This window comes from Methyloversatilis universalis EHg5, from assembly GCF_000378945.1.
Lineage (GTDB): Bacteria > Pseudomonadota > Gammaproteobacteria > Burkholderiales > Rhodocyclaceae > Methyloversatilis > Methyloversatilis universalis_A.
The window spans coordinates 2,272,800-2,330,470 of the sequence record NZ_KB900539.1 but is presented as its reverse complement, the minus strand read 5'-3'; the positions used below and the strand labels follow the sequence as shown (position 1 = coordinate 2,330,470).

The 57,671-nt window shown below is 67.2% G+C and carries 33 protein-coding genes and 1 pseudogene (2 of these 34 cut by a window edge); 28 read left to right on the top strand and 6 right to left on the bottom strand.

The genetic code is table 11. From position 1 onward, the window contains the following. On the top strand, nucleotides 1–639 hold the 3' portion of the coding sequence (locus METUNV2_RS0110760; protein ID WP_018229482.1) for an LLM class flavin-dependent oxidoreductase. It extends 552 nt beyond the left edge of the window; the window shows 639 of its 1,191 coding nt (coding positions 553–1,191); its start codon lies off the left edge, out of view; its stop codon occupies nucleotides 637–639. A gap of 9 nt (nucleotides 640–648) precedes the next feature. Here the strand turns inward: METUNV2_RS0110760 and METUNV2_RS0110755 are convergent, their stop codons facing one another. From METUNV2_RS0110755 to METUNV2_RS0110740, 4 genes and pseudogenes are all read right to left on the bottom strand, one after another. After that, complete coding sequence (locus tag METUNV2_RS0110755) at nucleotides 649–972, bottom strand: helix-turn-helix domain-containing protein (protein ID WP_026188068.1); 324 nt, start codon at nucleotides 970–972, stop codon at nucleotides 649–651. Beyond that, nucleotides 962–1,321, bottom strand: a pseudogene (locus tag METUNV2_RS19105) (type II toxin-antitoxin system RelE/ParE family toxin); the annotation flags it as partial. The gene METUNV2_RS0110755 and the pseudogene METUNV2_RS19105, both read right to left, overlap by 11 nt. 193 nt (nucleotides 1,322–1,514) lie before the next feature. Beyond that, the gene (locus METUNV2_RS0110745; protein ID WP_018229479.1) at nucleotides 1,515–2,768 is read right to left on the bottom strand and encodes an acyl-CoA dehydrogenase family protein; all 1,254 of its coding nucleotides are present in this window, start codon (nucleotides 2,766–2,768) and stop codon (nucleotides 1,515–1,517) included. A 72-nt stretch (nucleotides 2,769–2,840) separates the two neighbouring features. Further along, the gene (locus tag METUNV2_RS0110740; RefSeq protein WP_018229478.1) at nucleotides 2,841–5,081 is read right to left on the bottom strand and encodes a TonB-dependent receptor; all 2,241 of its coding nucleotides are present in this window, start codon (nucleotides 5,079–5,081) and stop codon (nucleotides 2,841–2,843) included. Nucleotides 5,082–5,464: 383 nt separating this feature from the next. Between METUNV2_RS0110740 and METUNV2_RS0110735 the strand changes: the two genes are divergently transcribed. The 16 genes from METUNV2_RS0110735 (at nucleotide 5,465) to METUNV2_RS0110660 (ending at nucleotide 28,793) form a co-directional block, all read left to right on the top strand. Then, nucleotides 5,465–6,661 carry an LLM class flavin-dependent oxidoreductase gene (locus METUNV2_RS0110735; RefSeq protein ID WP_018229477.1) on the top strand — a complete coding sequence of 399 codons (1,197 nt, stop codon included), beginning with the start codon at nucleotides 5,465–5,467 and terminating at the stop codon, nucleotides 6,659–6,661. A gap of 330 nt (nucleotides 6,662–6,991) precedes the next feature. Then, nucleotides 6,992–9,628, top strand: a complete 2,637-nt coding sequence (locus METUNV2_RS0110730) for a TonB-dependent receptor (RefSeq protein WP_018229476.1) — start codon at nucleotides 6,992–6,994, stop codon at nucleotides 9,626–9,628. Between the two features lie 24 nt (nucleotides 9,629–9,652). Further along, nucleotides 9,653–10,849 (top strand): LLM class flavin-dependent oxidoreductase, encoded by a 1,197-nt coding sequence (locus METUNV2_RS0110725; RefSeq protein ID WP_018229475.1) that lies wholly within the window; start codon nucleotides 9,653–9,655, stop codon nucleotides 10,847–10,849. 13 nt (nucleotides 10,850–10,862) lie between these two features. Continuing rightward, nucleotides 10,863–12,437 carry an ABC transporter substrate-binding protein gene (locus METUNV2_RS0110720; protein WP_018229474.1) on the top strand — a complete coding sequence of 525 codons (1,575 nt, stop codon included), beginning with the start codon at nucleotides 10,863–10,865 and terminating at the stop codon, nucleotides 12,435–12,437. Between the two features lie 895 nt (nucleotides 12,438–13,332). Beyond that, nucleotides 13,333–14,883 carry an ABC transporter substrate-binding protein gene (locus tag METUNV2_RS0110715; protein ID WP_018229473.1) on the top strand — a complete coding sequence of 517 codons (1,551 nt, stop codon included), beginning with the start codon at nucleotides 13,333–13,335 and terminating at the stop codon, nucleotides 14,881–14,883. Then, entirely contained in the window at nucleotides 14,880–16,001 is a 1,122-nt protein-coding gene (locus tag METUNV2_RS0110710; RefSeq protein ID WP_018229472.1) for an ABC transporter permease, read from the top strand. The genes METUNV2_RS0110715 and METUNV2_RS0110710 overlap by 4 nt, the downstream gene beginning before the upstream one ends. Further along, nucleotides 15,998–16,840, top strand: coding sequence for an ABC transporter permease (locus METUNV2_RS0110705; protein ID WP_018229471.1), 843 nt, complete (start codon nucleotides 15,998–16,000; stop codon nucleotides 16,838–16,840). Before METUNV2_RS0110710 ends, METUNV2_RS0110705 begins: the two co-directional genes overlap by 4 nt. Next, nucleotides 16,837–18,777, top strand: coding sequence for a dipeptide ABC transporter ATP-binding protein (locus METUNV2_RS0110700; RefSeq protein ID WP_018229470.1), 1,941 nt, complete (start codon nucleotides 16,837–16,839; stop codon nucleotides 18,775–18,777). Before METUNV2_RS0110705 ends, METUNV2_RS0110700 begins: the two co-directional genes overlap by 4 nt. A 157-nt stretch (nucleotides 18,778–18,934) precedes the next feature. Beyond that, nucleotides 18,935–21,415 carry a TonB-dependent receptor plug domain-containing protein gene (locus METUNV2_RS0110695; RefSeq protein ID WP_018229469.1) on the top strand — a complete coding sequence of 827 codons (2,481 nt, stop codon included), beginning with the start codon at nucleotides 18,935–18,937 and terminating at the stop codon, nucleotides 21,413–21,415. 78 nt (nucleotides 21,416–21,493) lie between these two features. Further along, a complete protein-coding gene (locus tag METUNV2_RS0110690; protein WP_018229468.1) occupies nucleotides 21,494–22,834 on the top strand; it encodes a metal-dependent hydrolase family protein in 1,341 nt (446 codons plus the stop codon). A gap of 83 nt (nucleotides 22,835–22,917) precedes the next feature. Continuing rightward, nucleotides 22,918–24,213, top strand: a complete 1,296-nt coding sequence (locus tag METUNV2_RS0110685) for a lipase family protein (protein ID WP_018229467.1) — start codon at nucleotides 22,918–22,920, stop codon at nucleotides 24,211–24,213. A 114-nt stretch (nucleotides 24,214–24,327) separates the two neighbouring features. Beyond that, nucleotides 24,328–24,888, top strand: coding sequence for a carboxymuconolactone decarboxylase family protein (locus METUNV2_RS0110680; RefSeq protein ID WP_018229466.1), 561 nt, complete (start codon nucleotides 24,328–24,330; stop codon nucleotides 24,886–24,888). Continuing rightward, entirely contained in the window at nucleotides 24,885–25,970 is a 1,086-nt protein-coding gene (locus METUNV2_RS0110675; protein ID WP_018229465.1) for an acyl-CoA dehydrogenase family protein, read from the top strand. The genes METUNV2_RS0110680 and METUNV2_RS0110675 overlap by 4 nt, the downstream gene beginning before the upstream one ends. Continuing rightward, the gene (locus METUNV2_RS0110670; protein ID WP_018229464.1) at nucleotides 25,967–26,785 is read left to right on the top strand and encodes an ABC transporter ATP-binding protein; all 819 of its coding nucleotides are present in this window, start codon (nucleotides 25,967–25,969) and stop codon (nucleotides 26,783–26,785) included. Before METUNV2_RS0110675 ends, METUNV2_RS0110670 begins: the two co-directional genes overlap by 4 nt. A 29-nt stretch (nucleotides 26,786–26,814) precedes the next feature. After that, entirely contained in the window at nucleotides 26,815–28,047 is a 1,233-nt protein-coding gene (locus METUNV2_RS0110665; RefSeq protein ID WP_018229463.1) for an ABC transporter substrate-binding protein, read from the top strand. Nucleotides 28,048–28,049: 2 nt separating this feature from the next. Further along, a complete protein-coding gene (locus tag METUNV2_RS0110660) occupies nucleotides 28,050–28,793 on the top strand; it encodes an ABC transporter permease (RefSeq protein WP_018229462.1) in 744 nt (247 codons plus the stop codon). A gap of 10 nt (nucleotides 28,794–28,803) precedes the next feature. Here the strand turns inward: METUNV2_RS0110660 and METUNV2_RS0110655 are convergent, their stop codons facing one another. Then, nucleotides 28,804–30,177: a sensor histidine kinase gene (locus METUNV2_RS0110655; protein WP_018229461.1), complete on the bottom strand. Its 1,374-nt coding sequence runs from the start codon at nucleotides 30,175–30,177 to the stop codon at nucleotides 28,804–28,806. Between METUNV2_RS0110655 and METUNV2_RS0110650 the strand changes: the two genes are divergently transcribed. The 3 genes from METUNV2_RS0110650 to METUNV2_RS0110640 all read left to right on the top strand — a co-directional run bounded on the left by METUNV2_RS0110650 (nucleotide 30,176) and on the right by METUNV2_RS0110640 (nucleotide 48,933). After that, entirely contained in the window at nucleotides 30,176–30,808 is a 633-nt protein-coding gene (locus METUNV2_RS0110650) for a response regulator (protein ID WP_018229460.1), read from the top strand. The genes METUNV2_RS0110655 and METUNV2_RS0110650 overlap by 2 nt on opposite strands. 300 nt (nucleotides 30,809–31,108) lie before the next feature. Then, the gene (locus METUNV2_RS0110645; protein WP_018229459.1) at nucleotides 31,109–47,245 is read left to right on the top strand and encodes a leukotoxin LktA family filamentous adhesin; all 16,137 of its coding nucleotides are present in this window, start codon (nucleotides 31,109–31,111) and stop codon (nucleotides 47,243–47,245) included. 59 nt (nucleotides 47,246–47,304) lie between these two features. Beyond that, nucleotides 47,305–48,933 carry a ShlB/FhaC/HecB family hemolysin secretion/activation protein gene (locus METUNV2_RS0110640; RefSeq protein WP_036271194.1) on the top strand — a complete coding sequence of 543 codons (1,629 nt, stop codon included), beginning with the start codon at nucleotides 47,305–47,307 and terminating at the stop codon, nucleotides 48,931–48,933. Nucleotides 48,934–48,987: 54 nt separating this feature from the next. Here the strand turns inward: METUNV2_RS0110640 and METUNV2_RS0110635 are convergent, their stop codons facing one another. After that, nucleotides 48,988–50,238, bottom strand: a complete 1,251-nt coding sequence (locus METUNV2_RS0110635) for a type VI secretion system tube protein Hcp (RefSeq protein ID WP_018229457.1) — start codon at nucleotides 50,236–50,238, stop codon at nucleotides 48,988–48,990. Nucleotides 50,239–50,734: 496 nt separating this feature from the next. Here METUNV2_RS0110635 and METUNV2_RS0110630 point away from each other — a divergent pair, with 496 nt between their 5' ends. The 8 genes from METUNV2_RS0110630 to METUNV2_RS0110595 all read left to right on the top strand — a co-directional run. After that, nucleotides 50,735–51,433 (top strand): CoA transferase subunit A, encoded by a 699-nt coding sequence (locus tag METUNV2_RS0110630; RefSeq protein ID WP_018229456.1) that lies wholly within the window; start codon nucleotides 50,735–50,737, stop codon nucleotides 51,431–51,433. A 1-nt stretch (nucleotide 51,434) separates the two neighbouring features. Continuing rightward, nucleotides 51,435–52,082, top strand: coding sequence for a 3-oxoacid CoA-transferase subunit B (locus METUNV2_RS0110625; protein ID WP_018229455.1), 648 nt, complete (start codon nucleotides 51,435–51,437; stop codon nucleotides 52,080–52,082). Nucleotides 52,083–52,111: 29 nt separating this feature from the next. Beyond that, nucleotides 52,112–52,516, top strand: a complete 405-nt coding sequence (locus tag METUNV2_RS0110620) for a hypothetical protein (RefSeq protein ID WP_018229454.1) — start codon at nucleotides 52,112–52,114, stop codon at nucleotides 52,514–52,516. Continuing rightward, nucleotides 52,513–53,109, top strand: coding sequence for a peroxiredoxin (locus METUNV2_RS0110615; protein WP_018229453.1), 597 nt, complete (start codon nucleotides 52,513–52,515; stop codon nucleotides 53,107–53,109). Before METUNV2_RS0110620 ends, METUNV2_RS0110615 begins: the two co-directional genes overlap by 4 nt. 23 nt (nucleotides 53,110–53,132) lie before the next feature. Next, on the top strand, nucleotides 53,133–53,762 hold the full coding sequence (locus METUNV2_RS0110610) for a glutathione S-transferase family protein (RefSeq protein WP_018229452.1): 630 nt from the start codon (nucleotides 53,133–53,135) through the stop codon (nucleotides 53,760–53,762). A gap of 58 nt (nucleotides 53,763–53,820) precedes the next feature. Continuing rightward, the gene (locus METUNV2_RS0110605) at nucleotides 53,821–54,441 is read left to right on the top strand and encodes a glutathione S-transferase family protein (protein ID WP_018229451.1); all 621 of its coding nucleotides are present in this window, start codon (nucleotides 53,821–53,823) and stop codon (nucleotides 54,439–54,441) included. Nucleotides 54,442–55,146: 705 nt separating this feature from the next. Next, nucleotides 55,147–57,294 (top strand): hydantoinase/oxoprolinase family protein, encoded by a 2,148-nt coding sequence (locus METUNV2_RS0110600; protein WP_018229450.1) that lies wholly within the window; start codon nucleotides 55,147–55,149, stop codon nucleotides 57,292–57,294. Nucleotides 57,295–57,306: 12 nt separating this feature from the next. Continuing rightward, on the top strand, nucleotides 57,307–57,671 hold the 5' portion of the coding sequence (locus METUNV2_RS0110595; RefSeq protein WP_018229449.1) for a hydantoinase B/oxoprolinase family protein. Its footprint extends 1,960 nt past the window's final position; only the first 365 of its 2,325 coding nucleotides appear in the window; it begins with the start codon at nucleotides 57,307–57,309; its stop codon lies beyond the right edge, outside the window.

Here is a 57,671-nt window from a genome sequence, read left to right as displayed (position 1 = left end):
TTCTACCAGGTGGAGCAGGGCAGGCTGCCGTCCGCGCTGGCTGCCACCGGACTGCCGGAAATCTATTTTTCCGGTTCGTCCGACGCCGCGCTGGGTTCGGCGTCCAGGCACGCCGACTTCTACCTGTCGTGGCTGGAACCTTTCGATCAGGTGGCCGAGAAGTTCGCGCGGGTGAAGGAACGTACCGCCGAACTGGGCCGGCGCATCAAGTGCGCGATCCGCGTCGACATCATCGCGCGGCCGACCGAAGAGGAAGCGTGGGCCGACGTGAAAGCCGGCTTCGAATCGCTCGGCCCGGAACGCCGCGATGCCTTCCGCCAGAGCGGCGGGGACTCGGTCGGCGTCAGCCGCCAGGCTGGCTACCGCCCGGCCGACGCGCAGCGCTACGAGGACCTCATCATCGCCCCCAATCTGTGGGCCGGCTTCAGCCTGCTGCGCGGCGGCCCGGCCATCGGCATCGTCGGGTCCTACGAACAGGCGGCGCAGAAACTGGACGAACTGATCGCGCTCGGCGCCGACGGCTTCATCCTCGCCGGCACGCCGCATCTGGAAGAGGCCTACCGGATCGGCGAGGAGGTGCTGCCGCTGGTCACCGGAAAGGGGCGCATCGAGCGCTCCGGCCTACGCGCGGTGGGCTGAGTCCTCAGTTCAGAGAATGGCTTCCAGTCCCTTGCGGTCCAGCAGATCGAGCAGCTTGAGCGATGGACCGCTGGGGCGCTTTTCCCCGATCTCCCACTTGCGTACCGTGGATGGGCTCGTGTTGAGCACCGATGCAAACACGGTCTGGCTCAATTTCAACTGTTCGCGCAAGGCACGGATCCGGGCGCTGTCGTAAGGCGGAATCGGTTTCACGCACAGCACTTCCAGCTTCTGTTGCATGCGCTTGTCGATGAATCCGAGACGATGCAGGTCGAGGGCCGTTTCATGCACTGCATCGAGAATTCGGCTTTTCGAGCGACTGTCAGTGGTCACGACATATCTCCTGCACGGTTCCATCGATCAACGCACTGTCGAGCTGCGAGTCGGTGAGGGCGAGTAACTCTGTTGCCAGCAATCGAAGTGCGTCCAGTTCGGTCGTCGATACATTGGCTCTTTCGTTCTTCTCGAACCCGAACACGAAGAACCAGCGTGCGGCTCTGCGCGTGGCAACAAGGGTTCGTACTCCACCGCGTTTGCCGCGACCGGCCGACCCGATACGTTTCTTCACCACGTTGCCGCCCAGATCGGCGTCCACCAGTCCCGCTTCCATTTCAGCGATGGCCCGGCACAGGTCCGCATCGCTCAGTTCGGTCTTGCGCAGCCATCGTGCGAAATAACGGGTCTTGAAAACACGGGATGTGTGAAAAGTGTGTCACCTGGTGGCATGGTTTGCAACACGCCTGAACTCGGCGAGGTCCGGCAAGAAGCCGGGTGGTTGTGATCGATATTATTCCAAACGTATTTTCTGTATTCACGGAGTGAACGAAAAAGGCCAGGGCAAGCGCCCTGGCCTTCGGTGTCGCCCTGCAATCTGATCAGAGACCCTGACGCGCCTGGGTGATCTGGTTGTACTCGCCCGGATCGACGCCATTCAGATAGAAATTGCCGACGTGCTGCAGGCGCCAGCGGATCGGGTCGTGCGTGGTGTGCACGCGTGCGTTGCGCCAGAAGCGGTCGAGGTTCCACTTTTCCAGCGAGCTGCTGGCGCCGAGCAGCGAGAACAGGTCGCTGCCGATGGCGAGCGAGGCCTCGTCCGATTTCGCGCGCGCGGTGGCCACCGCGAGAATGAGTTCGGTCGCGAGGTCGTGGTCGTCCGGTGCGGCGCGGTGCTGGTCGAACACGTCGGCGGCGTAACGCAGCGTGGCTTCGGCAGCGCGTACCGCGACTGCGTACTGGCCGATGCGGTTGATGATGAGCGGCTCTTCGGTCGGGCGTTCGACGCCGCTTTCCACCCAGGCGCGGGCGTGGGTGTTCAGGTAGTCGATGGCAGCGGCCAGCGCGCCGGAGGCGATGCCGGTGTCGATCGCGGCGTGCAGGATCTGCGGGAAGGTGAGACCGGTGCGCGGGAAGGGGCCTTTGCCGCGCGGCGTCTGGATGGACGGGTCGACCTCGACGTTATCGAACAGCACCGTGCCGCTGACCGAGTGGCGCTGGCCGTAGGCGTGCCAGTCGTCGAGCGCGGTGACGCCCGGTGCGTGACGCGATACCAGCGCGCCGCCCGGCGTGCCGTCGGCGCCGCGGGCCGAAACCGAAATCCAGTCGGCGAGGTAGGAACCGGTAGCGTAGAACTTGGCGCCATTCAGGCGCAGCCTGCCTTCGGCGTCGGTTTCGACGCGGGTTTTCTGGTCGAACTTGTTCTTGCCACCGACCTCGGCAAGTGCGTTGCCCAGCCGCTTGCCCGCCAGCAGTTCGCGCGAGAAGAAGGCGCGCACCTCTTCGGATTCGGCATTGACCAGCCCGCGCGCCATCACGTGATGGATCTGCAGGATCTGGCCGACGCCGCCGTCGGCGGCAGAAATGATGCGCACGGTGTCGACGATGGTTCTGATCGACGCGCCGAGGCCGCCGTATTCCGGGCGCACCGAAATGCCGGTGAGGCCGGAGGACGACAGCAGGTCGGCCTGGCGTACCGGCAGCTGCTTTTCGCTGGCCGGGTCGCGCGCCAGTTCGGCAATGATGGCGGCGGCGGCGTGGGCAGCGCGGATGGCCTCATCGTCGCTGCGGATGATGGTGACGGCGCGTGCGGGTTCGGCGGCAGCCGGGGCCCTGACTTCGGAAACGTGGCTCATCGCATGTCCTGTCGTAAGTGAATGAGGAATGCGGACAGCCCTCAGGGCTGTCCGCGTTGGCGCAGATCGCGCTCAGAACACCGTGGTGACGGTCAGGCCGACGGTGCGCGGCGAGCCGTAGGTGTGGATGAAGCGGCCGGAGCCGTTCGGACCGTTCGGGCGGCCGTGGTTCTGGTACAGCTCGTCGGTGATGTTGTCGACATAGCCGGTGACGCGCAGCTTCTTGTTCGGCGTGATGTAGCTCAGGCGCGCGTTGAACAGGCTGAAACCTTCCTGGGTGAGGTCGGGGAAGGCGCTCTGGCTCTGGCGGTCGACCAGGAAGAACTCGCGGCTGCGGTAGTTGGCATCGGCCGCGGCCACGATCTGGCTGCCGTCACCGAGACCGAAGGTGTATTCGGCACCGACCGCGGCGGTGACTTTGGGCGAGCGCACGAAGGCGTTGCCGGTGTTTGCGCCGAAGTCGGTGTACTCGGTTTCGAGCAGGCCCAGGCTGCCGCGCAGCACCAGTGCGTCGACCGGGCGGGCCAGCAGTTCGAGTTCGGCACCTTCCACCTTGCCCTTGGCGCCATTGGTCAGCGCGGTCACCACGCCGGCGCCGAAGGGGTTCTGCGTGAGCAGATTCACCTGAATGTCCGAGTAGTCGTAGCGGAACACGTTGGCGTTGGCGAACAGGCGGCCGTTCAGCCATTCGGTCTTGACGCCGATCTCGTAGGCGTCGAGGTATTCCGGCTTCACCGTGGTGGCGGTGTTCAGGTTGCCGCCGATGCCGGTATTGAAGCCGCCTGAGCGGAAGCCGCGTGCATAGCGGAAGAAGGTGAGGATCTTGTCGGTCACGCGGTATTCCGGCGTGATGTCGAAAGTCCACTCGCTCCAGCTGTCTTCCGGATGGCGCGAGCCGTTGGCGGTGGCGGCACCGGCCAGCACCGGGGTGATCAGCGCATTGGCGCGCCACCACGGATTCGAGTTGAAACCGGCAGCGGTCTGGTAGGTCAGCAGGCCGATGTCCAGCTTCTTCTTCTCGTGCGTCCAGCGCAGGCCGGCGGTGGTCGAGAATTTTTCGGTGAAGTCGTAGGTGACGTTGCCGAACAGCGCGAAGCTGCGGGTGTCGTGCTCGATGCTGGTCTGCTGGAAGCGCGGCGTGCCGGTGGTGAGGTTGGCGGTGACCGCGACCGAATCGATGTCTTCCTGGAAGTAGTGGGCGCCGACGATCCAGCGCAGCAGTTCTTCCTTCGGCGAGGCGAGCCGGAATTCCTGCGACACCTGGTCGTAACGCGTGTTGCCGTAGCTGCGCTGGTCGGTCTGGCCGGCGGTGGAAGGCAGGTTGTCGGCGTCGCTGAAGGTCTTGTTCTTGATGTTGTCGAAGGCGGTGATGGAGGTGAACTGATAGCCGCCGAAGCGGTAGTTCAGCGTGGCCGATGCGCCGTCGTGCTCGAGTTCGCTGGTGCTCGGGAAGTTCGCCTCCAGGATGCGGCCGGACGGGCGCACGTAGCCGGCGGCATAGGTGCCGACCGGCAGTGAGCCGGTGTTGCCGTCGCCGTCGTAGGTGCGCGAATGCAGCTTCACCAGCGCGTCGAAGTCGCTGTTCGGCCTGAACAGGAACTGCAGCCGGTAAGCGCGCTTGTCCACGTCGCCCACGGTTTCACCGAGCAGCGGATTGCGGGTGAAGCCGTCGCGCTGTTCGTCGTAGAAGGAGGCGCGGATGGCCAGCGTGTCGCTCACCACGCCATTCACCGCGCCTTCGATCGTGCGCAGCTTCTTGGTGCCGGCGCCCAGCGTCAGATAGCCGCCGTTTTCGAACACCGGCTTGTTGGACAGGATGTTCACCGCGCCCGCGGTGGTGTTCTTGCCGTACAGCGTGCCCTGCGGGCCGCGCAGCACTTCGATCCGGCTCAGATCGAACAGCGCCACGCCACCGGCGATTGGCGCATTCAGATAGACGTCGTCGGCGTAGATGCCGGTCGGATAGACCGTGGACACGCCGGTGTCGCCGGTGCCCAGACCACGGATGTACCAGCGCGGGCGGGTGTCGCCGTCAGCCTTCTGCGCGGCCGCGTTCGGCACGAACTTGATCGCGTCGCCGAGGAAGGTGTCGCCATTGCCGCCGAGATCCTGGCCCTTGATGACCGACAGCGCGGCCGGCACTTCCTGTGCGGTCTGTTCGCGACGTTGCGCGGTCACCACCAGTTTCTGCAGCGCCGGTTCGGCGCTGTCGTCCTTTGCGGCGGCGGGGGTGTTCGCGCCGGCGGCCTGAGCCTGTGCGAACAGCGGAAAGGCGAGCATGAGCAGCGCCGAAAGTTGTGTACGTCTGTGCATGGGGAGCTTCTTCCTGTCTTGAAATGTCTGCCCCGCGTCGTCGTCGCCGGGTGGTCCCGGTGCGCGCGCAGGTCGCCCGCCTTCTTTGCACGTCGCGTGCCATGGCGAAAACCCTTCGGCATGCCTTCTTCCGGTCGCTTGTTGCGCAGCCGTGCGCAGCTGACGAGTGCCGTGGGTGGAAATTTCGGCAGGGCTGTCGACTTGGGCGCAGTGCGGAAGACGCGGGAGCCGGGCGCCTGAAAGCGGCAGGGCGGCGCTGCCGGCCGAGGTGCGCTGGCGTGGGGCAGCGCGTGGGGCAGGGCGGGGCGCATGGCATGAATGCTGCTGAAAGACGTGTTCCCGATCATTCAAGAACACGGTTCACAAAGAGGACGCGCAACGCCATGTCGATCAAGCTGCTCTGGTATCTCACCGCACCCGATGGCCCTTATCCCTGGGATCCGAAGGGGCGCTGGAAAACCGATTTCCGCCATCTCGAACAGCTCGCGGTCACCATCGACCGGCTCGGCTATTACGGTGCGCTGCTGGGCACCAGTGCCAATGAAAGCCTGGTGGTCGCTTCCGCCCTCATTTCGGCGACCGAGCGCATGCGCTTCCTGGTGGCGCAGCACCCGGGCGAACTGTCGCCGGCGGTGCTGGCCAAGTACGCGCAGACCTTCGACGCCTTCTCCAACGGCCGCCTGCTGTTCAACGTGATCAACGGCAACGACGCCGGGCTGGCTGCGCTGGGCGTGCACTACCCGCACGACGAGCGCTACGACTTCAGCCGCGAATACTGGGACGCCTTCCGGCGTGTCTATGCCGGCGACACCAGCGGTTACGACGGCAAGTTCGTGAAGCTGGCGCCGCGCAACAGCGGCCCGAGTCCGATGGGTACCTGGAATCCGCCGACCCAGCTGCCGGGCATACCGTTGTGGGGCGCAGGCACGTCGCCGGCCGGTGTCGCGCACTCGGTCGAGCTGCTGGATGTCTACCTGAGCTTCGCCAATACGCCGCCGCTGCTGGGTGACAAGTTCCGCCGCGTCGGTGCCGAGGCGGCCAAGATCGGCCGCACGCTGGAGTACGGCACGCGGCTGCAGGTGATCGTGCGGGAAACCGAGGAGGAGGCGTGGGCGCAGGCCGAGTGGTTCCTGAGCAAGTCCTCGGTCGAGCATGCGCGCCGTTCCGCTGAGCGCCAGCTGCCGCCGGGCGTGACGCTTGAGAACTACAGAAGCGACAACCCCATCATCCAGAAGAACGTCGACACCCTGCTGTCAGGCCGCCTGCCCAGTGCCAGGGATCTGGAAATCTATCCGAACGTGTGGATCGGGCCGGCCTGGTTCGGCTTCGACATTCTCGGTCCGGCATCGGGCACCACGCTGGTCGGCAGTGCCGAGAACGTCGCTGCCCGCCTGCGCGAATACGCGGCGCAGGGCACGGGGGCTTTCATCCTCTCCGGCTGGCCGCTGATCGACGAGGCGCACCGGGTTGCCGACCTGCTGTTCCCGCTGCTCGATCTCGATCACGGTTTCGACGTGCCTTCGCTGGGCGTGCAGGCGAAGCCGCGTCTGGCCCCGCCGCCGAAAGCTGCGGCCGCCTGATTGCTGGTCACTCCGCGATGACGGCGCCCGGTGCATGCATCGGGCGCCGTTTTTCTTTCTGGTGCCGTCGGTGGCCGCCGGACAGGGTGCCGATTTCACGACAGCGCGTCGTCAGATGCTGTGCGCAGCGGGCCCGTCGGGTGCCGAATATTCCGCAGAACTTGATGGCTGCAGACGTCAAAAGCCTTGTCCGGAGCGGGTTTCATGGGTGGCACGCCTTCTGCTGAACAGGGTCGGGTCCTGTTCCGACAGGGTAGCGAATACGCCGCCGCCAGAGCGGTGTGTCCAACGGTCCGCGCTGTGCGGACATTGAAGGAAAGACGTCCGACCATGAAAAATTCCAGACAGATTCCCGGGCGCATCAGGCCGCTGCCGGCGCTGATCGCATCGTTCGCATTCGTGTCGTCTGCGGCCGCGGTGCATGCGGCTGATGCCGTGCCCGCCGCGCAGTCGTCCGAGGCGGTGCAGGACAGCGACCTGCCCACCGTCACCGTCAAGGGGGCGGCCGTTGACCGCAAGACCGCAGTGCTGCCCACCCGCCCGCAGGGCGCGATCTACGGCACCGAAGGTGCGGTGGTCGACACCCCGCGCTCGGTGTCGCAGATCAACGCAGAACAGCTGGGCAGCGATCCGATCCGCACCGCAGACGATCTGGTGAAGTACGCGCCCGGCATCACCCGCGGCGGCGGCCAGAACGTGTCGATCGCGCCGCAGATCCGCGGCCAGAACACCGAGGTGTTCCAGGACGGCCAGCGCGGCTACAACGTGCGCCACCCGACCAATTTCAATGCGTATGAAGGCGCGGACATCGTGGCCGGTTCGTCATCGGTGGTGTTCGGGCCGAGCAGCTCCAGCGGCGGCTACATCAATTACCTGAGCAAGCTGCCCAGCTTCGACAAGCCGGTCACCACGGTGAGCGGCCTGTTCGGCGCGTGGGCGCCGCGCGGCGAATCGTGGAAGCAGGCCCGTCTCACCTTCGATACCACGGCACCGATCAACGACACCACCGCCTATCGCGTGAGCATCACCGGCCAGCGTGCCGACGACTACTTCGACAACGTCAAGAACAACTTCAACGCCTTCTACGGCGCGCTGGCTTTCAAGCCGCGCAACGACCTGCGCATCGACTGGAACGCGAGCTACGACGATTACTACGACTTCAACGTCACCCACGGCTGGAACCGCGTGACCCAGCAACTGGTGGACAGCGGCGGCAAGCAGTACGCGGCCGGCCGCGCCACGCCGCTGATCCGCATCGGCAACACCCTTTACTCGCCGGTCTACAACACCGCCGGCGTTGCCGGCTGGCAGACCCGCACCCGCAACGCACAGGGCCAGTACATCGCCAACCCGGCACTGGTCGCGCGGCCGGGCGGGGCGGGCACGGTGGTGGGCTGGGTGTATGACCCGAATGCGCCCGGTAACCGGCTGGCTGCCATTTCGCCTGCTCAGTCCGGTCGCGAGGAAGACAAGAACACCGCCACCCGGCTCACGTCGCAGCTGCGGGTGGCGTGGGATCTGTCGCCGAAATGGTCGCTGCGCAACAGCACTTTCTACGAGCGCTCGGCGGACACCGGTGATTCGGTCGGGTCCTTCCTGTCTCAGTTCGACGACAAGATTTTCGAGAACCGGCTTGAACTGCGCGGCAAGCATGCCTTCGATCTGGGCGGCATCAAGCTCACCAACGACAGCAACACCGGTGTCACTTACCGGCGCGAGAGCTACCAGACGCTGGCCGCCAACAACAGTTTCAACATCAATCCGTATGACCTGACGCTGGACCCCAGCCTGAAGACGCCGGGCGGCCTGTACGGTCTGCCGCTGCAGAGCGGCGCCTCCGGCTCGTGGATCGGCACCACCGCGGCGCGGTCCGCCGGCAACCCGGCCACACTGGTGGTGAATTCGCCTTACTTCGGCCTGCTCAACCTGCCGGCCATGTTCCCGGCCGGCAACGGGCTGTACGCCGAAATCGGCGGTACGCCGGGTGCGAGCTACACGTCGGAGGGCCGCTGGACCACCGCCAGCTTCTTCACCCAGCACAACCTGCTGTTCAACGAACGCTTCGGCCTGAACATCGGCGGCAACGCGAGCTTCATCGATGCGCGCATCCGCAACCCGCTGGGCCCGAACCGCTCGGATTCCGAAGGTTTCTACCTGCCCAGCTATCAGGCCAGCGTGTATTACAAGCCCACGGTCGACAGCTCGGTGTACTTCACGCTGGACCGCTCGACCGCGCTGAACACCGGCGGCTTCGCCAACGTGCTCACCTGGGGCGGCCTGTCCATCGCCGGCGACTACCGCAACAAGCTCAATCCGCTGGCGTTCGAGAGCAAGAGCGAACTGAAGGAACTGGGGGTGAAGGCAGACCTCATTCCGAACAAGCTGTTCGCATCGCTGGCCGGCTTCCACCAGACCCGCGACACCTCGCCGGACATCAACGGCAACATGCACCAGCTCAAGGTGCGCGGCGTGGAGTCGGCCATCCGCTTCCAGCCTGACCGCCACATCAGCTCCGGCGTGAACCTGACCTGGATCGATGCCTGGTACACCTCCATCATCCCGGCCGGCTTTTCGCCCTTCGGCTTCTATGCCGACAACGCCACCGTGTGGGGCGACAGCAACCGGCTGAACGGCCGCACCGCCGGCCGTTACGACGCCGCCGGCATTCCGGCCTATTCGCTGACCGGCTTCGTCGATTACCGCTTCGACAATGGTTTTGGCGTCGAGGTGTCCGCGTGGTGGACCAGCAAGTGGGCCACCAACCTGAGCAAGACCGTCACCGTGCCGGACCAGTACAACGTCGATGTGTCGCTGTACTACCGCGCGCCGAAGTGGAACGCCGCGCTGCGCTTCCTGAACGTGACCGACCAGCTGAACTTCTCCAACGGCCTGGCCGGCTCCACCACCGAATTCCTGCAGCCGACGCGCCCGTTCAGCGTGCTGGCGCAGTTCTCCTATTCGCTGTAAGCCGCTTTCGACGAGGACATCGACATGGGCATCAAGATTCTGTGGTACCTGACCGCACCCGACGGCACCGTGCCGTGGGAGCCGCACGGCCGCTGGGCCACCGGTCACGATCATCTGGTCCAGCTGGCGCAGGCCATCGACAAGCTGGGCTACTACGGCGCACTGCTGGCCACCGGCGGCGACGAGGTCAATGTGCTGGCGTCGTCGGTACTTACCGCGACGAAGCGAATGAAGTTCGTCGCCGCCATCTACCCGGGCCTGATCCAGCCCTTCAAGCTGGCGCAGATCGCGCAGACCATCCAGCGCTTTTCCGGCGGCCGGCTCATCTACAACGCGGTCAATGGCAATGACCGCATGCTGCCGGCGCAGGGCGTGCATTACCCGCACGACGAGCGCTACGACTACAGCTGGGAATACTGGGACGCCTTCCGCCAGCAGTACGCCGGCAGCAGCGCCGGTTACGACGGCAAGTACATCAGGATCGCGCCGCGCCCGGATGTCGCGGCCGGCAGCACGCGCGGCGGTCCGGCGCCGGCGGGGCAGGGCCACTTCCCGATCTGGGGCGCCGGCACTTCGCCGGCCGGCGTGGCGCATTCGGTCAAGCTGCTCGACCTCTACCTGAGCTTCGCCGACACGCCGCAGCGCCTCGGAGACAAGTTCCGCCGTGTCGGCGCCGAGGCGGCGAAGCTGGGCCGCACGCTGGAATTCGGCACCCGGCTGCAGATCATCGTGCGCGAAACCGAGCAGGAGGCCTGGGACTACGCGCAGTACCTGGTCGATAACACCTCGGTCGAGTACGCGATCCAGTCGATAGAACGCCAGCTGCCGCCGGGCGAAACACTGGAAAGCTACCGGAGCGACAACCCGCAGGTGCAGAAGAATCTGGAGGCGATCAAGGCCGGCCGCCTGCCGCCGGCGCGCGACTACGAAATCTATCCGAACATCTGGACCGGTCCGGCGCTGCACGGCTTCAACGTGCTCGGCCCGCTGTCCGGCACCACGCTGGTAGGCAGTGCGGAAAACGTGGCGGCGCGCATTCGCGAGTTCCAGGCGCAGGGCGTCGGCAGCTTCATCCTGTCCGGCTGGCCGCTGATCGAAGAGGCGCACCGGGTGGCCGATCTGCTGTTCCCGCTGCTCGATCTCGATCACGGCTTCGAGGTGCCGGTGCTCAATCCGTCCCGCCGGCGCGACGTGACCGCGTCGCTGCGCAGCGCTGCCTGAGCCGGAGGCCGTCATGTCCGATCGCATGGACCGCCGCCGTTTCCTGCTCACCGGCACCGCAGCGCTGGGTGCTTCTCTGCTGGCCGGCTGCGGCCGCGACGAGGCGCCGGCATCAACGGCGGCGGCCGCGTCAGCGGGTGTCGACGACACCCCGCGCCGAGGCGGCCGGCTGCGCCTGGGCATCATTGACGGCGACCAGGCCGGCAATCTCGACGTGCACAAGCCGTCCAGCACCGGCAGCATCATCCGTGGCTTCGCGCTGTACTCCAAGCTCTGGGAATGGACGCCGGACATGACGCCGGCGCTGGCGCTGGCCGAAGAGGCCGAAGTCAGCCCGGACGCCACGCACTGGACGCTGCGCCTGAAGCCCGGACTGGAGTTCCACCACGGCAAGACCATCAGCGCCGATGACGTGGTGTTTTCCATCCTGCGCCTCACTGACCCCGAACTGGCGTCGCCCTATGCCGGGCTGGTGTCGGCGGTGGACCGCAGCCGGGTGGTAAAGCTGGATGAGCGTACGGTGCGGGTGCACTTCAAGGAAGGGCGCGGTTTCGTGCCCTTGCCTGACACCTGGGTCAATTTCGGTGGCATCGTGCCGACCGACTATCACCCGGTCACCAATCCGGTGGGTGCCGGCCCGTACCGGCTGAAGGAATTCCTGCCCGGGCGGCGCTCGCTGTTCGTGCGTTTCGACAACTACTTCAAGCCGGGCCAGCCCTACGCCGACGAGGTCGAAATCATCGACTTCAAGGATCAGACCTCGCGCCTGGCCGCGCTGCAGAACGGACAGATCGATCTCGCCAACGCGATCTCGCCCGAGCACGTGCCGCTGCTCGAACGCGACCCGCGCGCCTCGGTGCTGGTGTCGGAAACCTATGGCTGGCAGTCCTTCGACATGAATCTGTCGAAGCCGCCCTTCGACGACATCCGGGTGCGTCAGGCCTTCCGGCTGCTGGTTGACCGCGAGGATCTGGTCAAGCGCGCGCTGAACGGGCAGGGCCGCATCGCCAACGACCTGTATTCACCGCAGGATCCGGCGTTCAACCGCGACATCCCGCAGCGCCGGCAGGACATCGAGCAGGCGCGTGCGCTGCTGAAGGCGGCGGGGCAGGAGAATCTGACGGTGGACCTGATCGCCAGCGCGGCCGGCACCAATGCCGCGCTGGTGTTCGCCGAACAGGCCCGCCGCGTCGGTGTCACGCTGAACGTGAAGAAGGTGGACGCCGCCACCTTCGGCAGCCCGCAGCGGCTGCAGTGGCCGATCAGTACCGGCGGCACGCTGGGCCAGTCCTTCCTGTCGACCGCGCTGCACATCGATGCGCCGAGCGCGGTGTCGAACAAGACGCAGTTCTACGACGGCCGCTTCGGCCAACTGTTCGCGCAGGCACTGGCACAGCCTGACCTCGCGCTGCGCCGCCCGCTCATCCACGAGGCGCAGCAGATCCAGCACGAACGGGGCGGCCTGCTGATCTGGGGTTTCGCCAACACACTGGATGGCATTTCCCGTCGGGTCGGTGGCGCCGAAGCGGAACATTCCCACTTCCCGACCTGGCGCTTCGAAAAGCTCTGGCTGCGCGCCGGGGCCTGAGGACTGCGCTCCTGCGTACATCGCGGGTGAGGTGCGCTTCTGCGCAGGGATGTCGTGGGAGCGGCGCCTCGCCGCGATGCGACGGTGGATCAGGCTATGTCGCTGGGCACGGGCCCCATCGCGGCGAGGCGCCGCTCCCACGGGGCTGCGCTGACCGGTCTGGCAGGCGCGAGTAAGCCGGCCAACGCCCGGTCGCGGGCAGGGTCCGCTTCCGTGGCGGAGGCATACGCGTCGCGAGGGTGTCGTGGGAGCGGCGCCCCCGCCGCGATGGGGCCTTTGCCCGGCAACGCGCTCTCTTCACCGCCGATCGCGGCGAGGCGCCGCTCCCACGAGGTTGCGCTGACCGGGGTGTGAGCAAGCCGGCCAACGCCCGATCGCGGGCAGGGTCCGCTGCTGTGACAGACACATAAGCGTGGAATGGACTTTGTGGGAGCGGCGCCCCCGCCGCGACGGGGCCTGTGCCCGGCAACGCGCTTTCTTCACCGCCGATCGCGGCGAGGCGCCGCGCCCACAGGGCGGCGTGTCGCAATCACCACAACCCGGCCTTGGCTGCGCACATCCGCTCAAGTGGCTGTCGCAATCGCCGCTGCGTCTGCAGGGCGGTCTGCGTGCGCAATGCCGGGCGCGTGCAGTCGCGATGGTCGCCCTGCCGATGTGCATGGCGCGAATCGAAGTTGACCCATGTCAAAACAATCGCTTGCGTCACTTCCGCCCCAGCCGGTGCACACCTTTCCCGATACGCGGGAAAGCAAATCTGCATAAGGATTTCCGTCGTCCGCCATGGCACGGCTCCTGCTAATCACGGCTACACGCCGTCTGCGCACAGCTTGCAGCGGCATCGATACACGGATTCGTACGGAAGGTTTCAATGAGTTTTCAAGCGCGGAGGTCATTCATGCGCGCCGGTCTCGCGGCCGGCGGTGGACTGGTGCTGGGCGGGCTGCTGCCCGGCTGCTCCGACGGCGGCAAGGCGCCGGAGGGCGCAGCGGTGCTCACCGACACGCCGCGGCGCGGCGGCACCGTGCGCTTCGGCGTGATCGAAGGCGGTCAGGCTGGCAATCTGGATGCGCACAAGCCGGTGGGCAGTGGCGCCTTCCGCGGCTGGGCGCTGTACGCCAAGCTGTGGGAGTGGGGCCTTGATGCCCGCCCCAAGCTCGCGCTGGCCGAAGAGACCGAGGTGAATGCCGATGCGACCGAATGGACCATCCGGCTGCACAAGGGCCTCGAGTTCCACCACGGCAAGACCATCACCGCCGACGACGTCATCTTCTCGCTGTTGCGCCTGACCGATCCGCAGCTCGCGTCGCCGTATGCCGGCTATCTGTATTCGCTGCTGCGCAACGACGTGAAGAAGCTGGACGAGCGCACGGTGCGCATTCCGTTCGAGAAGGGCGCCGGTCTGGTGGCGCTGGCCGAATGCTGGATGAGCTGGGGCGGCATCGTGCCGACCGACTACGACCCGGTGAGCAATGTGGTCGGCGCCGGCCCTTATCGGCTCAAGAGCTTCACGCCAGGCCAGCGCTCGGTGTTCACCCGCTTCGACAACTACTTCAAGGCCGGTCAGCCGTATTTCGACCAGGTCGAGATTCTCGATTTCAGCGACCAGACCGGCCGCCTGCAGGCACTGCAGGCCGGGCAGATCGACATTGCGCCCAATCTGCCGTTCGAACAGCTGGCCTTCCTGCAGGCGGACCCGCGCTTCGAGGTGGTGGCGTCGGAAACCGATGTCTGGCACTCGTTCGACATGAATCTGGAGAAGGCACCGTTCGACGATCCGCGCGTGCGCAGGGCTTTCCGCCTGATCGCCGACCGCGACGAACTGGTGGCGCGCGTGCTGCAGGGGCAGGGCAGGGTGGCCAACGACCTGTACTCGCCGAGCGACCCGGCGTTCAACCACGACATTCCGCAGCGCCGCCAGGACCTGGCCGAAGCGACGCGGCTGCTGAAGGAAGCCGGTCACGGCAACGGTCTGGACGTGGAGCTGGTGACCGCCGGCGGCGCGGGTGCCAACGCGGCGCTGGTGTTCGCGCAGCAGGCGAAGAAGGCCGGCGTGAACGTGACCGTGACCAAGGTCGACGGCTCCATCTTCACTGGCCCGAAACGCAACGACTGGACCTTCAGCACCGGCGGCAGCGTGTCCCGCCCCTTCCTCCTGACCGTGCAGCAGCACGACGGCCCGCGCGCGGTCGGCAACAAGACCCACTTCAAGGACCCGCGCTTCGCCGAACTGATCACGCAGGCGCTGGGCCAGCCGGATCTGGACAAGCGCCGCGCGCTGATCGGCGAGGCGCAGCGCATCCAGCACGAAAGCGGCGGCATGCTGATCTGGGGCTATTCGAACGTGCTCGACGCGGTGTCGAAGGACATCGGCGGCGTCACGCCTGATCGCACCGGCTTCGCCGGCTGGCGCACCGACCGCATCTGGCGCCGGAGCCTCACCGCATGAGCAGCGTTCCCCTGAATGCCGGCGCGCCGTCGCCGGCAAGCGCCGGGCCGCTGGCCACGCTGAAGGCGCTGCGCGGCCGGCTGCCGGCCTGGCTGCCCTGGTTCGTCGGTCGCCTGCTGTCGGGTATCGGCGTGGTGCTGGTCATTTCATTCATCGTGTTCGGCGCCACCCAGGCGCTGCCCTCCGACCCGGCCCGCATCATCCTCGGGCCGGAGGCGCCGGAACACACGGTGGACACGCTGCGCCGCCAGCTTGGGCTGGACCGGCCGCTGGTGCTGCAGTACGCAGACTGGGCGCAGCAGGTGCTGTCCGGCAACCTCGGGCGCTCCATCGATTCCAGTGTGCCGGTCGGCGAACTGATGGCCGGCCGCTTCGCCAATTCGCTGACGCTCACGCTGGCGGTCGCCGCGGTGGCCTTCCCGCTGGCGCTGGTGCTGGGCATTTTCATGGCGCTGCGGCGCGACAGCCTGGCCGACCGCGCGGTGCTGTCGTCGGTGGTGCTGTTTAAGGCGGTGCCCGGTTTCGTGATCGGCATCTGCCTGGTCATGATCTTCTCGACCTCGGTGTTCAGCATTCTGCCGGCCGCCTCGCTGCTCGACCCGTCGCTGCCGGCCTGGCGCCAGCCGCAGTATCTGGTGCTGCCGACCGCGACGCTGGCGCTGTCGGTGGCCACCTATCTGCTGCGCCTGGTGCGCGCCTCGATGATCGAGGCGATGGATTCGGAATACGTTACCGCCGCCCGGCTGCGCGGCGTGCCTGAGCGCCGCATCATCTGGCGCCACGCGGTGCCGAATGCGCTCATTCCGGCGATCCAGGGTGTGGCCATGACCTTCCGCGTGCTGTTCGGCGGCGCGGTGCTGGCCGAAGTCATCTTCAGCTATCCGGGCATCGGCAACACGCTGAACGCGGCCATCGAAATGCGCGACCTGCCGCTGATCCAGGGCATCGTGCTGGTGATCACCGTCGGCGTGGTGGTGATCAATCTGGCCGCTGACCTGATTACCGTGCTGCTCACGCCGCGGCTGCGCACCGCCACCCGCATCCGCGCCCGTTCGCCCGGCCTGCGCAACGCGGCCTCGCTGTGGCGCACCGGCAAGAGCTGGAGGGTGTCGGTATGAGCGCACACGCTTCTTCGCTGCGTACGGTGCTGTCGGCACGGCAGGTGCGCTTCGGTCTGGTGCTCACGCTGGCGGTGGTGGGCTTCGCGCTGTTCGGCCCGCTGTTCGCGCCGCACGCGCACACCGATCTGGTCGGCATCACCTACGGCCGGCCGACCGCCGGTGCGCCGCTGGGCTACGACTACATCGGCCACGACGTGTGGTCCAGGGTGCTGGCCGGCGGCGTGTCGGTGGTGTGGATGTCGCTCGCCGCCGCCGCCATCGCGCTGGCGGCGGGCACCGCGCTCGGCCTGCTGGCCGCCTTCGCGCGGCGCAGGGTGGACCAGGCCATCGTCTGGTTCACCGATGTGTTCATGGCTTTTCCCGACCTCATTCTGGTGCTGCTCATCGTGTCCATGCTCGGGCGCGACCACTGGATCATCGTGCTTACCGTGGCGGTGGCCTTCGCACCGGGCGTGGTGCGGCTGTCGCGTGGCATCGCGCTCGGCGTGGTGAACCAGGAATTCGTCGAGGCAGCGGAAATGATGGGCTATCCGCGCAGCCGCATCCTGTTCCGCGAAATCCTGCCCAGCATCCTGACACCGCTGCTGGTGCATCTCGGGATCATGCTCACCTGGGCGGTCGGCATGCTGTCCGGCCTCGCCTTTCTTGGTTATGGCGTGGCACCGCCGGCCGCCGACTGGGGGTTGATGATCAACGAGAACCGCGCCGGGCTGCTGATACAGCCGGCCGCGGTATTCGGTCCGGTGCTGCTGATCGCGCTGTTCGCGCTCGGCACCAATCTGCTGGCCGAAGGCGTGGGCCGGGTCACTTCACGCATCGAGGAGAGAAAGTCGTGAGCGTCATCGCTGTGGACGGACACGCTTTCAGGCGGGTGGAATCCGGTGCCGGTGCGGCGCATGACACCGCGCAGAATGATGTATTCAGCAACGTCGCAGCACAGGCGCCGGCGCTGCCGGCGGCGCCGCTGCTGAAGGTGCAGGGCCTGCGGGTGCAGCTGGCGGGCGGTGCCGATGTGGTGTCCGACGTCAGCTTCGAGGTGGCGGCCGGCCGCATCATCGGCCTGGTGGGCGAGTCCGGTTCCGGCAAGACCACGGTGGCTTCGGCGCTGCTGGGCCATGTACGGCATGGTGCGCGCATCGTCGAAGGCCGCATCGAAGTGGCCGGTACCGACCTGCTGTCGCTGGACGAGGACGCGCTGCGCACGGTGCGTGGCCGCGTGGTCGCCCATGTCGCACAGGACCCGGCCACCACGCTGAACCCGCTGCTGCGCATCGGCACCCACATGCACGAGGTGCTGGAGGTGCATGCACCGGCGCTGGACCGCGCGGCGCGTGAAGCGCGCATTCTCGATGTGTTTGCGGACGTCGGCCTGCCGGCCGAAGCCGCCTTCCTGAAGCGCTTTCCGCACCAGCTGTCCGGCGGCCAGCAGCAGCGCGTGCTGCTGGCGCAGGCCTTCGTGCTGAAGCCGCGCCTCATCGTGCTGGACGAGCCGACCACCGCGCTCGACGTGAGCACCCAGGCGCGCGTGCTGGCGACCATACGCCGGCTGTGCAGCCAGCACGGCGTGGCGGCGGTCTATGTGTCGCACGATCTGGCAGTGGTGCGCGAACTGGTCGATGACGTGATCGTGCTGTACGCCGGCCGCATCGCCGAGGCGGCGCCGCTGGCCACGCTGTTCGATGCGCCGGCCCATCCCTACAGCCAGGGGCTTCTGGCGGCGATTCCCGACGTGGCTGAGCGGCGCGCGCTGCAGCCGATACCGGGCCAGGCCCCGGCACCGGGCACCCGGCCGGCCGGTTGCGCCTTCGCGCCGCGCTGCCCGCTGGCTGATGCGCGCTGCGGCAGTGAGCAGCCGGCGCTGTCTCACCTGTACGGCGGCCAGCAGGCGGCATGCCTGAAGCTTGACGCCGGCCCGGCCTTCCGCATCGAGGCGGCCGCTTCGGCGCGCCGCCCGGCCGCGGAGGCGGACGGCCCGCCGCTGCTCGAAGTCGCGCAGATCGATGCCTGGTACGGCAGCCGGCAGGTGCTGCACAACGTGGCGCTGCGCCTGGGTGCGGGCGAGTGCGTGGCGGTGGTGGGCGAATCCGGCTCCGGCAAGACCACGCTGGCACGCGCACTGGCCGGCCTCGGCGAGCACGCGGTGGGCAGCGTGCTCTATCGCGGCCAGAGCCTGTCGCTGCACGCCCGCGAGCGCACGGCCGACGTGCGTCACCAGATCCAGTACATCTTCCAGAACCCCTACCGTGCGCTGAATCCGCGCCACCGTGTGGGCGAAACGCTGACCGCGGCGGTACGTCACTTCTTCGGCGTGGATCGCGCCGAAGCGCAGCGGCGGGCGGAAGCGGTGATGGCCCGGGTGTCGCTGCAGCCGGGCCTGCTGGACGCCTATCCGCGCGAACTGTCGGGCGGCGAGCGCCAGCGGGTGGCGATCGCGCGGGCGCTGGTGTGCGAGCCGCAACTGCTCATCTGCGACGAAATCACCTCGGCGCTCGACGTATCAGTGCAGGCCACCATCCTCGCGCTGCTGCGCGAACTGCAGGCGGGCGGGCTGTCCATCCTGTTCGTCACGCACGACCTCGGCGTGGTGCGTGCGCTGGCCGACCGCGTGGTGGTGCTGCGCGAAGGCCGCGTGGTCGAGCACGGCGCGGTCGATGACGTGCTCGACCATCCGTTCAACCGCTACACGAAACAGCTGGTGGAGCACTCGCCCAGTCTGATCGATGCGGCACACCGACCCCAGCGCGAGGCCCGGGTGATCCGCTACTCGATCTGAACCTGCGCCCTCCCTGCGGGGAGGGCGCCCAACCCCGATCCGAAGTCCTGCATGGCTGCGCATTGCGTGCCAGGGAGGCGCTTCGCCCGACGCACCGCACACAGCCATGTCCGACATCTCTCCACCCCAACCGATCGCAGAACAGAAAGGTATTCACATGATCGATCTTCCCCGCTTCAGGCTGGCACGCGCCAGCGCCCTGGTGGCTGGCGCACTGGCCTCCCTAGGCGGTCCGGCGATGGCCCAGGACAGCGGCACCGACGCCGCGTCCGCCGGCCCGCTTGACGCCGTGGTGGTGACCGGCACCCGTCGCAGCAACACCACCCAGCTGCAGTCGTCGGCCCCGGTCGATGTGCTGACCGGCAAGGATCTTGAGGCCACCGGCGCGGCCGACCTGTCGCGCGCGCTGATCAGCCTGTCGCCGTCGGCCAGCTTCCCGTCCACACCCAACGGCTCCTTCGCCTCGTCCATTCCGGCGGGCGCCTCGCTGCGCGGGCTGTCGTCCGATCAGGTGCTGGTGCTGATCAATGGCAAGCGCCGTCACGTCGGCGCCAACTTCACCCGACAGGCGCTGGCCGGCGGCCGCGGCTCGGCGGCGGTGGATCTGAGCCTGATTCCGGTGGCGGCCATCGAGCGGGTGGAAATCCTGCGCGACGGTGCCGCCGCCCAGTACGGTTCGGACGCGATTGCCGGCGTCATCAACATCGTGCTCAAGGGGCGTGACAGTGGGGGTGCCATCGGTTACCGCTATGGCGAGTACGCCAACCGCAACGGCGGTGAACAGCACACGCTGAGCGGCTGGAAGGGCATTTCGCTGGCCAACGACGGCTTTCTGACGCTGAGCTTCGATGCCGGCGTGCGCGACTTCGCCAACAACACCAATCCGGACGAGCGCCTGGCGGCCAATCATCCGTACAAGGACTGGAAGTTCGGCGCGCCGCGGGTGAACGACCAGTTCAACCTGCTGGCGAACGCAGAGGTACCGGTGAATGCCGACCTGTCGCTGTATGCCTTTGCCACCGTGTCGCATCGCGAAAGCATCGGTGAGGGCTTCTATGAATCCAACACCACCAACAGCGCGCTGGTGCGCTCGGCGGCCTTCCAGTCGCGCTACCCCTTCGGGCGCATTCCGGTCACCGTGTACGAACTGGACGATGCCGCGCTGAACGTCGGCGCCCGCTTCGGCGACAAGGAACTCGGCCGCTTCGACCTGCACGCCAACATCGGTCAGAACACCGTGAAGTCGATAGACAAGAACGGCCTGAATCCGAGCTGGGGCCCGAATTCGCCGTCGACCTACGACACCGGCGAGCGCACGCATACCCAGGCCAATCTGGGCCTGGACTACGTGCGTGACCTGCCGGTGTCCGCCTTTGCCGGCCCGCTTACGCTGTCAGCCGGTCTGGCCTACCGCTGGGAGGAATACGACCTGACCGCCGGCGACCCGATTGCCTACACCCGTGGTCCGTTCTATCAGGTGGGTGCGCCTGGCGTCGCGGTGCCCGGCATCTACTCCGGCATCACCGACCAGGATGCGCGCACGATTTCGCGCAATGTGTGGGGCGGCTTCGTCGGCCTGGAAGCCAATGTGACCGAAAAGCTCAATCTCGGTCTGGCGCTGCGCAGCGAACATTATTCGGACTTCGGCGGCACCACCACCGGCAAGGGTTCGGCCCGCTACGACTTCACGCCCGAATTCGCGGTGCGCTCGACCTACAGCACCGGCTATCGCGCACCGTCCATCGTGCAGCTGGGCTATTCGGCGTTCAGCGTGCAGACCGCCAACATCGGTGGCGTGTTCACCGACGTGCAGCAGCGCACGCTGCTGCCGGGCAGCCCGATCGCCGAACTGCTGGGCGGCAAGGCGCTGAAGCCGGAAGAGTCGGAAAACGTGTCGCTGGGCTTTGTGTGGCGGCCGACCGCGAATGCCTCGGCCACCTTCGATGCCTACCAGATCGACATCAGGAACCGGGTGCTGCTGTCGGAAAACCTGTCCACCACCACCATTCCGGCGCTCGGCCCCATCCTGGCGCCGTTCGGCATCAACAACGCCGCCTTCTTCACCAACGTGCTCGACACCCGCACCCGCGGTTTCGAACTGTCGGGCAAGTACCGGCTGGATCTGGTCAGCCGTGGCCGGCTCGACCTGAGTGCCGGCTTCGCCGCGGCGGACACCGAAATCACCAAGGCACGAAACGTGGTGACGCCCAATGGCACGGTCATTCCGTCGGATCGCATCGTCGGCCGCAACACCCGCGGTCTGGTCGAGGACATCACGCCCAACACCAAGTTCACGCTGGGTGCGAACTGGCGCATCGCGCAATGGGAAGTGACCTCGGCCGCCCGCCGCTACGGCAAGTGGACCAACCGGGCCACCGATGCGCGCGACGACCAGACCTTCGATCCGCAGTGGGTGTTCGACCTTGACGTGGCCTACCACTTCAGCGGCCCGCTCAAGGGTCTGAAGGCTTCGGTCGGCGCGATCAATCTGTTCGACAGCTACCCGGACAAGACCCGCCGGCTGCTCAACAGCAGCGGCGCGCTGGCCAGCGTGGGCGGGGTGACCAAGTACAGCTTCAACGCGCCTGAAGGCGGCCTCGGCGCCTTCTACTACACCAGCCTGAACTACAGCTTCTGATGCAGGCAGGCCGCGCTTCAGGTGCGGCCCCGATCACCTGAATCCGGCCATGTTCGCGTGGCCGGACGGAGGACTTTCATGAAACGTCTGCTTGTCGCGCTGGTTCTCGCCGGCGTGTTCGCATCTCCGGTGCAGGCCGCCGATGCGCCGGCCCGTACCGCCTACCGGGCGGCCAGGCTGCTCGATGTGGACAGCGGCCGCTACGTGGACGACCCGGTCATCCTGGTCGAAAGCGGCCGCATCGTCAGCGTGGGCAGCCGCATCGCCGTGCCGGACGGCGTACCGGTGGTCGATTTCGGCAACGTCATCCTGTTGCCAGGGCTGATCGACGCCCATGTCCATCTGACCGGCGGCCCGGACGCGGCGGCGCGCTCCCAGTCGCGCAATGTGCTGTACGCCGCGCGCTCTGCGCAGAACAGCCTGTTCGCCGGCTTCACCACCTTGCGCAGCATGGGCGGGCCGGCCTATTCGGTCATTGCGCTGCGCGATGCGATCAACGACGGTGACATCGTCGGGCCGCGCATTCTCGACGCCGGTGCACTGGTCGCGGTGACCGGTGGTCATTGTTCCGGGCCGCGCGTCTATCGGCCTGAAGTCGCGCCCACTGCCGAAGGCGTGGCCGACGGTCCGGATGAACTGCGCCGGACTACGCGCAAGCTGATCAAGTACGGCGCCGACTTCATCAAGGCCTGCATCACCGGCGGCTTCGTGTCCGGCACCAACCCGAACCAGGTGCAGTTCTCCGAGGAAGAAGTGCGCGCGGTGATCGATACCGCGCACGGCCTCGGCCGCAAGGTGGCCATCCACGCGCACGGCGCCGATGGCATACGGCTGGCCGCGCGGCTGGGCGCGGATTCGATCGAGCACGGCACGCTGATCGACGACGAAGGCATTGCGGCGGTGAAGAAGGGCAAGGTCTATATCGTGCCCACGGTGAAGGTGATGGCCAGTTCGGTCGAGAAGGCGAAGAAGGCCGGCGCCTCGGAAAGCACGCTGCTTGCGCTGGCGGCCGCCCGTGACGCGCAGAAGCGGAACCTTGCCAAGGCCTATGCCCAGGGCGTGGTGTTCGCCTTCGGCACCGACTTCACGCAGGACGGCAGCAACGCCACCGAGTTCTCCGCGCTGCTCGAGCTGGGGCTCACGCCCTTGCAGGCGGTGCAGACCGCCACTGTGCATGCCGCGCAGTTGCTCGGCCAGTCTGGGCGCATCGGCAGGGTGGCGCCCGGCCATTTCGCCGATTTCATCGCGCTCAGGGACGACCCGCTGAGCGACGTGCGCGCGCTGGAAAAGGTGGTGGTCGTCGTGAAGAACGGCGAGCTGGTGCGCAACGACCTGGCAGCGACGCCGCTGCTGCGCCGCGCGGCGCTGGCCGCGGTCGAGGAGGCGGGGGAAGACCACGGCCACGACCACGCGCACTGAACATTCCGCAATCCGCAATCCGCAATCCGCTATCCCACCGGCGGCTGGGCCGCCGGTGTCTTACATCCATCAAGGACGCATCCATGCACCCCCACTTCGCTTCATCTTCCCGCGCACTGACCCGCAAGCTGGTTGCCGGCGCCATCGCGCTCGCACTGTCGGCCGGCCTGTCCGCCGCCACCGGCACCCGGGCGCCGGCACCCGACCCGCTGCAGGGCGACGGCCGGGTGTCCGATTTCTACGTCTGGAAGGACGTGATTCCGGCCACGCCGGGCAAGCTGCTGCGCAGCGAGCCGCTGCCGCCGTCGCTCGGTCTGACGGGCACCGCCAGGCAGCTGCGCATCCTGTACACCTCGACCAGCGGCTTTGACGGCCGTACGCCCATCGTGGTGTCCGGTGCGCTGTTCGTTCCGGCCGGTACGCCGCCGGCCGGCGGCTGGCCGGTGCTGGCCTGGGGGCACGGCACGGTGGGTCTGGCCGATGTCTGCGCGCCGTCGTGGGCTGGCCGTTCCTACCGCGACGTGCGCTATCTGCAGCGCTGGCTGTCCGAAGGCTATGCCATCGTCGCCAGCGATTACGAAGGCCTGGGCGTGGCCGGCCCGCACCCGCTGATCAATGTGCCGTCGCTGGCCTATTCGATACTGGACAGTGCGCGCGCCGTGGTGCGCGACGTGCCGGGGCTGGCGAACAAGGTGCTCATCGTCGGCCAGTCGCAGGGCGGCATCGGCGCCTTCGCGGCGGCGGCCCACCAGCCGGGCTATGCGCCGGATCTCGGGGTAAAGGGCACGGTGGCCACCGGTGTCATCTACCGCAGCAACAATCCGGCGACCTCGGGCAACGCGACACCGCGCAATCCGCACAAGGTGGATGACGCGCTGTCCTACGGTTTCTACGGTTTCATCGTGGACCAGCAGCACGAGCCCGCGCTGCAGGCGGCCGACGTGTTCACCGACTTCGCCGCACCGGTGGTCGATCAGGCGCGCAACGTGTGCCTGTCGCAGCTGATGGGCGACGTGGTCGGCGCCGGCCTGACGCTGGCCAACACCCGCAAGCCGGAAGGCGAGGTCGGCGAGCGCTACCGGCGCTATCAGCAGGGCGCGGAAGAACGGGCGCGGCGCTACAGCGTGTATCCGACGCTGAAGCTGAACCACCCGGTGTTCATCGGTACCGGCGCCGAGGACGTGACGCCGTCGGCGGTGAGTCAGCTGGCGCTGATGCGCGACGCATGCGCCGCCGGCACGGTCGTGGAAGGCCATCTGTACGCCGGCCTGGGCCACAGCGCTACCGTGAATGGATCGCTGAAGGATTCGATCCCGTTCGCGAAAAAGGTGATCGCCGGCGAGCCGGTCACGCCGGTGTGCGCGCCGGTGCTCGAGTGAATGACTGCAGGGCGGATCGTGATAAGCATTTCATGATTTGTTCTGCATTTTGAATTGGTTGGGCGGGGGCGGGCGGCTGGCTACAGTGCGCGCATCGTCATCGAGGAGCGCCGCATGCCCCGCCTGAACCTGCTCACCGCCGACACCGCGCCGGACGCCAGCCGTCCGCTGGTCGAGCGCGTGCTTGCCAACAACGGCTTCCTGCCCAATCTGGTCGCCTCACTGGCCAACGCGCCGGTGGCGCTGGAAACCTATCTGACCGTCGGCGAAATCAACGGCCGCGCCAGCCTGACGCTGGCCGAACGCGAAGTGGTGCAGATCACCGCCGCGCGCATCCATGGCTGTGACTTCTGCGTGGCCGGCCACAGCGCCATCGCGCTGAAGAAGGCGGGATTCGACAAAGGCGCAGTGGTCGCGCTGCAGCGCGGTCGACCGGTCGGCGATGCGCGGCTGGATGCGCTGGCCGCCTTCGCCGCCGAGGTGATCGCCACCCGTGGTGCGGTGAGCGACGCGGCGCTGGCCGAATTCACCGGTGCCGGCTTCGGGCGCGAACAGGTGCTCGAAGTCATTCTCGGCGTGAGCCTGGCGACGCTGTGCAATTTCGCCAACAACTTCGCGCAGAACCCGATCAATCCTCAGCTGCAGCCCTTCAGCGCGGGCGTGCTCGGCGCATGAGCACCGTGCTGCCCGAAGGCCTGCGCGACTGGCTGAACGCTCACGCGCCTGCACTGAACGACGGCAGCGCGAACGACGAGGCGCTGCTGCCGGCGCTGGCGTCGGCCGGGCTGTTCGCCATCGGCGTGCCGGAAAGCTTCGGCGGCGCCGGTGGCCGCACCGGTGATGCGGTCGACGCCATCGCCGCGGTGGCCGAACATTCGCTGGCCGCGGCCTTCGTGTTCTGGGGCCACCGCGCCTTCATCGAATACCTGCTGGCCAGCCCGAACGCGGCACTGCGCGAGCGCCGGCTGCCTGCGCTGCTGAACGGCACGCAGGCGGGCGCGACCGGCCTCTCGAACGCGATGAAATTCCTGTGCGGCATCGAGTCACTGCAGATCGAGGCGGTGCGTGAGGGCGAGGGCTGGCGACTCGACGGCAAGCTGCCCTGGGTAACCAATCTGCGCAAATCGGGCTTCGTGTTCGCGGCGGCGGTGTCGTCGCGCGACGGCGAGCCGCCGCTCATCGTCGCACTCGACCACGACCGTCCGGGCGTGAGCCGGACAGCCGATCTCGATCTGATCGCGATGCGCGGCAGCAATACCGCTGCACTGGTCATCGACGACGTGCGCATCGATGCCGACGACGTGATCGCCGGTGACGCGCGTGACTGGCTGCCGCGGGTGCGGCCGGCCTTTCTGGCACTGCAGTGCGGCATGTCCATCGGTATTGCGCGGGCCGCGCTGTCGGCGGCGCAGGCGCGCTGCAGCAGTGCCCGCGCCACGCTGCAGGACGCGCTCGATGCGGTCGGCGATGGCCTGGCGCGGCAGGTGGTGGCGCTGCACGACGGGCTCGCCGCCGGTCGTTTCGTGGCTGATCCGGCCGCGCTGTTCCGGCTGCGCATCGCGCTGGCGGATACGGTGCAGCGTGCGGTGCAGCTGGAACTGCAGGCCAGCGGCGGCCGCGCCTATCTGGTCGACCCGCTGTTCGGCTTCGCCCGGCGGCTGCAGGAATCGGCTTTCGTGCCGGTGATCACGCCCAGCGTGACCCAGCTCGAGGGTGAACTGCTGAAGCGCGCGCAGCAGACGGCGAGGGCGGCGTGAACGCGCCGGCCGAAGGCGGGCTGCTGCACGGCGCCGAACGCGCATCGGTGACGGCCGACGGATACGCACTGAGCGCACGCGGACTGGCTTACGCCTACGGCGGCGCGGCACCGGTGTTCGCCGACGTGGCGATCGACATCCGCCACCGGGAGATCGTGTGCCTGCTGGGCGGCAGCGGTTGCGGCAAGTCTTCGCTGCTGCGTGTGCTGTCCCGGCTGGAAGCGCAGACCGCAGGTGACATCCGTTTTCTGGATGAAGCGCTGACCGCGCCGCACCCGCGCGCCGCGCTGGTGTTCCAGCAGGCCAGCCTGCTGCCCTGGCTGGATGCCGCCGGCAATGTGGGCTTCGGCCTCGATTTCGATCATCAGCCGGTGCTGTCGCGCAGCGAGCGCGCCGAGCGGGTCGAGCACGCGCTGTCCGCGGTCGGTCTGGCCGGCCACGCCCACCGTTACCCGGCCCAGCTGTCCGGCGGCATGGCGCAGCGGGTGGCGCTGGCCCGCGCACTGGCGCGCCAGCCGCAGCTGCTGTTTGCCGACGAACCCTTTTCCGCGCTGGACGCGATCACCCGCGCCGAAATGCAGGACCTGCTGGTCGAGCTGGTGCACCGCTGGCACACCGCGGCGCTGCTGGTCACGCACGACATCGACGAAGCCATCCTGGTGGCCGACCGCATCCTGCTGATGGGCGGCGCACCCGGCCGCATCGTGCGCGAATGGACTGTGGACATCGAACGCCCGCGCGAGGCGCAGCCGGCGGCGGTGACCGCGCTGCGGCTGGACATCCTGAATGCGCTGCACGCGCTGCGCGCGCACTGACACGACCACCATTACAGAGAGGACAAGACATGAACAAGGATGGAAAGCTGCACATCTGCGCCTCGTCGGACTGCGGCTGCGGGCTCACGCGTCGCGACATGCTGAAGCTGGGCGCACTGACCCTGGCTGGCGTGGCCGCGCCGCTGCTGCGTGCCGGCGACGCACGTGCCCAGGCCTTCAGGGGCGACGACCAGCCGGTGAAGATCGGCTATCTGCCGATCACCGACGCGACGCCGCTGCTGGTGGCCCACGCGAGAAAGCTGTTCGAGGCGGAAGGCCTGAAGACCGAAGCGCCGCGGCTGTTCCGCAGCTGGGCGCAGATCGTCGAGGCCTTCGTCGCCGGTCAGGTGAATGTGATTCACCTGCTGACGCCGGCGGCGCTGTGGGTGCGCTACGGCTCGAAGTTCCCGGCCAAGATCGTCGCCTGGAACCATGTGAACGGCTCCGCGCTGACGGTGGATCCGGCGGTCACGTCGTTTGCCGATCTGGGCGGCCGCACGGTGGCGGTGCCGTTCTGGTACTCGATCCACAACATCCTGCTGCAGCAGGTGCTGCGCGCCAACGGCCTGACCGCGGTGACCCGGGCGAAGGACAGCGCGCTGGCCGCGAACGAGGTGAACCTCATCGTGCTGCCGCCGGCGGAAATGGTGTCGGCGCTGGCCGGCAAGTCCATCGCCGGCTACATCGTGGCCGACCCGTTCAACGCGCTGGCCGAAACCAAGGGCGTGGGCAAGGTGCTGCGCTTTTCCGGCGACGTGTGGCAGAACCACGCCTGCTGCGTCACCTTCCTGTCCGAACGCGACACCAGCGAGCGGCCGGAGTGGGCGCAGCGCGTGACCAACGCCATCGTGCGCGCCCAGCTGTGGACCCGCAGCAACCAGCTCGATACCGCCAAGCTGCTGTCGGCGACCGGCGAGGGCAAGTACACGCCGCACGCGCTGCCGGTGCTGTCCAAGGTGCTGGCGGCCACCGACTATGCGAGCTACGAGGCGTCCGGCGTGGTGAAGAACAAGGGCTGGTATCAGCGACGCATCGACTTCCAGCCCTATCCCTTCCCGTCCTACACCGAAGAACTGGTGCGCGCGGTGAAGCAGACCAAGGTCGAGGGCGATACGAAATTCCTCGATGCGCTGGACCCGAAGTTCGTTGCGGCCGATCTGGTGGATGACCGCTTCGTGCGCAAGGCCATCGATCTGGTCGGCGGACCCAAGGTGTTTGACCTGCCGGCCGATCTGCGGCGCAAGGAAATCGTGCGGGTGTAAATATGCTGCGCCTCATCCTTCCCTTGGTCGGGCTGGCGGCCGCGCTGCTGCTGTGGGCGGCCGGTGCCGCCTGGCTGACCCAGCGCATGCCGGTGGCCGCCGATTTCGCGCCGCTGCCATCGGCGGATGCGCTGTGGCAGCTGGTCGGCGGCGGCGATCTGTGGCCGCATGTCTGGTTGAGCCTCAAACGGGTGCTGGTCGGGCTGGCGCTGGCGATCGCCATCGGCGTGCCGCTGGGCGTGCTGACCGGGCTGTCGAAGCGCTTCGCCCAGGGCACGACGCCGCTGTTCCAGTTCCTGCGCATGGTGTCGCCGCTGTCCTGGATGCCGCTGGCAGTCATGGTGCTGGGCGTGGGCGATGCGCCGGTGTATTTCCTGCTCGCCTTCGCCGCGGTGTGGCCCATCCTGCTGAACACCGCATCCGGTGTGGCGCAGCTGGACCCGAACTGGCTGCTGCTGGCGCGCAGCCTGTCGGCCACGCGCCGCGAAACCGTGCTGCGTGTAGTGCTGCCGGGCATTACCGAACACATCCTGACCGGCGTGCGGCTGGCCATCGGCATCATCTGGATCGTGCTGGTGCCGGCGGAAATGCTGGGCGTATCGGCCGGGCTGGGCTATTTCATTCTGGATACCCGCGACCGGCTGGCCTATTCGGAACTGATGGCCGCCATCCTGCTGGTCGGGGCGCTGGGCTATGCGCTGGATCACCTCGCGCGCAGCGCCCACGCGCGCTGGCTGCACCGCTGACGCGGCTGCATCAGCCGGCCCGCGGCACCCGCAGCGTGAATACGCTGCCGCGCCCGGGGCGGGAGCGCACGGTCAGCGTGTGGCCCAGCAGGTCGGCCTGCTTGCGGGCCAGCGCCAGACCCAGGCCCTGGCCCTGATCGGCCGGGCGGCTGCGGTCGTCGAAGCGGCGGAAGGGCAGGAAAATGAGCGGCAGGTGTTCGGCCGCAATGCCCGGTCCGCTGTCCCTCACCTCGATATCGATATGGCCGCCGCGCGGGCGGGCGGCCACCAGCACGGTTCCTTGCCGGGTGTAGCGCACCGCGTTCGACACCAGATTGTCCAGCATGGACTGCAGCATCATGGCGTCGCTGTCGACCACCGCGGCAGTCGGGCGGAAGCGCAGTACCAGACCCTGATCCGCAGCCTGCGGCGCGAACTGCGCGGCACAGGCCGCCCACAGTTCGGCCAGCGGCAGCGCCCGCCTGAGCACCCGCGCCTCGCCGGCTTCCAGTCGCGACAGTTCGATCAGCCGCGACAGCTGCCGGCTCATCGTGCGCACCGCCGAATCGATGCCATCACACACTTCGGCGGTGGCCGCCGGTGTCGCTGCCCCGCCTGCGATCGCACGCAGGTAGCGCACATGCAGGCCGATGGCATGCACCGGCTGCCTGAGGTCGTGGGTGACGCCAGCCAGGAACAGGTTCTTGGCACGCATTGCGGTCTGCACCGCGTCGCGCTCCTGCCGCAGGTCTTCGGCGAGCCGCGCGTTCTGGCGGGTGAGCAGCAGCGCGTCGCGCATGGTGGCGTACGCACTGCGACCGAAGGACAGCAGCACCAGTAGGTAGAAGAACAGCGTGAGGCCGCCGGCCAGATTCACCAGCCCGCCCATCAGCGCCGCCTTGATCACGAAGGGCAGCAGGGTGCCGATCAGGTAGAGCCGCAGCGCGCCGGGCAGGGCGGTGGTGGCGGTGACCGCACCGCCGGCCATGCCGGCCAGGATGGCCACGCTGAAGAAATCGACGAAAGGATCGACACCGCGATACACCATCCAGGGCAGCAGGCCCCAGGCCAGGCCGGTGAGCCCCGCGACCAGTGTGTAGATCCGTTCGATCCGGTCCAGTCCCGCGCGGTCCAGCGTGGCCAGCCGGGGACGCATGTGGCGAACCAGCGCGTAGCGCAGGCCGATCAGCAGCCAGACCGCAAGCATCCACAGGCCGACCGGCGCCGGCGCGTGGCTGCCCAGCAGCACCACGACCGCGGTCAGCGACACCGCGAGATTGCCGGCCACGATGGTGGGCGTGTGTCCGAACAGCACGCCGAGCAGATCGCGCCGCACCGCGTCGAACGCAGCCGTGTCGCAGTCGAGCGGGGCGGTGCTTGCGGGAATGTTAATTTCCGGCCTCATGAATGCCGCCGAGATTAGCATCGTCGTCGCCGAAGACCACGCACTGGTGCGCCAGGGGCTGCGGCTGATGCTGTCCACAGAAAGCGATCTGCGCTGGCTGGCCGACTGTGGCGACGGCGGACAGGCGCTTGAACTGGTGCGCACGCTGTCGCCCGACCTGCTGCTGCTCGACCTTGGCCTGCCCGGTCTGGACGGGCTGCGGGTGATGCAGCTGATCGCCGCAGAACGGCTGCCTACCCGGGTGCTGGTGGTGACTGCACGGCAGGACGCGGCCTCCTTCCACGCCGCGCTGGGCCTCGGCGCCCACGGCTATCTGCTGAAGAATGACGACGCCGATGCGCTGGTGCAGGCGATCCGGCGGGTGGGGGCGGGCGGCTACCACGTGAGCCCGGAACTGGCGACGCTGTTCGGCCCGCGCGAAGCGCCTGAAGAAGAGGAACTGACCGCGCGCGAAAGCGATATCGCGGCACGGGTCGGGCGCGGCCTGTCGAGCAAGCAGATCGGCGTCGAACTGGGCATTTCCGAGCATACGGTGCGCAAGCACCGCGAAAACATCGCCCGCAAGCTCGGTCTGCGCAACGCGGCCGAACTGGTGGCCTGGTCGGTCAGGCACCGGCTGCCCGAAGCGTGATGCACGCCGCATCGTCCGGTTGATAGACGGCCACCTGGACGCCTTTCTACGCGCATCTGCGTATTTACGCGCCGCCGGCGCGCGCGCTCCAATGTCACGATTCATGGCATGCGCCGGCACTGCGCTCGTCCCGCCCCGGGGCGGACCGCCCCGACCCCGTCCTGCGCCTGCCCGTGAGCGATGACCGCATCGGTTGCAGCGGATGCTGTTCTTGTTCAGGAAATACACCTAGATTACTGTAAGACAAATTCTTACAAATCGAAGGACGCGCCATGCGTCCCGATGCCCAGGGAACACACCATGAAGCCCCGTCGCCCGCGCCCCGCCTCGCTCCATCGTCACCGCTTGCATCGACTGACCGAAGCGCTGCGCGCGCCACGCTGCCTGGCCGCCGGCCTGGCCGGGCTGCCGCTGCTGATGTCGCCCTCGGCCTGGTCGCAGGCGATACAGGCCGATGGCCGTACCGCGACCACGGTCACCACCGCCGGATCGGTCACCGATATCCGGACCGGTACGGTGTCGGGCAACACCGGCTTCAACTCCTTCCGAAACTTCAGCGTCAATGCCGGCCAGACCGCCAATCTGCACGTGCCGACCGGCGCGCTGAATCTGGTCAACATCGTCCGTGACAGCCGCACCGACATCGACGGCACGCTGAACGCGATCCGCGACGGCCGCATCGGCGGCAATGTCTATTTCGCCAACCCGAACGGTTTCGTGGTCGGCGCCAGCGGCGTGGTCAATGTGGGCGCACTGTCGATCAGCACGCCCACCCGGGGCTTTGTCGACCGCTTCTTCAGCGCGCCGGGCGTGGTTGATGCCGGCGCACTGGGCGAACTGCTGAACGGCACGGCACCGCTGTCGTCGGCCGCCATCCGCATCGATGGCCGGGTGAATGCGATCGACGGCGTTGAACTGGCGGCCGGCACGGTCAGCGTGCGCGGCGCCATCCTGACTGGCGCCCGCTTCGAGGGCCGGGCGCCGGACTTCACCGACGTGGTCAATGCCCAGGGGCTGGCCAATGGCACCCGGGTGGTCGAGCGCGCCGGTCGCATATACATATCCGCTGACGAAGACATCGAGATCGCCGGCACGCTGGATGCGCGCGGCGCGGCCGGTGTGGATGGCGGCGACATCAGGCTGCGCGCCGGTCGTGATCTGGTCGCCGACGTGAATGCGCTGGTGACCGCGTCCGGTGACGGCGAGGCCTCGTCCGGCGGCCGCATCGACGCGCTGGCCCAGCGCAACGCGGTCATCCGCAGCGGTGCGGTGATGGACGCCAGCGCCGGTCGCAGCGGTGACGGCGGCTTCATCGAGTTTTCGGCGAAGGACACGGTGGAACTGGCCGGCGGCCAGTTCTACGCCGACGGACGTGGCGGCGGTGCTGCCGGCCATGTGCTGATCGACCCGGCCAACATCCTGCTCAGCGCCAACCTGGTACGCGGTGCCGGCGGCTACGGCACGCTGCCGGACGGCGCGAGCGCCGCCGGGGCCAATCTGGAACTGCTGGCCACGAACAGCATTACGGTGAACGACAACATCGTGGTGTCCAGCCGACTGGTGGCCAGTGATCACGTCGGCGGGCAGTCGATCGGTCATTCCGGCAACATCACCTTCACCGCGCCCAACATCCTGCTGAAGTCCGGTTCCAAGGTGCTGGCGCACGCCAGCGGCAACTTGCCCAACGGCGACCCGATTCAGGGCGGCGACATCACCTTCACCACGCACAAGGCATCTGCGGTCAGCATTCTCGGCTACCGCGAGGCGAGCGCTTCGATCGAGCTGGACAACGCGACCGTGAAGGGCCGCAACGTCACGATGACCGCATCGACCGACGTGCAGAACCGCTGGCTGTTCGATGACGCCAGCTTCCAGCAGAACGCCACCAATTTCGCGACCGAAGGCGCGACCGGCCTGCTGGGCCTGGGCGCTTCGCTGCTCGGCATCAACATCGTGCATTCGCAGGCGGTCGGCACCGCGACCATCACGCTGAAGTCCGGTTCGCTGGTCGAAGCCACGCAGGACGTGACGCTGAAGGCGGACAACCTGACCTCGGCGGGCGCCGCGCCGGACACCGGCATCAGCGGGCCGGGCACCCTGGTCAATACGCCGCTCGGTCTGGGCGCGCTGTACGCGCGCAACAGCGCCGACGCCAAGGTCGAGGTGAAGTCCGGCGCCACGGTGCGGGCGAGCAACCTCACCGTACGCGCGAACAACGACGCCACGCTGGAGGCCTCGATCGAGGCGGCGGACCCGGGTGAGGACGCCAGTTCGCAGATGAGCTTCGCGATCGGTCTCACCTTTGCCGACGTGAAATCGAAGGCCACGGTTGAAGCCGGCGCCACGCTGCAGGTGTCCGGTGATGTGACGGTGGCGGCCACCAACCGGAACGCATTCACCAATTCGGTGACCGCCTCGCTGGGCAACAGCGGCAAGGCCGCCGCCGCGATCGCGGTGAGCGAACTGAGCAGCTCGGCCACCGCCGCGCTGAACGCCAATGTGTCGGACGCGACCTCGGTCAAGGTGATCGCGGTCAATGACAACACGACCAATGCCACCACCGCCGAAGCCAAGGTGGGCACCACGCTGAACCAGGCCATCCTGGAAGCGGCGAAGGAAAAGGCCAAGCCGCTCACCGACACCTCCGGCTTCATCGAGGAAAAGCTGTGGGAGAAGGTGCTGGGTGGCGCCGAGGTCGACAGCAAGGCGACCAAGCCGCAATCCACCGCGCTGCGCATCGGCGGCGCCATCGCCTGGGTAGACAGCGATGCCACCGCCAGCGCAAGCATCGGGCCGAACGCCCGGGTGCATGCGTCGGACAGCGCGGTCGTGGCGGCGCGCACGCTGGGCAGCGACATCCAGGTGATGGCCGACGCGTCGGCGGTGTCGCAGTCCAAGCAGAGCGCCACCGGCAATACCGCGCGCAACACCTTCTCGGCCGGCATCGCCATCGGCAAGTTCTCGCACGACGCGCTGGCCACCATAGGCCGCGGTGCCACCGTGACCGCACCGCGCATCGCGGTGGCGTCCGACGTCATCATTCCGGTGCGTGAAACCCTGATCACCGGTGGCAGCTTCACCCGCTGGGACGGCCTGTCCACGGTGAAGGACTGGTTCAACGACCTGACCGGCATTCTGGACGTGTTCAATGGCGCGTCGTCGGCGAAGTCGACTTCGGACAATTCGAACAACTCGATCGCCGCCGCCGGCTCGTTCAGCCTGCTGCAGTTCGACCACGCAGCGAAGACCGAGGTGCAGGAGTCGGCGAAGCTGAATCTGACCGGCAGCCAGACCGGCGCATGGACCGCGCAGTACGAAACGGTGGCCGACGACACCTCGACCAGCGGCGAGAACGAACAGGTGCTGCAGGAATGGGCTTTCTCGGCGCCGGCCGATCTGAGCGCGCGGCGCGACGTGACCCTGCTGTTCCACGGCGGTCACTTCCTGCCGGGCAGTGCCGGCGGCGGCAGCGGCAGCAAGGGTCTGGGCATGGCCTACACCCAGGAAATCCTGAATGGCGACAGCCTGGTGTTCGTGCGCGAAGGCGCGGCCATCCAGGGCGTGACCGAAAGCAGCAGCGGCACCACGGCCGGTCAGCGCAGCTACACGGTGACCGCCACCCGCGCCACCGACGAAATCGCGATTGCCGCCGAGGGCAAGGATCTGGTCATTTCGCTGGCCACGCTGGCCGGCTATGGCGCCAGCTTCGGCATCAGCGGCTCGGTGTCCATCGTAGAAGTGACCAACCGCACCCGCGCACTGGTCGATGACGAAGCGACGCTGCGCGCCGGCACGCTGTCGATCACCGCGCTTGACGAACCGGTGCTGTGGTCCATCGCCGGCGGCTTCAACAAGGGCGAATCGGCCGGTGTCGGCGTGGGCATCGCCTACAACGGCGTCAGCGGCACGACCGAAGCGCTGGTGGGCGACAACGACAGCGTGGCGCTGGACGACGGCGGCAGCCGTAGCAGCCAGGTTGCGCTGACCAATGCGGTCATCCAGGCTGGCGACGTGACGGTCGAGGCGCGTGCCAGCGGTCGCATGGAGGCGATCGCGGTGACCGGCGCAGTGGCCACCAGCGACAGTTCCAGCAGTTCCGGCGGCTTCTTCGGCAGCATCAAGAACAAGTACGACGAAGTGCAGGGCAAGCTCGCGCGCATCGTCGATCTGAAGCCGACCAGCGCGTCCAGCCAGGGCAATACCAGCAGCCAGGGCAGCCAGTCCAAGCCCAGCTTCGGTCTGGCCGGCGCCGGCAGCGCGGCGGTCAATGACGTGACCCTGGTCACCCGCGCGAAGCTCGCCGGCGTGAAGGTGGAACAGGGCGACGGCAGCCCGGCCCAGCTCACGGTGCGCGGCGTGTCCGACCTGGACATCGTGACCGCCTCCGGTGCGGCCGCCTTCACCCGTGCCAACAACCCGAGCCAGAACAAGTCGGCGGCGGTGACCGGCAGCGTGTCGGTGAACCTGATCGACAACACGGTCGAAGGCCTGATCGACAATGCGGAACTGGTCGATACCGGCGACGTGACCGTGCAGGCGCTGGCCGGCGGCGAACAGCTGTCGATCGCCATCGGCGTGGCGATCAACGCCAGTTCGCAGAGCCAGCAGAACTCGGTGTCGGCCACCGGTTCGCTGTCGCTGTCCATCATCGACAACACGGTGCGGGCGGCGCTGAATTCGACCGACCTGACCGGTGCCACCGGCAGCGGCCGCGATCTGGACGTGACCGCCTATAACCGCATGTTCATCGGCACCGGCGGCGGCACGCTGGCCATCGGCGGCAAGACCGGCGCTGGTGGCGCGGTTACCTATTCCGATGTCGCCAACATCGTGACCGCGGAAATCGCCAGCGGCTCGGCGGTGAGCGGTGTCGATACGGTGAAGGTGCGCGGCTTCAATGCGACCGAAATCGGCGCCGGTGCGGCGCACGGCCAGGCTTCGGCGTCGAACAACGCGAATGCGGTGGGCGGCGCGGTGGTGATTACCGAAATCGAGAACGACACCACCGCCCGCATCAGCGGCCTGTCCTCGGTCACCGCGACCACGTCGGTCGATGTGCTGGCGCAGGACCGCGGTGCCGAAGCGGGGCTGGAAGACATCATCGAGCCGGGCACCCGGCGCGAGAATACCGCCAAGGGGCTGGACTACTGCGGCCGCAGCGGCGCGGGCGCCACGCCCACCGGCAACTGCATCACCTCGGTGGCCGGCGTGCTGCAGGTAAATATCGGCAGCAACAGCAACAGCGTCGGTGGCTCGTTCAACTGGAGCTCAATCGACAACGACCTCACCGCCAAGGTGGAAGATTCCAAGGTCGATGTGACCTCGAGCACCGGCCGGCTGAACGTGAAGGCCGAATCCGACGTGCTCATCACCTCGATCGCGGTCGGCGTGGGCGTGTCGAGCAAGGTGTCCGGTGTCGGCTCGGTGGCGGTCAATTTCATCGACAACGATCTGGTGGCCGGCATCAGCGCGCCGCAGCAGAACGGTGCTTTCGACGACGTAAAGGCGTCGGCGGTGACGGTGCAGGCCTCCGACCGCTCGCGCATCGATACGCTGGCCGGCGGTTTCGCCGCCAGCATGAACAGCGTGGCCATCGGCGCCTCGGTCACCTATGCCGAAATATTCAACACGGTGCAGGCGCAGATCGACCGCGCCCATGTCGACGCAGCGGCCACGCTGAACCTGACCGCGTCGTCCGACGCGCGCATCCGCAGTCTGGCGGTGGCCGGCGGGCTGGCGCTGGGCGGTTCGCCGGCGGTCAGTGCGTCGATCGCGGTCAATTTCATCGGCAACACCACCGAAGCGACGGTGGATGACGCATTGATCGAAGACAGCGCGACCGGCGCAGCCAACGGCAATGCGGTCACCATTTCGGCCGCCGACCGTTCGACGCTGCAGTCGCTGGCCGGTGCGGTGGCGATCGGCATCGGCCAGAACGCGGTGGGTGCTGCCTTCGGCTACAACAAGATCGGCAACCATACCCTCTCTTCGGTCGAGAACTCGACCGTGCGCAGCGCCGACACGCTGACACTGACTGCCACCGAAGCCTCCACCATCGAGACGCTGGCGCTGGCTGCGGGCGGCGCGCAGACCGTCGCGCTGTCCGGCTCGGTCACCGTGAACCACATCGGCAAGTACGCCGGTGACAGCAATTCGGGCGGCGAGGGCGGCAATGTCACGACCGCCGAAATCGTCGGCAGCACGCTGGAGAACACCGGTAACGACTCGGTCATTTCACTGACCGCCGCAGACACCTCCACCATCAAGTCGCTGGCCGGTGCGGCGGCCTTCTCCGGCAATACCGCGGTGGGCGGTGCGGTGGGCGACAACTGGGTGCGCAATACCGCGAAGGCGCGGGTGCACGACAGCGACATCACCGGCGCGAGTTCGCTTACGCTGGGCGGCAGTAACAGTTCGCTCATCCAGTCCGGCTCGGTCGCCGGTGCGGGTGCGGCCACCGGCGCCTTTGCCGGTTCGGCATCGAGCAATCGCACCGACAACCGTACGGTGGCCGAAATCACCGACTCCGACATCGGCGGCGGCACGGCCGCGGTGACCGTGAATGCGACCGACACCGCGCGCATCGATGCGCTGGCGGGGGCGGTGGGCATCAGCGGTTCGGCCGGCGTGGGCGCAGCGCTGGCGGTGAACAAGATCGCCAATTCCACCCATGCCACGGTGTCCGGTCTGAAGAATTCAGGCTTCGATGTTTCCAATCTCGTGCTCAGCGCCGATTCGCTGGCCGCCATCCGTACCCTCGCGGTCGGCGTCGGTGGCGGCGTTGATGTCGGCGTCGGCGGTTCGGTGGCGATCAACCTGATCAATTCCGACACCCGGGCGGTGATCGAGGGCGGCGCCGACATCGAGGCACGCGACAACGTCGCGGTACTGGCGGAGTCGGACGACAAGATCACGCTGATGGCAGGCGCGGTGGGCATCGGCATCAGTGCGGCCGGCGTCGGCGCGGCGGTGACCGTGAACGAGATCGGCGGCGCCACCGAAGCGGCCATCCGCGACAGCGCGGTCGCTGCGCGTGCGCAGCAGGGCAACGGCGTCAGCGTGAATACCGGCGAAATCGCCGGCGTGAATCTGAAGGCGTCGGTGGACAAGATGAATGCCGGTGGCGGTGGCTATTCGTCGAGCGACCCCTTCACCGCGCCGGACCTCACCGCCAACCGGGCGAAGGAGAACGTGCGTGGCATCGCGGTCAATGCGATGTCCACCCACCAGACCACCACCGGCGTGGCCAACGTGGCCGGCGGCACCTTCGCCGGTGTGGCGGCCACGGTGAGCGTGAACATCATCGGCGGCGATACCTCGGCCACGGTGAGCAATGCGGTGCTCAACGGCGGCGACAACAGTGCCGCGTCGAGCGCCCAGGCGGTACGGATCAAGGCGGCGGATCACGCTTACGGCAATACCTTCATCGGCTCGATCGCGGTCGGTGCGGCGGGCGTCGGCGCGTCGGCCGACATCAACGTGTTCCAGCGCAACACCACCGCTTCGGTCAGCGGCAGCGCTACCGAGATCGACGCCAAGGGCGGGGCCACCGTCAAGGCGCGCTCGACCCAGGGGGTGACCTCCATCGTGGTGGGGGCGTCCGGCGGCGTGGTCGGTGTGGTGGGCAGTGGCTCGGTAGCCAAGTTCGTCAGCCGCACCGAAGCGACCTCCGACGACGCGGTGTGGCGGGTCGGTGCGCTCGACGTGTCGGCCAGCCACGATTCGAAGTTCTTCGTCGCCGGCGGTGCGCTGGCACTCGGCGGTGTCGCCGGTGCCGGTACTTTCGCGGTCGGCCTGGACACCAGCCAGACCGAAGCCCACATCGACGGCGGCAGCGTGGACGCCGACGGCGCGGTGAACGTGACCGCGGCCAACACCGCGGAAATGCGCACCTGGGCCGTGGGCGGCGCCGGTGGCGGTACGGCCGGCGTGGCCGGCGCGGTCGCGGTGGGCATGATGGACAGCAGCACCAATGCCTATGTGAAGGGTGCCCGGGTCGGCAGTTCGGGCGACCGCTCCGGCAGCCTGACCGTGCGCGCCACCGATTCGGTGGTGACCGAGAGCCTGGCCGGCGTGGCCGCGGTGGGCGGCATCGCCGGCGCGGGTGCCGGCGCGTCGATCACCAAGATCGACAACACCACCTCGGCGACGATCGAGGACAGCAATGTTTACGTAACTGGCGCGGTCACGGTGGATGCCGATGCGTCGCGCACGCTGAACAACACCGCCGCGGCAGCGGCCGGTGGCGGCACGGTGGGCATCGGCGGTGCGGTGGCGGTGACCCTGGTCGGCGGCAGTCTGGGCAGCGATGCGGCCGGCGAAGTGAACAAGGACGGCAGCGGCACGCTGTCGAAGACCGACAGCTTTTCCAACGGCAACGCGCTGCGCACCGGTTCGTCGAGCGGCAACGTCAGCACCAGCGGCAATTTTTCGGACAGCGACATCAGCCGCGTCAACGCCTCGGGCAAGGTGGCCACCAGCAGCCGCATCAATGGCGGCCCGACCGGATCGACCACTGCCGGCATCCGCGACACCGACGGCGTGGCGGACACGATTTCCGCCGGTGGCAACGTCAAGGTGAGCGCACGTGAGCGCGATGCCATCGACGTGCTGGCCGGCGGTCTGGCGATAGGTGGCGTGGCCGGTGTTGGCGCCTCGGTGTCGGTGCTGGACGTGAGTCACCGGGTCGATGCCGACGTGAGCGGCCTGACCACGGTCAGTTCCAGTGGTGCGGTCGAGATCACGGCCAGCACCGGCAATCTGATCGATGGACGTGATGCGGCGCGCGCCAAGAGTTATCAGGCGGCCGGCGGTCTGGTGGGTCTGGGTGCGGCGGTGGCTACCGCCGGACTGGACAACCGGGTGAGCGCCACGGTCGGACGCGGCGTCACCCTCAATGCCACGTCGACCGGCGGTGCGATCACGGTCAGCGCCAGCGACAGTTCGTCGGTCAGCAGTCACGCAGAAGGCTATGCGGTGGGCGCGGTAGCGGCCGGCATCGTGGTGTCGACCGCCACCAAGACAGGTCAGGTCACCGCCGACATCGCCGATCTGGATGCCCGACTGAACGCGGTCACCTCGATGAACTGGGGGTCCGGCGCCTTCACGCTGCAGGCCACGCGCAGCGGCGGGGTCGACGCCTTCGCGCGTGCCGGTGCCGGTGGCGTGCTTGCCGGCGCCGGCAGCGGCGCCATCGCCAGCGACACCGGTACGGTACGCGCGCGCGTCGGCGAGGACACGCGCCTCATCGGCGGCGGCGCGGCCGCGGTCAATGCCTCGGCCTCGCCCCGCGTGAATGCCAAGGCGGAAGGTTTCGGCGGCTCCATCATCGCCTATGCCGGCGTATCGGTGGCCGAAGCCACTTCGACCTCGACCGTCGATGCCGCGGTGCATGGGCAGCGGGTCGAAGCGTCAGGCCTCACGGTGTCAGCGTCGCAGTACCTGGCTCCGGGCCAGGTGACCGCTCATTCCGACGCCCAGGCTTCGGGCGGCGGCCTGCTGCTGGGCGTGACCGCGACCGAGAGCACGGCGGTCAGCACCTCTACCGTGCGCTCGGCCATTGCGTCGGGCACCGAACTCGACGTCGGTGGCACCACCAAGGTGGCGGCGGTCAATGACACCCGTCAGCGCGCGGAAGTGTCCGGCGTGGTGCTGGGTTTCCTCGCCGCCGGTTCGAACGACGCCGATGCCAACTCCACCTCGACCACGCAGGCCAGCGTGGCCAACGGGGTGACCGGCTCGGCCGGCAGCCGGCTGGAGGTGTTCGCCACCGGCAGCGCCGACAATCTGTCGGATGCCGAATCCGGTTCCGGCGGCATTCTGGCCGGTGCAGGTGCGACCGCAGACACCCGCACCATCGCGACCACCGCAGCCACGCTGGGAGGCGGCAATGCCTCGGGGGCGCTCGATGCCGACGCCATCCAGGTGAAGGCCGAACACCGCGCCCAGTGGAACGGCGCGGTCGACACGGTGCAGGCAGCGCTGGCCGGCGCCAGCGGCGCCACCTCGTCGAACGTGGTGGTGTCGAACGTGGATGCACAGATCGCCGCCAGCGCGAAGCTGAGTACCCGCGATCTCGACGTGCTGGCGAAAAACGTGTCGTACAAGCCGCTGCTGGCCGGCAATGTGTTCAATGCATACGCCGGTACCGGCGGCCTCATTTCGGGTGCGGCGGCCGGCTCGTACAGCCTGATCACGAACAACACCCGCGCCGGCATCGGCGCTGGCGCCGAGGTGAATGTCACCGGCGACATCGACAACCCGGGGCGTACCCGGGTGGTGGCGGTAAACCAGCTCGATCTGTACGACCGCACCAAGCTGGACACCGGCGGCGCAATCGCGATCGCGCAGGCGGAGTCGTCCATCATCGCCAACAACCTGGCCGAAGTGACGCTGGGCGAAGACGCGCAGCTGGATTCGGTGGGCGACGTGCATTTCGGCTCGCGCACCGACGCCGACCTGCAGACCAGCGCCAACGCGCGTACCTACGGTCTGGCCGGCGCGGCCATGGGTACCTCGACCACCGTGCTGAACTACAGCAACCGCACGGTCATCGGCGCCCGCGCCGACATCCGCGCCGACGGTGAAATCAACCTGCAGGCCGGCCGTGATGCCGACGGCGTGTCCAATGACATCAACGCGCGCGCCCGCACTGACCTGTACAACAAGACGCTGGCACCGATCATCGAATCGCAGCTGAAGGCGGACGCCGCGGTCGGTGCGATCAACTATGTGGAAGTCGCCACCGACGCGAAGGTGCGCGCAGTCGAGAACGTGAACCTGGGTGGCATCCGCGGCAACAACATTGCCGACGGCCAGGGCGTAGGCAAGGATCTGTGGCGCGAGGCCGCCGCCGCGGTGGCCAGCTTCTTCTCGAATCTGGTCGGTCAGGGCGACGTGTCGCTCGACCTTCACGGGGGTACCAGCACGGTCACCGGCAGCGCAGGCGTGCGGGTGAATGGTCTGGTCGATGCCGGCATCCAGAACAAGCAGCGGCTGGTGATCAACTACACCGGTGCCAACCCGAACAACATCTACGACGAGCGGAACATTTCGATCGGCGAAAAGACCGAGGGCGTGCGCTACACGATTTCGTCGGAAGACCGGGTGGCCAACCTGTTCAACGAAATCGCCCGCCTGACCACGCTGCGCGGCCAGTACGCCGGTGACGCCGCGTCCGAGGCGGCCTACGACAACGAGATCAACCGTGTCACCCAGCAGCTGCTGGACGACGGCCTCGCGACGCTGGAAACCGTGACCAACGCGCAGGGCGTGCGGGTGAGCCAGCTGGTGCCGCTCAACGCGGCGCCGGTCAAGTACATCAACGTGCAGAACGTGCTGGCGCGCGGCGGTGACATCAACGTCACCGGCGACTATCTGGTCGGCGGGTCCGCGGCGACGCTGAAGGCGCGCAAGGACACCGAGATCTACATCGACAACAACAGCCCCTTCTACCTGCGCACCGCCAAGCTCACCATCGCCGATACCGGCGGCAAGCTCACGATGAATGGCGCAACGATCGGGGGCAGCAGCAGCGGTGCCATCAATTCCGCGATCAACGCCCGCAACAGCAATGCGGGCGGCGGTTCGGCCGCCTTCGGCACGGTGCAGACCGCGGCCTCCGGCCCGACCCCGGTAATCGAGGTGCGCAACGACTACAACCCGCCGGCGGATCCGCGTGCCACCGTGTCCTTCGCCGCACCGGACATCCAGATGACCGGCAACGTGACCAACGTGACCGGCACGGTGAAGGTGAGCAATGCCAAGGGCAGCATCATCGTGCAGGGTCTGGGCAACCAGGCTGCGCCCACCATCATCGCCAATTCGCTGGACATCGCCGCCGGCAAGAACTTCGTCCAGAGCTATGTGAATGGCTTCTTCAATGTGGGCGGCGCGGCGATCGCGAAGGACCAGTTCGGCAACTTCGGTGGCGCCTGGGGCAGTGTGGCGGCCGAGAGCGAACGGCTGGCCGAGCTGGTACCGGTGACCACCAGCAGTTACGAGCGCTCGGTCAATACCGAACATCTGGCGGCGGGCCCGGGCGTGATCGCCGGCAACAACGTGTTCATCAGCGCGCGCTACCTCAATATCAACGGCACCGTGCAGGCCGGCATCGCCGACTGGAGCCTGACGCTGGGCAGCAATCTGGACAGCACCATCCGGGGCTTTGCCGCCGACTACGCGGCGAAGGTGGCGGCCGGTCGCAAGCCGGCCAGCGCCCTCTATACGCTGACCGAAACCGATAACCGGGCCGGCAAGATCGCCTCCAGCTACAACGCGGAAACCGGCCTGATCGAACTGGATGGCGTGAAGGTGCAGGGCGGCTACATGCAGCTGTTCGGCGAAGTGATCAGCACCGGTGGCGGCAACCTGAAGGTGGTCGATGGCTACGGCCGGGTCAACGTGACCAACAACACCGCCTACGGCCTGCAGATCAACGGCATCGATACCGGCAACAACATCGAGGGCAAGATCCGCATCACCGACACCGCCTACCGCTACAACGCGACCACCGGCACCATCGTCAGCAACCATCAGGCGGCAGGCTTCAATTCGATGCGGCCGGTGACCACCGAAATCACCCGCAACGGCAACAACATCCTGTTCGAACAGAAGGTGGTCGGCAGCAACGGCCGAGAAGTGACCATCGGCAGCCGCAGCGGCGGTAGCGGGCGGGCGACGACCTATGCCACGCTGCCCGGCCAGCGTTACGTGTTCACCACCGGTGATACCTTCGAAAAGATCGACGTCTACCAGGCCTACCAGGATTCGGCCATCGGCTTCATCCCGTCCGGCAGCGGGTCCTACGATTACGGCCCCTTCACCTCGGTGCGTCAGGGCGATCCGCTGCTGTCGGGTGAATATGTCGACCAGGCGGGCCAGACCAATCGTTACGAGTTCGACCTGACGCGCTACTCGACCAGTTCGCCCACCCGCGCCAGTCGCAAGACCTGGTCGGAGTGCATCGCCAGCAGCCCCGGCGTGTGCTGGGAACGCCGCTACTGGGTGGAAGACACCTGGGTGCAGGGCAAAAAGGACTTCAACGTGCATTCGCTGAAGGCCGACTACGCGATCAACGTGAACTTCCTCGGCTGGGATGCGAACTCGGCCGATGCCGGTGTCAACGTGACCAGCAAGGCCGGCATCACGCTGGTGGGCGGCATCAGCAACCTGGATCAGATCACCACGCTGACCAGCCAGCAGGGCAGCATCAACGCCGGCAGCGATTTCGGCGTGGTGAGTGGCAAGACGCTGCGCTTCAGTGCGGAAACCGGTATCGGCGGTGCGAATGCGCCGGTGCTGGTGAGCTTGCAGGACGGCGGTTCGGTGCGGGCCATCACGACCGGCGGCGATGTGGCGCTGAAGACGCTGGCCGGCGATCTGGTTATCGACAGCGTCAGCACCGGTGCCGGCAAGGTCAGCCTCGATGCCGAGCGCAGCGTGCTGCAGGCGGCGAGCACCCAGGGCAGCGCGGTGATCAGTGGCGACAGCATCAGCCTGCAGGCGCGCACCGGCAATATCGGCAGCGCCGCAGTACCGCTCAACCTGCAGACCGACGCGGTCGACGGCGGCGTGCTGAATGCCGAAGCCAGCGGCGACATCGCCATCCGCCACACCGGCAGCGGCGAGGTGCGCATCCAGCGCGTCGCCTCGTCCGGTGGCGACGTGACGCTGTTCGCCGGTGGCACGCTGATCGATGCCAATGCCAACGAAACCCGCGACACGCGTGCCGAATCGGAACTGCTGTCGCTGTGGGACAGCCTCAACCTGATCGACGATGGCAGCACCACTCGCGGCGCCGGCCTCAGCCGTGCCGACACGCTGGCTGCCTACAAGGCCCAGCAGGAGCGGGATTATTCGACCTACTGGCTGATGCGCAACAGCGGCAACATCCAGGGCGGTCGTTACGTCGCCACCGCCGGTGAGCGGCAGGCGCTGCCGCAGAGCGTGAGCGTCGCGAGCTACGAGGCACAGCGCACCGCCGAGTTCCAGCGTCTGCAGGGGCGTTTCGGCAACACCACGTTCGACCCCAACTACAGCTATCAGCTGAGCACCACCGAAACCGCGAACCTGTCGATCGGTTACGACTGGACCGCCAAGCAGCTCACCACCGCGCTGCCGTCCAGCGTGCTGTTCAAGAGCACGTCGGACACCGAGACGCGGATCGAAGAGGCCAACATTTCCGGCCGCCACATCCGCATAGACACCGCAGGCGGTCTGGGCAAGCTGTCAGGCTCGGTCGAAATCCCGGCCGACGCGACCACGCTGACCCCCACCCAGCGTCTGGCGCTGGCGGCGGCCGAGCCGGACGACATCAGCTTCGACGCTGTCCGCAACATGATCGTGGTGCTGCAGCGCGACGACATCGACATCGTCGGCACTGCCGGCCAGGCGGCGCAGAGCGTGCAGATCAATGCCGGTACCCATGCCTACCTCGGTTCGGAACAGGACATCAACATCGACCGCGTCGGTGCCGGCCAGGCGATACGCATCAAGGGTGGCGGCGGCATTTACGAGTACGCGCTGCGCGACACCAGTCGGGCGGCGATCAGCGGCGACAGCCTCATCCTCGAAGCATCGACCGGATCGGTCGGCCGCGACGGGCGCCCGCTGACGGTGGATATCGCCAATGCGCTCACCGTACGTTCCGGCAACGGCATCTGGCTGAACGGCATGGCGGGCAGCCACAACGCGACCGGCGGCCTGAATCTGCAGGAAGTCTTCGCTCGCGGCGACATCACGCTGGACAGCGACGGCAGCATCGCCGACGTGCGCGGCGGCAGCCGGCTGGTGGCGCTGCAGAGCCAGAACGGTGCGGTGAACCTGACGGCCGACGGTGACATCGGTGCCGACGGCAGCCCGCTGCGGCTCAGCGCGGCCGGTGTGGTGAGCGCCGATGCCGGCGGCGACGTGCATCTGGGCGCGGCCGCAACGGTGCCGGCTCCCGGCCTGCGTACCGATCTGCACATCGGTCACATCGATGCCGGCGGTGACGTTTCGGTCGCGGCGGAGCACGGAAACCTCACTGTGGATGGCGCCATCCGCTCGTCCGGCACGCTGGCGCTGAAGGCGGACGGCACGCTGAGCCAGGCGGCCGCCGATTTCACCGCGCCGGGCGACATCACGGTGGAAGCCGGTCGTTACATCATGGCCGACGGCGCACTGCTGCGCAGCGACAGCGGCACCATCGCGATCGACGCTCGTGGCGATGTGGTGGTCGGCCGCATCGAAGCGACGCAGAACGCGACCGCCAATGCGCTGCGCATTACCACCACCGGCCGCATTCTCGATGGCGGTGACATCGGCAGCTACGATCTGGTGGCCGCCACGCCGGGCGCCGGCGTCACGCTGGACGCCGCGGGTGGCGTCGGCAACGCGACCTGGAACAACGGCTCGCCGCGCGCGGTGCCGGATGCGCTGGAAACCGACATTGCGAAGATCGATGCGATCAGCACCGCAGGCGGCGTGCATCTGGACGAGCGTGACGGCATCGAGGTCGGCCGCATCGAGGTGCAGCAGGACGCCTGGCTGCGCGCCGGCGGCGACATCGAGCGCGGCACCGTGCGTGCCGAGCGCGGCAACATCGATCTGCTGTCCGCCGGCAAGGTGACCGTGGTCGATGCCACCGCGGTGGCCGGCAGCACCACGGTGCTGGCCGAGGGCGACATCCTGATGGACGCGGTGACTGCCGGCAACGGCGTGACGCTGGAGTCGGCCCAGGGCAGCGTAAGCGTGTCGCGCATCACCGGCGACATCCTGTCGCTGTCGGCGAAGAACGACCTGAATCTGGGCACGCTCAGCGTGGGCCGTTCGCTGTTCTTCAACTCGGAGGCGGTGACCGCGCGCATCGTGCATACCCGCAACGACGCACCGCTGGCCATGCGTGCAGTGGGCCGTCAGGGCGCGCCGGCACGCTGGGTGGATCTGACCATAGACAGCCCGGTGGGCGTGCGCTTCGACCGCTTCAACGTGCTCGATGCCGAAGTGACGATGGAAAACGGCTATCTGCGCATCGATCAGGGCCGGGTCGAGAACCGGGCGAACTTCTACAACCCGGTCACCCATGTCTATATGGACAACACCAGCACCGTGGTGCTGCCGGCGGATGTGCAGCTGCATCATCCGGACAGGACTTTCGCCAACATGCTGCTCGACCAGTGGAAGCTGGTGACCGACCCCTTCGTGGTGATGCGCGATCCGCTGCACGAGGTGGTCATGAACACCGTGCTCGATTACAGTGGCCGCGAGCAGTCGCGAGAGCTCATCGTCACCCGCGTCAATACGCCGGACAAGCAGTCGGCAGCCGGTCAGGTGCCGCAGATCGCCGCCATCTCGATCAATGTGCCGGTCGACATTCCGGCGGTGAATTCGGGCGACGACGAAAGCGAAGAAGAAGCCGAAGCCCGGCGTCGGGCGGAAGAGGAGAACGTGCAGTGACGGGGCGCAACAGGGCAGGACGCAGGGGGCTGCTGGCCGCATCGGCGTGCGGTGTGCTGATGGCGACACAGCCGGTTCTGGCGCAGGTCGTGCCGCAGCTACCGGCAGCGGTCGATCCGGGCGTGATACAGGAGCGTTCGCGCGACATCGAACGGCGGCTGCGCGAAGAGCGCGAGCGCCGGCCGGACGACGCTCCGGCCATCGACGACGAGGCGCTGAAGCCGGCACCCGCACGGCCGGCCGCGGCCGGTGTGCGCTTCCAGCTGAATCGCATCGATTTCACCCGATCGGAACTGCTGACCGAACAGACCTTGCGCGAACTGGCCGCAACGCTGGAAGGGCGCGAGGTGTCGCTGGCCGAAGTGCAGGCGGTGGTGGACCGCATCAATGCGCTGTACCGCGAGCGCGGCGTACCGACCGCGCAGGCGGTGCTGCCGGCGCAGGACGTGACCGACGGCGCGGTGACCATCAAGCTGGTGGAAGGGCGGGTCGGCCAGATCCTGCTCGAAGGCAATGACAGCACCTCGGCCGACTTCATCCGCGCACGGCTGGGCCAGTCGCCGGGCGAACTGGCCGACGTCGGTGAGCTTGAGCGCCGCATGCTGCGCTTCAACCGCAGTCAGGACGTGCAGCTGAGGGCCGAACTGAAACCGGGCGCACGCTTCGGCGAAACCGACTATGCGCTGTCGGTGAAAGAACCGCCGAAACATGAAATGCGGCTGTTTTCCGACAGCAGCGGCAGTCCGGCGACCGGCGTCTATCGTCTGGGCGCCTTTTACCAGAACCGCAGTCTGCTCGGCTTCCGCGATGCGCTGGGCGTGACGCTGGTGGGTGCCGATGGTCATGAGGGCAGGGCGCTGTCGTACAGCTTCCCGCTCGGCACGCTGGGCACCCGGCTCACGCTGTCGTGGTTCAACGACCGCACGGAAATCGTGAAAGGCCCGTTCGCACCGCTGAACATCCGCGGCGAATCCACTGCCTGGACCGCGCTGCTGCGGCATCCGCTGCTGCTGGGGTCGAACTACCAGCTGGATCTGACCGGCGGCGCCAAGACCCGCAAGACCGAAAGCTGGATTTCCGGCCGACTGTTCCAGTCCACCGACATCGATGACCTGTCGGTGGGCGTGGATGGGCAGTGGTGGGAAAAGGACCGCATCTGGAACGCCTCGCTGGTCTACTCGAATGGCAAGGCGCAGGCGATTTCCGACATCGTGAGCAGCTCGTTCGCGATCTGGCGCGGCCAGGTGCGCCGGGTGCAGGACTTCGGCGACGGCTGGTCAGTGCAGAACGCAGTCACCTTCCAGTACTCGGGCGACCGGAATCTCACGTCCAGCGAACAGTTCCTGATCGGTGGCGAAGGCAGCGTGCGTGGCTACCAGACCGGCCTGTTCAGCGGCGACAAGGGGCTGACCGCCTCGGTTGAACTGCATCACCCGCTGCCGCAGCCGCCTGTCGTGCCGGTGCGCACCAGCGGCTTCGCCTTCATCGATTACGGTGCCACCCAGCCCTTCCGGCCGGTGGGTTCGACCCGTGGCACCGACACGCTGGCCAGCTATGGCTGGGGCGTGAACGCCAACATCAACGACCGGGTGCAGGCGCGCCTGACGCTGGGGCTGCCGCTGCGCGACCGCATTCAGGAACCGCGCGGCTACTACGTGCACTTCCAGCTGGTGGCGCAGGTATTCTGAGGCACTGCATTCCGCGCCTCGCGGGGCGCGGAATGAAGCCGGGGTAGTCCGCGTTCAGGCCATCCGCCGTCTGCGCACCACGGTGGCCAGTACGCCGATGCCGGCCAGCATCATCAGCGCGGTCCGGGGTTCGGGTATCGGTGCCGGAGCCGTCGGCGGCGTGTCCGTGCTGCCGGAGGCAGCCAGGTACGCGAGGCCGTTTCCGAAGCGGGCTGCGTCCTTCAGCTGCAGCGCACCGATGCTCTTCATCGATTCGAGGTCATAGCCGGCGGAGGTCGATTCTCCGGGCAGGCCGTCTGTACCGATCTGCCATACCGTCTGCGAGAACTTCGAGAAGTTCAGCGTTTCCGAAACGTAGGGCAGGTCTCCGCCGGTCGACAGTGACAGGCTGCTGAACAACACATCTTCCAGCACCAGCCGCATGAAGGTGACCGGTTGACCGTTCTGACCGGACTGTACGTAGTCGATCACGGTCTGACCGATGGATTGCCCGCTGACCAGATTGTGGAAAACCACCGGCACGGTCTGATCGAAGGCCTGCGTGATCGTCAGCTCGCTGAGCGACGGCACACCCGGTCTAGCCTGTCCGGCGCCGTATGCGGCACCCACACCGAATTGCGCCGAGTCGATCCGTATCCAGTTCTCGTAGTTTTCCGCCCGGCTGGAACCGGCGATGGCCTTGTCGCCGCTGCCCAGGCGCATGTAGATGCCGGATGTGACCTTTTCCTGCGAGCCGTCTGCTGCAGCGGGAACGGCGCCCCGCAGCGTGCCCTTTCCTGTGACCAGATCGTATTCCGCAATCACTTTATCTCCCTTGTCCTGACCGAACGCGATCGGGTCATAGCTCATGCTGAAGCTGTTGTAAGCCTGAGATGCGCTGACTGACGTGTTGGCGAGCGATACGCCGGTGATCGCGACGTGCTTTGTTTCCAGTTGCAGATAGGGCTTGCCGGCGGTCTTCTGCTGCGCCGGGGCCACCAGGTCGATGGTTGATTTGTCAATGCTCTGGCGGCTGAGGAGCCTGTTCATCAGCAGCGGTACGCTGGTGTCGACATCCTGGCTCCAGACGATGTCACTGAAGCTCGGTCGGCTGACCTCGCGGTTTGCGCCGCCCACCGCTGACGAGATGCCGACGCCGACGCCCCACTGCACGCTCTGGAGGTCGATCCAGTCCTTGCGTTCGATGGTGTCCGAGGTGCCCGGAATCCCGGACAGATTCATGTAGATGCCGGCCTGGGCCGGACTGCCGAGCAGCAGGGCAAGCAGAGCAGTGAGCGCGGAGCGCCTGAGCAGATGCGGGTTCATTTCCTGACCTCCTGATTATCGTTGGGGTGATCGGAGGGCAGCGCCCCGGCGATCGGATGTCCTGCGCGCAACACCCGCACGATCCCACTTGCTTCGCCTGTATGCAACCGCCGGCAGACTGCGGATTCCGGCCGGTCGAAGCGCATGTTTGCGGCGCTCGGGTGGCGCCGAATTCCGCCCTCCGCCTGTTCATTTTCTGCCCTTGCGCCGCCTGTGTCCGGGCCGTAATGGTCCGGTCTCGCAATGGGGTATCCGGATGTCGACGCCGGTCGGCTGAAAGTCGGACCCGGTCGTCTGCCACGACGGACGATTTCCGGACTGCGCTGCGTGCGGGCTGCAGCATTCCGTTCGTGCATCGCCATGAAAACCCTTGTCCCGCATGCCTTCCGTTGTTGCTGCGATGCCGCAGAACGGCGTGGGCACGGGCTTTGCACTGCATGCCCGTACGCCGCACAGCCCGGTGCGGACAGGCAGCACGAGCACAAGGAGGAGGCAGATGAACAAGCGCTACCCGGACGCGAAAAGCGCGCTCAAGGGACTGCTGAAGGACGGACAGACGCTGGCGGTCGGCGGCTTCGGGCTGTGCGGCATACCGGAACAGCTGATCGACGCGGTCGCCGAGAGCGGCACGCATGACCTGACGGTGATCAGCAACAACGCGGGTGTCGATGGCATCGGGCTGGGCAAGCTGCTGGCCAACCGGCAGGTGCGGCGGATGATCGCGTCGTATGTCGGCGAGAACGAGGAATTCGAGCGTCAGCTGCTGTCGGGCGAACTGGATGTGGAACTGACGCCGCAGGGCACGCTGGCGGAAAAACTGCGTGCCGGCGGTGCCGGCATTCCGGCCTTCTACACCCGTACGGGTGTCGGTACCCCGGTGGCCGATGGCAAGGAAACGCGCGACTTCGGTGGCCAGCGCTATCTGCTGGAACACGCGCTGGTGGCCGATGTGTCGCTGGTGAAGGCGTGGAAGGCGGACGAAGCCGGCAATCTGGTGTTCCGCAAGACCGCGCGCAACTTCAATCCGATGATCGCTACCGCCGGCCGCACCACGGTGGTCGAGGTCGAGGAAATGGTGCCGACCGGCGCGCTGGACCCGGACCAGATCCATACGCCGGGCATTTTCGTGCAGCGGGTGATCGTCAATCCGACGCCGTCGCGGCACATCGAGAAACGCACCACGAGGAGCGCCTGACATGGCCTGGACCCGGGACGACATGGCGCGCCGCGCGGCGCGCGAACTGAAGGACGGTTACTACGTGAACCTGGGCATCGGCATGCCCACGCTGGTGGCCAACCACATTCCCGAAGGCATGGACGTGTGGCTGCAGTCGGAGAACGGCCTGCTCGGCATTGGCCCCTTTCCGACCGAGGACGAGGTCGACGCCGACCTGATCAATGCCGGCAAGCAGACGGTGAGCACGCTGCCCGGCAGCAGCTTCTTCAGCAGTGCCGATTCGTTCGGGATGATACGCGGTGGGCATATCGACCTCGCCATCCTCGGCGCGATGCAGGTGAGCGAGCGCGGCGACCTGGCGAACTGGATGATTCCGGGCAAGCTGGTGAAGGGCATGGGCGGCGCGATGGATCTGGTGGCCGGCGTGCGCCGTGTCATCGTCATGATGGAGCACTGCAGCCGCAGCGGTGAACACAAGATCCTGAAGCAGTGCGATCTGCCGCTGACCGGCGTTGGCGTGGTGAATCTCATCATCACCGACCTGTGCGTACTGGCGGTGACCGCCGACGGTCTGGAACTGCGGGAACTGGCGCCCGGCGTGAGCGTGGATGACGTGATCGCGCGCACCGGCGCGCCGGTCCATACCGCGCCGGTGGTGCTGTGCTGAGGGCGGCGGCCGCGGCGCCGGATGCCGCCATGCGCCGCAGCGCGCGCGCCACGCTGATGACGCTGCAGAAGCTGGTGCAGGGCTACGGCATTCCGCTGGGTCGGGTCGCCGCCTTCGAGGAACTGGGCATCATCCGCGCCGACGGTGCCGACCGCTACGCCTGCGACGACGATGACCGCCTCATCATCGCGGCCGCCGCGGTGCAGCTGGGTTTCACGCTGCGCGAACTGCGCGAGCTGATGGATCTGTACGACGAAACATCGCCGGCCCGACGCGCGCTGCCGCACTTCATGAAGCTGCTGGCGAGCTATCAGCGCCTGATGGCCTGGCGCCAGCCCGAGGGCTATGACCCGGCGCCGGCAGGGCGTCAGCACAAACCCTTCCGCGCCCGTCTTTTCCGTCCGGACATCGTTTCGAAGAAGGAGGCGACATGAGCACGCTGGTGGGGCAGACCGCGCCGGATTTCACCGAGAACGCGGTGTGGGGTGACAACGAGTTCCGTCCTTTCACGCTGTCCGACGGAAGAGGGCGTTACACGGTGCTGTTCTTCTATCCGCTGGACTTCACCTACGTCTGTCCGTCGGAACTGATCGCCTTCGAGCGGCGGATGGCGGAATTCGCGCGGCGCAATGTCGACGTGGTCGGCTGTTCCATCGACTCCGCCTACACCCATCTCGCCTGGAAGCGCACGTCCTATGCCGATGGCGGCGTCGGCCCGCTGAGCTATCCGCTGATCGCCGACATGACGCACGCGGTATCGCGCGCCTACGGCGTCGAGGGGCCGGCCGGCATTTCGCTGCGCGGCACCTTCCTGATCGACCGCGACGGCATCGTGCAGCACCAGATCGTGAACAACCTGGCGCTCGGTCGCGACATCGACGAACTGCTGCGGGTGATCGACGCGCTTCAGCACACCGAGCTGCATGGCGAGGTGTGCCCGGCCGGCTGGCAGCGCGGACGCAAGGCCATGACGCCGAGCGACCGCGGCGTGGCCGCCTATCTGGCCGAACACTCGGACATGTTGTGATGAGCCCCTGGGAGAACCGACACATGAAACTGTATGACTGGCACGCCGCACCGAACCCGAAGCGGGTACGCATGTTTCTCGCGGAGAAGGATCTGGACCTGAACATCGTCGAGGTGTCCGGCGAGAACCTGCGCCTGCGCGCCGACTACATCGAGAAATTCCCGCAGGCCATGGTGCCCATGCTGGAACTGCCGGACGGCCGCCAGATCGGCGAGTCGATGGCCATCTGCCGCTATCTGGAAGAACTGCACCCGGCGCCACCCATGCTCGGCCGCAATGCCTATGAGCGCGCCATTGTCGATATGTGGGAACGACGTGCTTTCGACGAAGGCATGATGGCCGCCGGCGAAGTGTTCCGTAACACCGCCGACGCCTTCCGCGACCGCGGCCTGCCGGGTTTCGCCTCGCCGGTGGCGCAGATTCCGGCGCTGGTCGAGCGTGGCCGCGAGCGCATCGGGCATTTCTTCCGCAAATTCGACCAGCAGCTGGGCAAGCACCGCTACGTGGCGGGCGAGCACTTCACCGTGGCCGACTGCACCACCTTCTGCAGCATCGAGTTTGCCGGCTGGTCAGACATCGGCATTCCGGCCGACTGTTCCAACCTGCTGCGCTGGCACCGTGAAGTGAGCGCGCGCCCGAGCGCGCGCGCCTGAAAACCGTCCGCGTGCGCCGCGGCCGGAACGCAAGAGCACTGCATCGGGGGATGCGCGAATGATCGACCTTTACGCTGCGCCGACGCCTGAGGGCTGGAAGGTTTCGATCGCACTCGAAGAGCTGCGCATCCCCTATGCGGTGCACCCGGCCAGCGCCTGCGAAGGGCCGGGGCTGACGCCGGATTTCCAGAGGGTGAGCCGCTGCGGCTGCGCACCCGTCATCATCGATCACGACGCCGACGGCTGCCGGATCAGCGACGCCGGCCCGGCCCTCATCTACCTCGCCGAACGTCACGGGCAGCTGATGCCGGCTGACGCCATCGGCCGTTCCCGCGTCATGCAGTGGCTCATGCTGCCGGTAGATGGCGCCGATCCGGCCCGGGCGGCCGACCCCAAGTCGGCACGTGCCGAAATGATCCGGCTGTTCACGCTGTTTGATCGCCGTCTGCGCGAAGCCGACTATCTGGCAGGCAGCTACAGCATTGCCGACATCGCTCACTGGTGCTGGATGCGCATGCATGCCTGGTCAGAGGTCGACATGCACGGCTTCGCATCGCTCGCGCACTGGCTGCAACGCATCGCCGTACGCGACGCTACCCGCCGCGGCCTGCATGCGCTGCCGGCATCCGGACGTCCGGTCGAACACGTGTGGCGGGTGAAGTCCATCCTGCTGCGCTGAAGGCTGCGCGCAGTCTGTCGCCACCCCTTGAGCGCGCCGCGCCCTGCTGCGACAGGGCGGCGGATCGCGGGTGATTTCCGTTCCACGGCAGCCATCGCGGCGGGGGCGCCGCTCCCACTGAAACGCGCAGGTCGTTGCAAGGTCGTGTGGGAGCGGCGCCCCCGCCGCGATAGGGCGATTGCTTACGCGCGGCCTCCGTTCCAGGGCTTCATCGCGGCGAGGCGCCGCACCCACCATTCCGTGCAGGTCGTCGCCAGGGCGTGTGGGAGCGGCGCCCCGCCGCGATCAGGCCTCCGATGACATGCGGCTTTCGATTCGAAATGGCGCTCCCGGCGAAGCACGCCTGTGCTCGCGAGGATTTGCTTGTGCCTGCATGCAGGTGTCTGTTGCGCCGCACCATTCCAATTCCTCTGAAACGACCGTCCGACGCGGGTTTCCGGACAGTCCGATCGCACTACGGTCGGTCTTTCCGATGCCGTCCGAATTCCATCCGTCCGATGCCTGAAGGGTCAAGATCGCCTGTACAGGTGAAATTTATTCGTCTTTTTAATCAGTTGTTTGCGCGCATCTTCACGCCCTGTGGACGCATTGGCACCGTCCTTGCACAAGAGGCTGTGTTCGATCGCGGCCAGATCGATCAGGAAACGCCGGCCCACCGGGGCCGGAGGCGAAGAGCAGGTGGACTATTCAAATGGAGACGTGGAGATGACGATCGATAATTCGTCGGTTCAGGTGCTGGGAATTGATGCAGGCGGCACCATGACCGACACCTTCTTTGTCCGTGCGGACGGCCGCTTCGTGGTCGGCAAGGCACAGAGCAATCCCGGGGACGAATCCCTGGCGATCTACAACTCGTCGGTCGATGCACTGGCGCACTGGGGCCGCGAAGTCGATGACGTGTACCCGGAGCTGGTGACCTGCGTGTACTCCGGCACCGCGATGCTGAACCGGGTGCTGATGCGCAAGGGCCTGGACGTCGGCCTGATCTGCAATCGCGGTTTCGAGCAGGTGCATTCGATGGGCCGCGCGCTGCAGAGCTACCTCGGCTACGCGCTGGAAGACCGCATCCACCTGAACACGCACCGCTATGACGAGCCGCTGGTGCCGGTGTCGCGTACCCGCGGCGTGACCGAGCGTACCGACGTGCAAGGCAAGGTGGTGATTCCGCTGCGCGAAGCCGAAGTGCGCAGCGCGGTGAAGGAACTGGTCGATGCCGGTTCCCAGGCCATCGTCATCTGCTTCCTGCAGTCGCACAAGAACGGCACCAGCGAACAGCGCGCCCGCGACATCGTGAAGGAAGAGCTGAAGAAGCTCGGTTCCAGCATCCCGGTCTTTGCCTCGGTGGATTACTACCCGCAGCGCAAGGAAAGCCACCGCATGAACACCACCATTCTCGAAGCGTATGGCGCTGAACCGTCGCGCGAGACGCTGAAGAAGGTGAGCGACCGCTTCAAGAAGCACGGCGGCAAGTTCGACCTGCGCGTGATGGCCACGCACGGCGGCACCATCAGCTGGAAGGCCAAGGAACTGGCCCGCACCATCGTGTCCGGCCCGATCGGCGGCGTGATCGGCTCCAAGCTGCTGGGCGAAGCGCTGGGTGACGAGAACATCGCCTGCTCGGACATCGGCGGTACCTCGTTCGACGTGGCGCTGATCACCAAGGGTTCGTTCGCCATCAAGTCCGATCCGGACATGGCCCGCCTGGTGCTGTCGCTGCCGCTGGTGGCGATGGACTCGGTCGGTGCCGGCGCCGGTTCCTTTGTTCGCCTGGATCCGTACTCGAAGTCGCTGAAGCTGGGTCCGGACAGCGCCGGCTACCGCGTCGGCACCTGCTGGCCGGAAAGCGGCCTGGACACGGTGTCGGTGTCGGACTGCCACGTCGTTCTGGGTTACCTGAACCCGAACAACTTCCTCGGCGGTGCGATCAAGCTCGACGTGCAGCGTGCGCGTGACCACATCAAGGCGCAGATCGCCGATCCGCTGGGCCTGTCGGTGGAAGACGCCGCCGCCGGCGTGATCGAACTGCTCGACCTGACGCTGTCGGAATACCTGCGCGCCAACATCAGCGCCAAGGGCTACAACCCGGCCGAGTTCACCTGCTTCTCCTACGGCGGTGCCGGCCCGGTTCACACCTACGGCTACACCGAAGGCGTCGGCTTCAAGGACGTCGTCGTACCGGCCTGGGCGGCCGGCTTCTCGGCCTTCGGCTGCGCCTGCGCCGACTTCGAATATCGCTACGACAAGTCGGTCGACCTCGGTGTCGCCCAGCTGGCCAGCGATGGCGACAAGGCAGCCGCATGCCAGACCCTGCAGGCTGCGTGGTCCGAGCTGGCGGGCAAGGTGATCGAAGAGTTCGTCATCAACGGCTTCAAGCCGGAAGACGTGATGCTCATCCCCGGCTACAAGATGCAGTACATGGGTCAGCTGAACGACCTGGAAATCATCTCGCCGGTGTCGACCGCTGCGACCGCGTCCGACTGGGACAAGATCGTCGAAGCCTTCGAAAACACCTACGGCCGCGTCTATGCGAGCTCCGCACGTTCGCCGGAACTGGGCTTCTCGGCCACCGGCGCAATCATGCGCGGCACCGTGGTGACGCAGAAGCCGGTGCTGCCGGAAGACCCGGACTGCGGCCCGACGCCGCCGCCGGAAGCGCGCATCGGTACCCGCCCGTTCTATCGCCACAAGAAGTGGGTCGATGCGGTGATCTGGAAGATGGAAGCGCTGAAGTCGGGCAACCACATCGTCGGCCCCGCCATCATCGAATCGGATGCGACCACCTTCGTTGTGCCGGACGGCTTCGAGACCTTCGTCGACAAGCACCGCCTGTTCCATCTCAAAGAAGTCAAGTGAGGAGAGACACCCATGAACATGATGAGTAACAACGAGACCGGTTTTGCCGATCTGCTGAAGAACGGCCAGACGCTGAAGCAGTTCCGCGACGGCATCATCGAGCGGACCAAGGCGTCCGGTCACTACAACGGTCTGGAAAAGCTGGAGCTGCGTGACGCCGACCCGATCGGCTACGAAAAGCTGTTCTCCAAGCTGCGCGGCGGTCTGGTGCATGCCCGCGAAACCGCGAAGAAGATCGCTGCCAGCCCGATCGTGGAACAGGAAGGCGAGCTGTGCTTCACGCTGTACAACGCGGTCGGCGACTGCGTGCTCACCTCGACCGGCATCATCATCCACGTCGGCACGATGGGCGCGGCGATCAAGTACATGATCGAGAA

Excerpts from the sequence above, each read along its gene's own strand:
- METUNV2_RS0110690 (WP_018229468.1), top strand. The coding sequence starts at position 21,494 with ATGAAACGTCTGCTTGTCGCGCTGGTTCTCGCCGGCGTGTTCGCATCT.
- METUNV2_RS0110745 (WP_018229479.1), bottom strand. The coding sequence starts at position 2,768 with ATGAGCCACGTTTCCGAAGTCAGGGCCCCGGCTGCCGCCGAACCCGCA.
- METUNV2_RS0110730 (WP_018229476.1), top strand. The coding sequence starts at position 6,992 with ATGAAAAATTCCAGACAGATTCCCGGGCGCATCAGGCCGCTGCCGGCG.
- METUNV2_RS0110615 (WP_018229453.1), top strand. The coding sequence starts at position 52,513 with ATGAGCACGCTGGTGGGGCAGACCGCGCCGGATTTCACCGAGAACGCG.
- METUNV2_RS0110645 (WP_018229459.1), top strand. The coding sequence starts at position 31,109 with ATGAAGCCCCGTCGCCCGCGCCCCGCCTCGCTCCATCGTCACCGCTTG.
- METUNV2_RS0110740 (WP_018229478.1), bottom strand. The coding sequence starts at position 5,081 with ATGCACAGACGTACACAACTTTCGGCGCTGCTCATGCTCGCCTTTCCG.
- METUNV2_RS0110710 (WP_018229472.1), top strand. The coding sequence starts at position 14,880 with ATGAGCAGCGTTCCCCTGAATGCCGGCGCGCCGTCGCCGGCAAGCGCC.
- METUNV2_RS0110715 (WP_018229473.1), top strand. The coding sequence starts at position 13,333 with ATGCGCGCCGGTCTCGCGGCCGGCGGTGGACTGGTGCTGGGCGGGCTG.
- METUNV2_RS0110665 (WP_018229463.1), top strand. The coding sequence starts at position 26,815 with ATGAACAAGGATGGAAAGCTGCACATCTGCGCCTCGTCGGACTGCGGC.
- METUNV2_RS0110705 (WP_018229471.1), top strand. The coding sequence starts at position 15,998 with ATGAGCGCACACGCTTCTTCGCTGCGTACGGTGCTGTCGGCACGGCAG.
- METUNV2_RS0110605 (WP_018229451.1), top strand. The coding sequence starts at position 53,821 with ATGATCGACCTTTACGCTGCGCCGACGCCTGAGGGCTGGAAGGTTTCG.
- METUNV2_RS0110600 (WP_018229450.1), top strand. The coding sequence starts at position 55,147 with ATGACGATCGATAATTCGTCGGTTCAGGTGCTGGGAATTGATGCAGGC.
- METUNV2_RS0110680 (WP_018229466.1), top strand. The coding sequence starts at position 24,328 with ATGCCCCGCCTGAACCTGCTCACCGCCGACACCGCGCCGGACGCCAGC.
- METUNV2_RS0110635 (WP_018229457.1), bottom strand. The coding sequence starts at position 50,238 with ATGAACCCGCATCTGCTCAGGCGCTCCGCGCTCACTGCTCTGCTTGCC.
- METUNV2_RS0110720 (WP_018229474.1), top strand. The coding sequence starts at position 10,863 with ATGTCCGATCGCATGGACCGCCGCCGTTTCCTGCTCACCGGCACCGCA.
- METUNV2_RS0110685 (WP_018229467.1), top strand. The coding sequence starts at position 22,918 with ATGCACCCCCACTTCGCTTCATCTTCCCGCGCACTGACCCGCAAGCTG.
- METUNV2_RS0110630 (WP_018229456.1), top strand. The coding sequence starts at position 50,735 with ATGAACAAGCGCTACCCGGACGCGAAAAGCGCGCTCAAGGGACTGCTG.
- METUNV2_RS0110620 (WP_018229454.1), top strand. The coding sequence starts at position 52,112 with ATGCGCCGCAGCGCGCGCGCCACGCTGATGACGCTGCAGAAGCTGGTG.
- METUNV2_RS0110675 (WP_018229465.1), top strand. The coding sequence starts at position 24,885 with ATGAGCACCGTGCTGCCCGAAGGCCTGCGCGACTGGCTGAACGCTCAC.
- METUNV2_RS0110695 (WP_018229469.1), top strand. The coding sequence starts at position 18,935 with ATGATCGATCTTCCCCGCTTCAGGCTGGCACGCGCCAGCGCCCTGGTG.
- METUNV2_RS0110640 (WP_036271194.1), top strand. The coding sequence starts at position 47,305 with ATGGCGACACAGCCGGTTCTGGCGCAGGTCGTGCCGCAGCTACCGGCA.
- METUNV2_RS0110660 (WP_018229462.1), top strand. The coding sequence starts at position 28,050 with ATGCTGCGCCTCATCCTTCCCTTGGTCGGGCTGGCGGCCGCGCTGCTG.
- METUNV2_RS0110735 (WP_018229477.1), top strand. The coding sequence starts at position 5,465 with ATGTCGATCAAGCTGCTCTGGTATCTCACCGCACCCGATGGCCCTTAT.
- METUNV2_RS0110655 (WP_018229461.1), bottom strand. The coding sequence starts at position 30,177 with ATGAGGCCGGAAATTAACATTCCCGCAAGCACCGCCCCGCTCGACTGC.
- METUNV2_RS0110625 (WP_018229455.1), top strand. The coding sequence starts at position 51,435 with ATGGCCTGGACCCGGGACGACATGGCGCGCCGCGCGGCGCGCGAACTG.
- METUNV2_RS0110650 (WP_018229460.1), top strand. The coding sequence starts at position 30,176 with ATGAATGCCGCCGAGATTAGCATCGTCGTCGCCGAAGACCACGCACTG.
- METUNV2_RS0110610 (WP_018229452.1), top strand. The coding sequence starts at position 53,133 with ATGAAACTGTATGACTGGCACGCCGCACCGAACCCGAAGCGGGTACGC.
- METUNV2_RS0110725 (WP_018229475.1), top strand. The coding sequence starts at position 9,653 with ATGGGCATCAAGATTCTGTGGTACCTGACCGCACCCGACGGCACCGTG.